Below are 44,231 nucleotides of genomic sequence, written 5' to 3'. Positions count from 1 at the left end.
AGCTTCGTCGGCATCATTACCCCGACCCTGATCGTCGGCAGCGTGCTGGGCCTGGACAGCGAGGTGCCCTACCTGATCAGCATGGCGCTGTTCGTCTCGGGCGTCGGCACCTTCGTTCAGGCCAAGCGCTTCGGTCCCATCGGCTCAGGCCTGTTGTGCCTGCAGGGCACCAGTTTTTCCTTTCTCAGCGTGATCCTCAGCGCCGGTTTTCTGGTGAAGAGCCGTGGTGGCGGCACCGAGGAAATCCTCTCGACCATCTTTGGCGTCTGCTTTTGCGCCGCCTTTGTCGAGGTGGTGCTGAGCCAGTTCATCGGCAAATTGCGCAAGCTGATCACCCCCGTGGTCACCGGCACCATCATTACCTTGATGGGCCTGTCACTGCTCAAGGTGGCGATGACTGACATGGCCGGCGGTTTCGGCGCGCCGGACATGGGTTCGGCGACCAATCTCGGACTGGCAGCGCTGGTGCTGGGAACGATCGTGATCCTCAATCGTTTCAATATTCCCTTGCTGCGCCTGAGCGCGATCATCATTGGCCTGACGCTGGGTTTCCTGGTGGCGTGGTACATGGGCCGCGTCGATTTCGCGCACATGCCGCAAGTGCCGGCGATGAGCATTCCGGTGCCGTTCAAATACGGTTTCTCATTCGATCTGCTGGCCTTCATTCCGATTGCGGTGATCTTTCTGGTTTCGCCTCTGGAGGCCGCCGGCGACCTGACCGCCAACTCGATGATCTCCCAACAGCCGGTGAGTGGCCCGACCTACATCCGCCGGATCAAATCGGGCCTTCTGGCCGACGGGCTCAACTCGGTCATGGCTGCAACTTTTAACAGCCTGCCGATGGTAACGTTCGCCCAGAACAACGGGGTGATTCAGTTGACCGGCGTGGCCAGCCGTTTCGTGGCGTTTTTCATTGCCGGGATTCTGGTGCTGCTCGGACTCTTCCCGATTATCGGCGCGGTACTGCAATTGATGCCCAAGCCGGTGCTCGGCGGTGCGACGCTGATCATGTTCGGCACCGTAGCCGTGGCCGGGATCAAGATTCTGTCGGAGGCCGGGCTGCATCGTCGCAACATGCTGATCGTGGCGATTTCCCTGGGGATGGGGCTGGGCGTGGCAGCGGTGCCGGAAGTGCTGCGCGAACTGCCCAAGGCGCTGCACAACATCTTCGAATCGCCGATCACGGTCGGTGCATTCTGCGCGATCATCCTCAACATCTTCCTGCCGGAAGAACAGATGGAAGAAGAGCTCACAGAGTTCGACCCGGAAGCCTCGACCCTCAAGGTGCTGCAGGATCCGGCGCAGCCCCCCGAAACAGAACCTCTCTCCAGCCACGCGGTCGCACAGTTGAATCGCTAGGCTTTATCGAGCGGGAGCATTCTCCCGCTCTGCCTTGTGCAACTGGAGCACCACGATGCCGCCACGCCCGATCCGATCACTGTTGACCTGTCTGCTCGTCCTGGCATTGAGCGCCTGCGCGCTGTTTCCCAACCGCGACCCGTTGAACATCAATGTGGTGGGCATCGAGCCGTTGCCGGGACAGGATCTGGAAATCCGCTTTGCCGTGAAGCTGCGCTTGCAGAATCCCAACGACGTGGACATTTCCTACGATGGGGTCGCGTTGAATCTGGACGTCAACGGCAAGCTGCTGGCGTCGGGTGTCAGCGATCAGAAAGGCACGATCAGCCGTTTTTCCGAAGGCGTGTTGACGGTGCCGGTGACCGTTTCGGCCTTCGCCGCGCTGCGCCAGGCGGTGGGTCTGGCCGAGACGCAGAGCCTGGACAATCTTCCATATGAATTGCACGGCAAGCTGGCGGGCGGGCTGTTTGGCACCATGCGGTTTTACGACAGCGGGACGCTGAGCCTGCCGCAGCCGGCGAGCGGCAGTTGGTAGTCGGCAACTGTCGTCGGCTGTAGACCCATTCCCTGTTCGCTCCGCCATCTCAGGCGATCGCCATCTTCGGTTGCGGGCTTTGGCAACGTCGTTACACACGATGCGCCATGAACTCTTCTTCCTCGACAGGACGTTCTACCCCTGGGAAGTCGGAATCAGGCCCGCTTCCTGGTAGCTGAGGATCAGATCATCGAACAGGCCAATGTCCTGCCGGGCTCGAGCGATCAGCTGGGCGCCGGCCACGGCGGTGTAAATCGCGTGGGCGCGCCGCTCGCAGCTTTCGGCACTGCCCATCCCCGCGTCGACCAGCAGGCTTTTCAGCCATAGAACATTGGTGTCCGCGAACGCCTTGACCTCGTTCCTGACCTGCTCGGGCAAGCCGTCGTACTCCGCGGCCATGAAGCTGGACAGACACAGCCTGTTGCCGTCCTCGAGCGAGTTGCGAAAGATCGACGGGTAGCGCGCCAGACAGGCGCTCGGATCAGCGATCGAGTCGCGGATTGCCTCGAGAGCGCTGGCAGTGTCCTGCCAATAACGACGGGCGACCGCGGCGCCCAGGTCGGCCTTACTCGGGAAGTGGTAGTAAATGCTGGCGTTCTTGATCCCTACCGCTTCACCGATGCTTCGAAAGTTGATGCCGTTGTAGCCGTGGGTCTGCGCCGCTTTCTTCGCCGCCGCCAATATGGCTTCCCGAGCATTTTCGCTCACGTTCATTTCCTCATTGCTGGTTCAGCCGTCATTGGGCGGGAGTGTACGCCGAGGCCTTCCACCTGCCAACTGACAGGTAGGGATTGACAACCGCAAAATAAGCGCTCAACGTTTACCTACCAATTGACAGGCAGGTAACCCATCATGACCTCTTCAACATCGCTGTTCGATTCCTCAACCCTTCCCACAATGAAAATCCATGACTGGTTCGATGGTCCCTACCCGGCCCGTGTACGCATCGCGCTGGCAGAAAAGGGCCTGCTTTCCAAGGTCGAATTCGTGTCGGTCAATATATGGAAAGGCGAGCATAAGCAACCGCAGTTTCTGGCCCTCAACTATTCGGGAACGCTTCCCGTGCTGGAATTGAATGACGGAACCCTCATCGCGGAGTGCACCGCCATTACTCAATACCTGGATTCACTGACTGGTAGCCCTACCCTCACCGGTGAGACCGCGCTCGAAAAAGGCCTGATTCATATGATGACCAAGCGGGCTGAAATCGAGTTTCTCGATGCCGTCAGCGTCTATTTCCACCACGCCACACCCGGCCTTGGGCCGCAGGTAGAGCTTTATCAGAATCCGGAATGGGGTGGCCGCATGCGTGACAAGGCGGTCAGGGGCATGCACTACTTCGATGGTGTGCTCAAGCATCAGCCTTTTGTGGCGGGGGACAGCTTCTCGATGGCCGATATCGCGGTGCTGGGCGGAATGATTTTCGCCTCGCTGGTGAAACTGCCGGTGCCGGATGAATGCGAGGCCTTGCGCGCATGGCACGCCAGAATGCTGGAGCGCCCCAGCGTGCAGCAATGGCGAGCGATGGTCGAGCGTGGCATGCCGCACAAGTGAGGTGGACAGCATCCGCCAGCCTGCGCGGGGATGGCGTCACCCGCGAGCAGCAGCCACCAGGCGATTGACCTCGGCGCGCACCATGTTGGCGTACTCCGGCGGCGACATGGTATCCAGCTCTGCCCGCACCCATTCCGACCACTTGCCCTTGCGTTTGGCGCGCTCGCCCATCAGTCGGGCAGCGTCGCCCTTGGCCTTGCCCAGATTGCTCTGCCACAGTTCGAACAGACGGGATTTTTCGTCTTCGATCTCGGCTCGCTCGGCAAGGGACTTGTTGGCCAGGTTGAAACTCATGACGTTTACCTCTGTTTGCAAAAACGTAACGCTCGATTGCAGCCGAGTATCGGCTCGAAAGCGTCAGCATCTTACACCCGACGCTGCGGATGCCCGATCACATTCGTCGCACTTTTTGCCCTGAGCCGGGACATACCCTGCAACTTTTCCCGACCCACGCGACTCCATTGCTCACTGCCATCATCAACTGAAAGGAAATTTGCCATGGCTCGTAAAACTGGTGTCCAAAACGCCGCCGAACAGATCCAGGATCAAGCATTCAGCGAACTGGCGGCCCTTATTGAAGAGTCCGACAAACTGCTCAAGGACAGCGCTTCGCTGGTCGGCGAAGAGGCAGAAACCGTGCGTGAGCAGCTGAGCCAGAAGCTCAGGCAGGCTGTGGATTCTCTGGGCAACGTGCGGGACAAGACCAAGCCTGCCGTTGAAGCCACCGAAACCTACATTGGCGGTCACCCATGGCAGACCGTAGCGGTCTCGGCCGGCTTCGGTCTGGTGGTGGGTCTGTTGCTGGGTCGTCGTTGATTCGACGCACGCGCGCCCCGACTCAGGGTTGACGCCACTTCCATAGCAGCACGGCTTGCCGGCGGTGGCGTCACCGCGATCGTCGCGACCGGCAGGCCGGACTGCTTAAAGCAACCGTACAGAACGGCACCGCACAGATTCAGCCCTTCTCAGACTTGCCGCTGCGGCACCACGCCCTGCAACAGCCTGCCGAAATAATCCGCTGTAAACGCCAAAGGCTCGGCATCCTTGACTCCCACCGTTTTTCTCAACATCCATTCACGGCGTCCCGCATCCAGTTGCAGACTGTATTTCTCCTGTCCGTGCAGGCTCAGTCCGCTCACCGAAATGCTCACCTGTCCCTTTGCTCCCATCGCATCTGGCACGAACGCGACCGCGTGGGTGCCCAGATTGAAACTCATGCGGCGGGTTCTGAACGGCGAGTTTTCGTCGGGATAGCCCTTGCTCTGGGCCAGATGCGGCTCGTACTCGAAGGAGGTCTGGCCTGCGTCCACCAAGGGTTTGAGCCAGCTTTCAACCTGTTCGTAGAGGGCATCGATGTTGGCATTCCACTGCGCCAGATCATCATGAAAACGTTGGTGTTTCTGCTCTTCGTAGCGCTGATTGGCGATCAGCAACTCGCTGAGGCGTTGAATCTCGTCCATAACGGCGATTCCCGGTTCACGCGCCCGAGTATTCGAGCACGTGAATGAAGGGTGGCACAGCCACGGCGAGGTGTCGCCTTACATCGTGCGTCGGCCTATCAGGATCTGGGCGGGATGACTTCCAGTTGCGACAGGCGATGGCCCTTGACCAGCGCCGCATCGATATCGGTCTTGGCTTTTTCGGCGGCCTCTTGAGAGTCGAACGGACCGATCATGACAACCTCATTGCCGTCGACCTTGACCACATACGAGGGATAGTGGTGCTCGACCAGCCAGTAGGTCATATCGCTCAAGGCTTCTTTCAAATGAACACGAATGGTCCATTGTGGCGAAGCCGGGGTCGGCGCCTCGGCGACTGAATCGGTTGTCGGGACCTTTGCCGGTGTTGCTGGTTTACCGCCGTCGCAGCCTGCCAGCATCAATACCGCCACCATCATTGCCATCTTGCGCACGTCTGTCGCTCCTCGTTTGAAGTGGCGAGAGTCTACCACTGCGCATCACCACGAGTTGTAACGCGACCGGCCCGCCGCCGGCGAACATCACCGACAGCCGGCCTCGGGAGGTCAGACCTGCGACTTTCCGACGCGGGCTGGAGTCAAGTCATCGGTACCAGCCACGCCCGGGGGAACGGATTTTTCCGAGCCGGCGCTCATCGCAGCGATTTCCCGCGCAGCCTTGGCCTTGTCGAATGAGCCATCCCATTTGGCAATGGCGATGGTGCCGATGCCGTTGCCGATCAGGTTAGTCACCGCCCGCGCTTCGTTGAGAAAGCGATCGACCCCCAGCAACAGCACAAGGCCGATCATGGGAATGCCGTGAAACACCGACAAGGTCGCCGCCAACGTGACAAAACCTGCCCCGGCGACACCCGCCGAACCCTTGGAGGTCAACAGCAATACACCGAGCACGGTTAATTGATCCCACAGCGTTAGCGGCGTGTTGGTGGCCTGAGCAACGAAAATCGCAGCCATGGTCAGGTAAATGCAGGTGCCATCGGAATTGAAGGTGTAGCCGGTGGGCAGCACCATCCCGACCACAGACTTCTCGCAGCCGAGTTTCTCCAGTTTGACCATCATTCGCGGCAGTACCGCTTCAGTTGAACAGGTGCCGAGGGTCACCAGAATCTCATCCTTGAAATAACGCAGAAACTGCAACAGCGGCAGCCCCGACCAACGCGCCACGGCGCCCAGTACGACGAAGATGAAAATCAGCGTGGTGATATACAACGCCACCAGCAGCTGGCCCAACGAGAGCAGCGTGCCTATCCCGTACTTGCCAATGGTGAACGCCATCCCCGCCCCCGCGCCCAGCGGTGCAAGGCGCATGACCATGGCGACCACGCGAAACAGGCTTTGCAGCAGCATATCGATGACATTGACCAGCGGCTTCACCGGTTCACCGATCTGCACCAGCGCAACGCCCATCAGCACCGAGACCAGAATCACCTGCAGCATTGCACCCTTGGCGAAGGCGTCGAACAGCGTGGTCGGGATGATGTTCATGAAGAACTCCACCACCCCGCCCTGCGCCGCCGCGGCTTGGGTATAGCCGGAGAGCGCGCTGCCGTTGATGGTGTGGACGTCGATGTTCATGCCCTCACCGGGCTTGAGGATATTGACCACCAGCAAACCGATGATCAGCGCCAGGGTCGAGAGTACTTCGAAGTAGATTAGCGCCTTTGCCCCAATGCGCCCGACCTCCTTGACACTGCCCATTTTGGCGATGCCTACCACCACCGTGCCGAAGATGATTGGCGCCAACAGCATCTTGATCAGCTTGATGAAGCCGTCGGCGAACGGTTGTAGCTTGGCGCCAATATCGGGGAAAAAGAAGCCGATGGCACCACCGATGACGATGCCGATCAGAACTTGCACGTAAAGCTGGCCGTACCAGCGTGTCGAAGCCTGTTCCATTGAATGCCTCACTGTTGTTTTTGTATGAGGGGAAAGGGCAGTTGCTGAAGAAACTTCTGGATGAAACGTGCCCCGTCTGTGGGAGCGAATTCATTCGCGAGAGGCCATTGACACCGACACACTGGCGCCGCCTGGCTTGTTTTTCGCGAACGAACTCGCTGTCACACAGGGCCTTGACCGCCCCAGATTCGAGCGGTGTTAAGCGCCCTCACCCAACTCACGCATCACCGCGTACAACGCCGACTTGGCCTCGAAGCCCACACCCGGAATATCCGGCAGGCCGACGTAGCTGTTTTCGACACGAATGCCATCGGCGAAACCACCGAACGGCTGGAACACATCCGGGTACGATTCATTGCCGCCCAGATGCAGACCGGCGGCGATGTTCAGCGACATCTGGTGCCCACCGTGAGGCACGACGCGGCGAGTGGACCAGCCAAGCTCCTTCATCACGTCGAGCGTGCGCAGGTATTCCACCAGGCCGTAGGACAGCGCGCAGTCGAACTGCAGGAAGTCACGATCCGGGCGCATACCGCCGTGGCGCAGCAGGTTGCGAGCGTCCTGATGGGAGAACAGGTTTTCGCCGGTGGCCATCGGCAGTTCGTAGTGATTGGCCAGCTCAGCCTGCAGCGCGTAGTCCAGCGGATCGCCGACTTCTTCGTACCAGAACAGGTTGTACGGCTTGATCGCTTCGGCGTAGGCGATGCCAGTTTCCAAGTCGAAACGACCGTTGGCATCCACCGCCAGACGCTGACCATCGCCCACCACTTCCAGCACAGCTTCAATGCGACGCAGGTCTTCGGCCAGAGGCACGGCGCCGATCTTCATTTTCACCACGTCGTAGCCACGATCCAGATAGCTCTGCATTTCGGCCTTGAGTTTGGTCTGGTCCTTGCCAGGGTAGTAGTACCCGCCCGCCGCATAGACCCACACCTTGTCGTCGGCCACGCCATCGCGGTAACGGTCGGCCAGCAGACGATAAAGCGGCTTGCCTTCGATCTTCGCCACGGCGTCCCATACCGCCATGTCGATGGTGCCAACGGCTACCGAGCGCTCGCCATGGCCGCCGGGTTTTTCGTTGCTCATCAGCGCTTTCCAGATGGCGAACGGGTCGAGGTTGTCGCGCTCTTTGTCGATCAGCGATTCAGGGTCGGCCTCCAGCACGCGGGCCAGGAAACGGTCGCGCATCAGCGCGCCCTGACCGTAACGGCCGTTGGAGTTGAAGCCGTAGCCGATCACCGGTTTGCCATCGCGAATGACGTCAGTGACCACAGCCACCACCGAACAGGTCATCTTGGAAAAATCGATGTAGGCATTGGCAATCGGCGAGGCAATGGAAACCGTCTTTTCGCGAATGTCGACAATACGCATGGGTAACTCCTATTGTTTTGGGCGAAGGGGGTGCAGCAATCGTGGGGGGCCACTGTAGGACTGGACCTTTCGCTGCGGCCAATGCTAAAAACGCGGCACTCAATGCGCGGACGGCATTACGATGGAACTGGTTTGGCTCGAAGACTTCAATGCGCTGGCGCAGAGCGGCAACTTTTCCCGCGCAGCCGAACTGCGCCATGTGACCCAGCCCGCGTTCAGTAGGCGGATTCGGGCGCTTGAAACCTGGGTGGGCGTCGATCTGTTCGACCGCACCACTCAGGGCGCGACCCTGACCGATGCCGGGCGGCACATACTCGACAATGCACAGGAGATGACGAGGCGTCTGTACCAAATGCGTCAGGAAGCGCGCGAAGTCGCAGGAAAGCAGGCACGTTCGCTGCTTTTCGCCGCCACTCACTCGCTGTCGTTCACGTTCTTTCCAGGCTGGGTCCGGGCTGCGGAGCGCAGCAGTCCCATCGAGGCGATACGCCTGCATTCGGACAACATGCGGGTCTGCGAGCAGATGTTGCTGGGCGGCGAAGTGCAGTTTCTGCTCTGCCATCAACACCCGGACGTACCGCCACAATTCCCTGCCGAGTCCTTTCATTCCAAGGTGGTGGGCAGTGATTTGCTGATCCCGTTGCAAGCCCGGGAGATCGAAGCCAATCTCGACTCCAGCGCCCTGTCACTGCTGGGCTACACCGCTGAATCAGGCTTGGGCCGGATCGTGTCGGCGCGTCTGCGCAAAGAGTCTCGGCCGCCCAGCCTGCACACTGTTTTCAGCTCCCATCTGGCGGCGGTATTGCTGTCGATGGCCCTGGAAGGCAAAGGCTTCGCCTGGCTGCCGAAAACCCTGGCAGAGCCGGAGATTGCCAGTGCCAAGCTGGTGCGCGCGCTAGATGAGCATTGGGACATTCCCGTTGAAATCCGGCTATTCAGGCCGGCCATGGCCTTGAGTGATTTTGCAGAGGATTTCTGGGCGAAGCTGTAGCTCAATCGGATGATTGGTCCCCGGCAATCCGGCGTGTAGCGTTGCCTGGTTTACGCATCCGCCGGGCCTCACTGCTACAGGATCTGTCCGCGCCCTTGCGGTCGGGCTACAATCAAGCGCTTCGCCGTGACACAAGCCGCAATGACTCGCGCTGCCTATTGCGCTGATTATGCAGCCGGAAAAGTGCTTTCATTCAGATGTTTCCCCATACTCCCTGATCGGCACCGAACCCGATGCTGGCATTGTGGTCAATCTCTCAATCGAACTCATCAATGTGCCGCCCATGACACTCGTTCCCCTTAATCCATACCCGCATGGCGCCGGAGTAAATCCCTTCGCGGTCCGTCCACTGCGTGCGCCAGCCCGTGAAGCCGAACTATTTTGAACACGTCCAGCTCTTCAACCACGGCGCCCCCTTCAACCACGGCGTCAATCCCCCGCAGCACGACTCCGCTGAGCGACCCCGCGCAGTGGATCATCTGCGAGCATTGCGATTCGCTATACCAGGCCGAAACCCTGAACAAGGGTGAGACTGCCTATTGCCTGCGCTGCGCAGGGGTGCTTGATCGCGGGCATCGCATGACCATCGAACAGATGCTGGCCCTGAGCATCGCAGCGGGCATCATGTTCATCTTTGCCAATGTGTTTCCGGTGATCAGCATCAGCATGAAGGGCCTGTACAACCAGGTAACGCTGTGGGGTTCGGTGCAGGCGCTGGCTCAGGGACAGATCACCCTCATCGCACTGGTGGCGGGCCTGGCGATCATCCTCGCGCCGGCCCTGCAGATCGCGCTGCTGTTCTGGGTGCTGGTTCATGCCCGACGGCACGAGATCGCCCCTGGCTTCAAGATCTGCATGCGCACCCTCGAACATCTGCGTCCCTGGAGCATGCTGGAAGTCTGTCTGCTGGGCATTCTGGTAGCGATCATCAAGCTGGGCGGAATGCTCGACGTGCACCCCGGCGTGGGGCTGTGGGCCATGTTCATGCTGATGGTGCTGATCGTGCTGATTGCGGGCAAGGACATTCGTCGGCTGTGGGACGAACTGGACGTGGAGCCCGAATGAACGGTATTCCCTTCGCCCACGAACGCAAGGTCACCCTCTGCCATATCTGCAGTTATGTCTGCCCGGAAGACGCCCGCGATTGTCCGCGCTGCGACGCTTCGGTTCATCGGCGCAAACCCAATAGCGTGGCGCGTACCTGGGCATTTCTGATCGCCGGGCTGATTTTCTACATCCCGGCCAATACCCTCCCCGTGATGTTCACGACGCTGCTGGGCAGCGCCAGTGAAAACACCATCATGAGCGGTGTCATCGAGTTTGCCGAAGGCGGTTCCTGGGACATCGCCATTCTCATTTTCATCGCCAGCGTCTTGGTGCCCTGCGTCAAGTTCCTCGTTCTGGGGATGCTGCTGGTGACCTGCCAGCGCCGCAGTCGGTGGGCGATGCGCGAGCGTTCGCGGCTTTATCGTTTCATTGAGTTGATCGGCTACTGGTCGATGCTCGACGTTCTGGTGGTCGCCCTGGTGGCGGCACTGGTCCAGTTTCGCGGGCTCAGCACCATTGAGCCGCGGCTGGGCATCCTGTTCTTTGGTTTGGTGGTGGTGATGACGATGTTCGCCGCCATGAGTTTCGATCCCCGGTTGATCTGGGACGCAGAGGTTGAAGATGTCTGATAACGCCCTACCCCCATCGGCGCCAGAGCCTGCACGACCGCAGGTCAAGGCGCGCAAGGCACGCATTTCGCTGGTCTGGCTGGTCCCGATAGTTGCCGGTGTGATCGGCTTGTCGATGGTCATCCACGATTTTCTCAGTGTCGGTCCCAAGGTCGTGGTCAGTTTCCTGACAGCCGAAGGCCTGGAGGCCAAGAAAACTCAGGTCAAGTACAAGAACGTGGTGATCGGCACCGTGACCGACATCGCCCTGAGCGACGACCGCACACACATTCTGGCGACCATCGAGCTGAACCAGTCAGCCACTCCGTTCACCCGCGCCGATTCGCAATACTGGGTAGTGCGCCCGCGCATCGGCGCACACGGTGTCTCCGGCGTAGACACGTTACTGTCCGGGGCCTTCATCAGCGCCGATGCCGGCAGTTCGGAGAAGACCGAGAAAAACTTCCAGGGCCTTGAAAATCCGCCGCCGGTGACCTTCGGCGAGAAAGGCAAGCGGTTCATCCTGCACACCGACGAGCTGGGCTCGCTGGACATCGGCTCGCCGATCTACTTCCGTCGCATCCAGGTCGGCCAGGTGGTGGCCTATGAGCTGGCCAAGGATGGCAAGGGGGTGGACATCGAAGTCTTCATCAATTCGCCCAATGACCAGTACGTACTCACCGACACACGCTTCTGGAACGCCAGTGGCGTCGACGTCAGCCTAGGCGCAGCCGGTCTGAAAGTTTCGACGCAGTCGCTGACCTCGATCATTGCCGGGGGCATCGCTTTCCGGGAACCCAAGTACAGTCCGGACGCCAAACCTGCCGACTCCAATGCAGAGTTCACGTTGTTCGGGGACCAGGCGACCGCCCTGGCTCCGCCGGACGGTGAGCCGAAGTACATTCGCATGCGCTTCGATCAGTCTCTGCGTGGCCTGGTGGTCAATGCTCCGGTGGATTTCCTGGGCGTGAACATCGGCCGAGTGGTGTCGGTAGACCTGGACTACGATCCGGCCAATGGCACATTTCCAGGTATTGTCGGTGCGGTGATCTATCCACAGCGCCTGGGTGCAGCCAACGACAAGCTCAAGGAACAGGCTGGCGGTGGGAATGAGGAAGAGCAGACCTCACGAATCCTGGGTCGCTTCGTCGAACGTGGGCTGCGGGCGCAGGTGCGGACCGGTAATCTGCTGACCGGCCAGTTATACGTGGCCATGGACTTCGATCCCAAAGCGCCGAAAGTCGCCTACAACCCCAAGGCGCGGCCGCTGGAGATTCCGACCATGGGCGGCAGTTTCGACAAGTTGCAGGAGCAGCTTCAGGCCTTCGTCGACAAGCTCGGAAAAATCCCGATCGACGACTTGGCGAAGAATCTCAACGGCAGCCTGATCGAACTGCAGAAGACTATGAAAACCGTCAACGGGCAGGTGTTGCCGCAAATGACGGGCACCTTGCAGCAGGCGCAGAAAACCCTTGGCAGCGCCAACCAGACGCTGTCGGATGATTCGCCGGCTCGTCAGCAGCTGGGTCAGGCTCTGGACGAAGTACAGCGTACCGCCCGTTCGGTACGCGTCCTGACCGACTTCCTCAGCCGCCATCCCGAGTCACTGATCCGCGGTCGCACCGGTGACGCAGCGCCCGGCTCATACAAAGGTTCATCCTCTTCCCGTGAAATTGCTCCGGAGCCTGTGCAATGACTGTGCGTACTCACCTGCTGGTATTGGCCTGCGCGCTGGGCCTGAGCGCCTGTTCCTCGACGCCGACGCATTACTACACGCTGATCGCGCCGGCGACGCAGGCTTCGGCCAGTGTCGCCCAGGCGCCCTTTCAGTTCGAGATGCAACCGGTGCTGATGGCGGTGCAAGTGGATCAGCCGCCGCTGGTCGTGCGTCAGGGCGACGGCAGCCTGGCCATCCTGGAGAACGAGCGCTGGGGCGCGCCGCTGGGCGATGAATTTCACGATGCATTGACCGGAGAACTGGAGCGCCGCTTCGGTTCTCGTGACCTGGCAGGCCTGCCCAAACAGAGCGACGAACCCGTTCTTTCGATTCGGACGGATGTGCGACGTTTCGAATCAGTGCTCGATCATTACGCGTTGATCGATGTGGTCTGGAACCTCAGCCTGCGCGGCAACGGCAACGGCAACGGCAACGGCAGCAAACGGCAGACCATCACCTGCAGCAGCATCATTCGTCAACCCGCCGGAACGGGAATGGAAAGCCTGGTCCTGGCCCACCAGAAGGCAGTCTCGGATCTGGCCGATACCATTGCCAGAACGGCCAACCAGTGGGCACGGCAAACCAACTCCCGCTGCCCTTCCTGAGTTGTCTGTTCCTGAGGACGCCGCCTCCGGCGTCCCTTGGCTTGGAAAGCTGGCGGACTTATCGATTTAAACACCACAGATCCAACCCGTTCGTAATATCCAGTCATACGGACGTTCAAAATAAATCATTCTAATCGATTGGATCCATTTCCAGTTCTCCGGTATTGTCACCACGTCTCATGGCCGCCCGCATGCGACTTCAACCGCAACTCATCAGGCGATTACCGCCATACGACTCAGGGCGTTTGTGTCTGGGATCATCAAGTGGCATGCCACTTGGGGACCAGCGACACGAATGGAGGAACACATGACCGGGATTGGTCCAAGACTTCGGGAAGAGCGAACCCGTCTCAAACTTTCGCAAAGCGCATTGGGTTCTATCGGCGGCGTTGAAACCAACGCGCAGGGTAACTATGAAAGCGGAGCACGCTCACCCAAAGCTGACTACCTGCTGCGCATTACTGACGCAGGAGTAGATATCAACTACGTTCTGACAGGAACTCGCCAACACGAACCGGGCGCCTCGGTATCCCTTCTGCCCGATTCCGAGCCGATCCAGGACGAGAATCTGGATAAGGTCACGCACCAGCTTCATCGCAATCTCCACGGACTCATTGACGCGTTGTACCAGATGACTCTGTTGATCGAACTACGCGCCAACCATGCCAAGGACGACATTGTGAAAAAAGAGCTGGAAACCATCAGAACCGAAGCCCAGGACCTGGCCCAGGCGTCGGTTCGCCTGATATTCGTCACTTCCAGACTGGCTTGATCCGGGCTGCTTTCTGTCGCATCGACCGGCTAAGCCACGTTTTAAAGCTGGTGCTGGGGGCAAGTCATCTGCAGGGCGAATCCATCGCGAGAGACCCATGCGTCACCACACCCGCGTCAAGTGGAACGTCTTCCGCACGCCCCCACAGCTTTGCCATCTACCTTCAGTGCGGTTTCTCAACGCCGTTTCAGACGGTCAATGATCACCGCCAGCAACAGAATCGTGCCGCGAATCACGTATTGGTAGAAGGTGTCGATGTTCTTGAGGTTCATGGCGTTTTCGATGATTGCCAGAATCAGCACGCCGGCGATCACATGGCGAATCATGCCGATGCCACCGCTCAGCGACACGCCGCCCAGTACGCAGGCGGAGATCACCGTCAGCTCGAAACCCTGGCCAATCATCGGCTGGCCCGAGGTCATGCGCGACGCCAGCACCACGCCCGCCAGTGCGCCGATCAGACCATGCACGGCAAATATGATGATCTTGGTCCGGTCGACATGGACACCCGCCAGCAAAGCTGCTTCCTGGTTACCGCCGATGGCCAGCGAATTGCGACCGTAAGTGGTGTAGTTCAGCAGCCAGCCGAAGAACACGAAGCAGACGATGGTGATCAGGATCGGCACCGGAACGCCGAACAGCTGGCCGTTGCCAAACACGAAGAACGCCTCATCGCCCACACCCACAGCCTTGCCGTTGGAAAAGATATACGCCAGGCCCCGCACGATCTGCATGGTCGCCAGCGTAGTGATCAATGCGTTGATACGCAGCTTGGCGATGACGATGCCGTTGATCAGACCGACCAGCAGCCCCATGGCCAAGGCTGCGGAAACGCCGAGAAACACGCTGTCGGTATCGCGAATGACGATACCCGCAATAACCCCGGAACAGGCCAGGACCGAACCGACCGAAAGGTCGAAATGCCCGGATGCGAGGCAAAACAGCATGGTGCATGCGGCGATGCCGACGGTGGAAATCGCCAGCCCCAGGCCACGCATGTTCAGCGGCGACATGAAGTTGTCGATGAGCAGGGCGCAGAGCACGAAGATGCCCAGTGCGGCCAGGAGCATTGCCCAATCGTCGAAGAATCGACGCATATTCGTGCCCTGGCGGGGAGCCGTCAGGCTGGTTTCGGTAGACATACGCACCTCGTTTTTATTTTTCACTGTCGTGCCCAGATTCAGCCGCGAGTACGCGGCAGTGCCAATTGCAACAACCGTTGTTCATTGGCCTCGTCGCGAGAAAGCTCGCCGGTGATGGCGCCTTCGCTCATGACCAGAATGCGGTCGGAAATACCCATGACCTCCATCAGATCGCTGGACACCACAATGACCGCGATGCCCTCGGCGGCCAGGTTATGGATGATCTGGTAGATCTCGGATTTGGCACCGATATCGATGCCCCGGGTCGGTTCGTCGAGCAGCAACACTTTCATCGGCATCGACAGCCAGCGGCCGAGAATGGCCTTCTGCTGATTGCCGCCGGAGAGAAACAGCATCTGCTGTTCAGGCGAAGGCGTCTTGACGTTCATCGAGCGGATCTGGTGCTTGGCGTTGTCGCGTTCCCAGCGGCCTTGAATCAGGCAACCCAGATGAACATGCCGAGGCCGTGCGCCGATGTTGATGTTCTCGGCGACGCTGGAAAGCGGCACGATGCCTTCTTTTTTACGATCTTCCGGGCACAGCAGAATGCCGGCGGAGATCGCATCGCGCGGCGAGCGCAGATTCAGCGGCTTGCCGTCCAGTTGCAGAGTGCCGGTCTGGCTGCGGGTCAGGCCCGAAAGCAGGCGGAACAGCTCGGTGCGACCGGCGCCGACCAGCCCGAAAAAGCCCAGCACTTCGCCCTTCTCTACCGCAAAACTCACGGGCTCCTGAATACCTGGCCCGAGTAGCCCGGTGACGCGCAGGCTCGGTCCCTGATGCTGGCGCGGACGGTAGTTGTAGATGTCCTGGATGTCGCGACCGACCATGCAGGTCACCAGACGATCATGATCCAGCTCGGCCATGTCGTCGAAGGTGCGCACGAAACGCCCGTCCTTGAACACCGTTACGGCATCACACACCCGGAAGATTTCTTCCATGCGATGCGACACATAAAGGATGACCCGACCCTCATCGCGCAGTTTGACGATGATTGCCATCAAACGATCGATTTCCCGCGCCGACAGGCTGCTGGTCGGCTCGTCGAAGGCGATGACGTGCGCATTGCGCGACATGGCCTTGGCGATTTCCACCAGTTGTCGTTGCCCCAGCGACAGATCGCCAAGGCGGGTGGTCGGGTCGATTTCGTCAGCCAATCCCTTGAGCAGGTCCCGTGCGCGACGGATCATCGCGCGCCGATTTACCAGCCCCCAGCGGTTGGGCATATGCCCGAGCAGCAGGTTTTCCGCCACCGACATTTCCGGGACCAGATGCAGTTCCTGGTGGATCACCGCAATGCCGGCGGTGATGCTGTCAGCGGTGGACTTGAACGCCAGATGCTGATCGCCGATCTGCAGGTCGCCGCTGTTGGGCTGATACGAACCGCCGAGAATCTTCAACAGCGTCGATTTGCCCGCGCCGTTCTCGCCCATCAGCGCATGGACGCTGCCTGGCCGAGCTTCGAAATTGATGTCCGACAGTGCCTTAACGCCGGGAAAAGTCTTGCCGATCCCGTTGAAGCGCAGGCTGCCGCTGGACTGCTTTAGCTGAACCGATGCCTGTTGCATGAACCACCTCCTCCTCGCCCCACCCAAGCGGTGTGGAGCGAGGCCTTGCAGATGTCGGCCTGACGAATCAGGCCTGCGAATGTACGCCGCGGATTACTTGTACAGACCGATCTTGGTCAGCACATCCTTGAAGTTTTCGCGAGTGATCAGGGTCACGTCGTCCATGGCGGTGTACTTCGGCGGTTCCTTGCCGGTCGAGACCCATTCGTACATTTGCAAGGCGGTGTTGTAGCCTTCTTTGTCCGGGCTTGGCAGCATCGAACCGAAGAAGCCGCTTTCTTTTTTCTTCAGTTCGTCGATGGCGTCGGTGCCATTGATACCGATACCGATCACGTTGGCCGGTGCGAAACCCGCGCCCGCGGTTGCGCGCACGCCACCGAGCACGGTGTTGTCGTTCATGCCGCCGACGATCAGGTTCTTCGCGCCACTGGGCAGTTTAGGCAAGGCCGCGTTAGTGGCGTCCATGCTGCCCGGCACATCGAGGGTTTTCTGCGGCGTGAAGAGAATATGGTCTTCCGGCAGCCCGGCTTTCTTCAGCGCGTCGACCGAACCATCGGTGCGCTTCTTGCCGGTATCCAGCTCGTTGTAGGTGTTGATGATCGCGTAGGTTTCCTTCCAGTCCCACTTGCGATTCTGCGCTTCGGTAGCCATGGCCGCGCCCTGCTTCTGACCAACCTCAAAAGCGGCCATGCCCAGATATGGCACGTCTTCCATGAATTTGCCCTTGGAATCGACAAAGCGATCGTCCACTGCCATGACCTTCATGTCGTTTGCCTTGGCTTTGGCGACGATGGACGGGCCGAGTGAGACATCAGGCGGGCAGATGACAAAGCCCTTGGCGCCGTTGGCGGCCAGGCTGTCGATAGCGGAGAGGGTCTTTTCGCCGTCCGGGACAGCGATTTTGATCACTTCGAAACCGTGATCCTTGCCAGCTTTTTCGGCGAACTGCCATTCGGTCTGGAACCAAGGTTCTTCGGCTTGTTTGACGAGGAAACCGATCTTCACCTGATCGGCGGCGATCGCGCCACCACTCATACCGACAATGGCGGTGGCGACGGCGGCACAGCACAGGGAACGAATCCCGTGGCGACTCAACATAGCTAACTCCTTATTTTTATTGACTAGCTACAGCGTCCAGCAGTGAGTGTCGTAACAACCCAGATGAAGAAACACCACAGGCTGACCGACTGAAAACAGTCATATCATATTATCAATGACCTCTATGTAACCGAGTGTCACACCTTCCCAACCTCCTTCGCGCTCTTCCTTCAACCTGGGAATCTTTCAACCGGCAAAACGCTGCGAGGTAAGCCCCTTGATGCCCGTTGCCGCCTGCAACACAGCCCCATCCAAGGCCAAGGCATCGCGGGCGGGTCTGGCGCTGGTGACGAACAATGTGCTCATGTCCGGCCCGCCGAACACACAGCTGGTGGGATGACTCAGCGGCACTTCGATGATCCGGTCGACACTGCCATCGGGGGCAAATCGGATGATGCAGTGTCCGCCCCAACGCGCATTCCACACATAGCCCTGTGCATCCATCGCCGAGCCATCGGGCGCGCCTCGAACATGTGGGGCCGCCCAGACACGGCGTTCGCCCAAAGAGCCATCGGCTTGAATCGGGTAGCGATAGATCACGCCGTCGAGGCTGTCGGCGGTCAGCAATGCGGTATCGTCGTCGGTCCAGAGCATGGTGTTGACGATGCCCTGATCACCGAGCAACGGCGTGACCTGGGCATGGGTATCGATGCGGAATATTCCGCCCGAACGGCGTTCCAGCGGCAGGTCGCCACCCTCTGCGTCCAGATTGTTTTGCATGGTGCCGAGCCACAACCGGCCATGACCGTCGCAGCGGGCTTCGTTGGCGCGATTGCCGGCGATGGTGTCGGCCACGCACAACAGCGACGTTACGGGATGTTCAGCGGGAGAATCGAGCTTCAGGCGGTAGACGCCGCTGGCCAGCGTGACCAGTGCATCGCCCTGAGCCGTGGGAATGAAAGCGGAGACCGGCTCGTTGAATTGCCAGTGGCGAACCTGACCTTGATGCAGGCGCAGCGCACGGAATCCGGCGATGTCCACCCAGTAAAGGCTTTGCTGGGCGTCGTCCCAGAATGGCCCTTCGGCCAATTTGAATCGCTGGTCACAGACCGGCTGCCATTTCATAGCGAATGTCCTGTTCTTATTTTTGTCAGGTGTTACTGAAGCCCGTTGCTGCTTATTGCTTGTCACTACCTGCTCATTGCTGCGCCAGCGAGCGGGAAATCACCTCACAGGCATTCTCGATCAGACTCATACAGGCCCAGACACCGCGGGCTACATCACGTGTCGCAATGGCATCGGCCAGATCCTTGTGCAGCGGCAGGGTCCTACCCAACTCCCCCGGCACCCCGGACGACACTTCAAAGGAAATCGCCAACAACGCACCCAGCGCCGGCAGCATCTGCTCGATGAACTGGTTGTGACTGGCCGCCAGCACCGCCTCATGAAAGCGCTGATCGGCGTGGTTGTAATCACCCTTGTCCGCAACACACGCTGCCAGTTGCTGATAGGCCGCCTGAATCTCTGCAATTTGCGCCGGAGTGGCCCTTTCGCAGGCCCATCGCACCGCCATCGGCTCAATAGCCCGTCGCAAATCCAACAGGTCCATCACGACGCTTTCCGGCAAACCCTTGGCCGCTAACCAACCGACCACCTGCGGATCGAACAGGTTCCAGCTGCGCACTGGCAAAACCCGCGTACCGACCTTCGGGCCGACTTCGAGCATACCCTTGGCCACCAGCGTCTTGATGGCCTCGCGAATCACTGTCCGGCTGACCCCGAACTCCTCTCCCAATGCCGCCTCGACTTTCAGCGATTGCCCGGGCGCCACGCTGCCTTGAGCAATCCAGGCGCCCAGGCGGTCTACCGTCGACGCGTGAAAACTGTTGCTCATCGCTCCGCCCCTTATTGCGCTACTTCGCGCGAATCGAGGCTAATCATCATACGATTGAGTGTCAAACGCCTGTACAACCACTAAAAGCTGAGCTAAACCTGATCAGCAACCGACTTGAGCTTGATACCAGAAAAATAGTATTACAATTAAATTTTAAATCGAGTTTTTTGCGCTGAAAAAATCGAATAACCGCCTAATTGCCATTAATTAGTAATACCAGTTATCAACTTTGGGCTGCCAATAGAGGTCATGTCGACCCCATTGCAGCTTGAGGCCTGAACTTTGTCGCTGCTCTCAAAACAACAAAAGGAACGACGCAATGAGGAAGACGCTTATCCCTGCTATCGGACTGACGCTACTGACCGCCGCCCTTCAGGCAAACGCTGGCGCCGGACTTTCCAGTGAGCATGCCGCTTTCGGCAAGTTGGCCGATGGAACCACTGTCGAGAAGTACACCCTGCGCAACAGCCTCGGCATGCAGGCGACGGTCATCACCTACGGCGGCACGTTGCAATCGCTGCTGGTGCCGGACAAGAACGGCAAGACCGAAGACGTCGTTCTGGGTTTCGATGATCTGGACGGTTACGTCAAAGGCACAGCGTATTTTGGTGCCACCATCGGACGCTTCGGCAACCGCCTCGCCAATGGCAAATTCAGCCTTGATGGCAAGAACTATCAGGTCCCACAGAACGACAAGACCAACTCGTTGCATGGCGGCACCAAGGGCTTCGACAAGCAAATCTGGAAGGCCGAGCAGGTCAAGGACAAGGATTGGGTCGGCGTGAAACTGACCTACGTGTCGGCGGACGGGGAGATGGGCTTTCCGGGCACCTTGAAAACCGAAGTGACCTATAGCCTCAACGAGAAGAACGAACTGCGTATTCAGTACCACGCCACTACCGACAAACCGACAGTACTAAACCTGACCAACCACAGTTATTTCAACCTCGCGGGGGCTGGCAATGGCGACATCCTCGACCACGTCGCTATCGTTCACGCCAGCCATTACACCCCGATCAACGAAAAGCTGATCCCGACTGGAGAACTGCCAGCGGTCGCGGGCACCCCGTTTGACTTCCTCAAGCCTGTGGCCTTTGGCAAACGCATTCGCGAGGACAATCAACAATTGAAGTACGCCGAACCGACCCAAGGCGGCTATGACCATAACTGGGTACTCGACAACAAAGGCAAAGTGTCGAATCTGGCAGCGGATGTGGTGGAGCCGAAGTCCGGGCGCCGCCTGCAACTGTTTACAACGGAGCCCGGCGTGCAGCTTTACACAGGCAACTTCCTGGATGGCACGGTCAAGGGCAAGGCCGGCAAGATTTACCCGCACTGGGGTGCGTTCACGCTGGAAACCCAGCACTATCCCGATTCACCGAACCAGCCGAACTTCCCGTCAACGCGGCTGGATCCGGGCAAGGCATATAGTCAGACCACCGTCTTCAAGTTCTCCAGCAAGTAGCTGAGAAACCTGTAGCAATCCGGCTTGCCGACGGCATCGATCTAATGACGATACCGTCGGCAAAGCCTCCTCCCGAAGCGTCGTCGCAGAAAATGGGGTGTATAGCTTCAAGCTGTCATGGCCCTCACCCATCCATTTGTTGACATCCGCCCACTGCGAATCACCCTTCTGTACCACACGTAACCGTCTGGCAATGAAAGAAATGATCCGAGTGAATTTTCCTGCTGGATCCGACTCAACGAACTGTGAGCGACTGATAGGGAGGTTTGCGAGAGTGGCACAATACAAGCATTTCAGAATCGATTATCTGCTGCACGGTAAATACAAAAGCTTCTACATCAGCGCCGAAGCCATGGATAACGCATCCGCATGGCATTGGGCGTCGGTAGACGCCGGATTTGGGCAGATACCCAAGTATCGTTCGGACAAAGTGCCGAAAGTCAGTAAACCCAAAGCCGAACAGCTTGGGTTGACGGATGTGGAATGGGCCGAATCCTGAGCGTCCGAGCGTAAGCTCAACGGGGCGTGTTTTCGCTTGGGTGATTCGGTGGTCTTGGTAGCTGCCATGCAGCTATCGGCCCATTGCTCATACCACTCCAGATCGCTTTACCTTTAGCGTCGACACTCCCCTTTGTAGGAACTGATCATTAAACGACCATTGCAAGTAAGCCCTTGCATTTAAGGGCTTGCAGCCAGTTATCCACAGAGATATTCACGCTTTCCGTGGACAACTTTTTGAACGAAATGGCGTTGACTTTCAGGGGCTTCCGAGCGTAGCTCTGCCGTTTGTCCACAGCTCTCAAGAATCGGCATGCACTTCATGGCTCGACCCTCTATCAGACAGCGATGCCGTTAATTCCCCCCAAGCCACCTTCCTCCTGAAAAAGATTCACCTGCCAAGCCTAGCGTTAAACCTGCGTGTTAGCATCGCGAGCACACCGACTGACGAGGGAGCAAAGGCATGCTGGAAGAGCACACATTCGCCGCATTTCTGTTCGACATGGACGGTACGCTGACCAACTCGATTGCCGCCGCCGAGCGGGTTTGGACCCAATGGGCGCAGAGCAAGGGGCTGAATGTCGAAGAATTGTTGTCAACCATTCATGGCGTGCGTTGCGTGGACACATTGCGCCGCTTGAATTTGCCGGGCGTCGACCCTGAGCGCGAGGCCGAATTGCTCGCCCAGGCTGAAACCGATGATGTCGAAGGCGTGGTTTCCATCGAAGGCGCCGCCTGTTTCCTCGCGGGGTTACCTGCTGATCGCTGGGCTGTAGTGACGTCCGCGCCGAGATTGCTGGCCGAGCGCAGGATTCAGGCAGCAGGCCTGCCGCTGCCGGACATCATGGTCGCTGCGGAGGATGTCGAGCGCGGCAAACCTGCGCCGGACTGTTTTCTGTTGGCCGCCCAGAAGCTGGGGGTCAAGCCTGAGGAATGCCTGGTGTTCGAGGACGCACCAGCCGGCATCGCCGCAGCAGAGGCGGCAGGTGCGAAAGTCATGGTCATTACCGCAACCCACAAGCATGCGATTGAGACTCCACACTCAAGCTTGACCAGCTATGACGCCTATGGCGTTTCGATCAATCATCAGGGCCGCCTGCAACTGCGCGCTCAGTGACAGCCTGTGACTCGATGCAGGCGCCGGTCGCCCGTTGCATCGAGCCGGGCCTCACGCCTCGCTCAGCACACGGGCCAAGGCCGCTTTGATTTTGCCCATGCCGTTGTGCAGCGCGTGATCGATTTCGACCATGGTGATCACCGAAGACGACTTGCCCGCCGCCGGATTTACCACCAGTGCCAGGCAGGCGTATTCGAGTTCAAGCTCACGCGCGAGAGCGGCCTCCGGCATGCCGGTCATTCCGACGATGTCACAGCCGTCGCGCTCCAGCCGGACGATCTCGGCTGCGGTTTCCAGACGTGGCCCTTGAGTACAGCCGTACACGCCGAAATCGCTGAATGCACAGCCTTCAGCGGCCAGCGCCGCGATCAATCGCGCGCGCAACGGCTGGCTGTAGGGATGGCTGAAATCGACGTGGGTGACCTGCTCCAGATCATCGGCAAAAAAAGTGTGGTCCCGAGCACTGGTGTAGTCCACCAGATCGTGGGGCACGCAGAAATGCCCGCTGCCCATGTCAGCATGAATACCACCGACCGCGTTCACCGCCAGAATCGCCTGCGCGCCCGCCTGCTTCAACGCCCAAACGTTGGCCCGGTAATTGATCCTGTGCGGCGGCAGACGGTGCGGATGACCGTGACGGGCAAGAAACATGACCTCCCGCCCGGCAAACTCACCGATCTGGATCTCGCCGGACGGCGCGCCGTAAGGCGTGTTCATCGGCAGTGACTGACGAATCGTCAGGCCTTCGAGCTGGGTCAATCCAGTACCGCCGATAATCGCGTAAACAGTCATTGCGGATCCTTAATCGATCAGTTGGGCGGTGCGCAGTGCATTCACGGCGGCCTGCCAGCGTGGATGTTGACGGTACTCAGTGGTCGCGAGGCCCTGGCCGCGCATTTTGGCGATACGCTCGTGGGGAGTGACCTTCATCCGCTGGGCAGCGCTTAGCGCCAGCTCCGCGGCGCCACGGTCGTTACACACCAGACCCATGTCGCAACCTGCCGCAAACGCCGCTTCGATACGGCTCGCAGCGTCACCCACCACATGGGCGCCGGCCATGGACAGGTCATCGCTGAAAATCACGCCATCGAAACCCAGCTCGCCGCGCAGGATTTCCTGCAGCCAGCGACGGGAAAAACCGGCCGGCTGCGAGTCGACCTGCGGGTAAATGACATGCGCAGGCATCACTGCGGCAAGGTGCCTGCTCAGGCGCGCGAACGGCACCAGATCGTTGGCACGGATGGTTTCCAGACTGCGCTCGTCGTTGGGAATCGCGACGTGAGAGTCCGCCTCGGCCCAGCCGTGCCCCGGGAAGTGCTTGCCCGTTGCGGCCATGCCTGCGTCATTCATGCCACGGATAAAGGCACCTGCGAGCACCGCTGCGCGTTCAGGATCGCCCTCGAACGAACGGCTGCCCACTACCGCGCTGCGCTGATAATCCAGATCCAGCACCGGTGCAAAGCTCAGATCCAGACCGACCGACAACACTTCGGTTGCCATCAGCCAGCCACACTGCTCAGCGAGAAACTCGGCGTTCGGATGATCGGCGATTGCCCGCATCGCTGGTAGACGCACGAAACCCTGACGCAGGCGTTGCACCCGACCGCCCTCCTGATCGACCGCCAGCAGCAGGTCAGGACGAATCGCGCGAATGGACGCGCTCAGCTCGCGAATTTGTCGTGGGCTTTCGATGTTGCGCGCAAAAATGATCAGCCCACCCACCTCGGGCTGACGTAGAAACTGACGGTCTTCGGATGTCAGCCAGGTACCGGCGATATCCACCATCAGGGAGCCTTGCAGGCCAGAACTCATATGTAGATCCTTCAACAACCGTTGCCTAGTGCGGCATGGTGCGGGATCGAAGGGTGCGATGCAAATGCACCGCACCGGCAGGCGGGGCAGTCAGACTTTAGCGGGGGCAGGCGCGGTGCTTTTACTGCGTGGCTTGAGCTGAGCGCTGATCATCGCCGAATCGGTAACACCCGTTTCGGCGCGCATCCCGGCGGCCAGGAACGGCACCATCAGGCGCATGACTTGTTCGATGGAGGTGTTGACGCCGAAATCGGTTTCCGCAATGGCACGCAGCGCCTTGATACCGGACATGCTGAATGCCGCGGCACCGAGCATGAAGTGCACGCGCCAGAACAATTCGATTGGGGGAATACGCGGCGCGGCTTCGTTAACCAGCAGCATGTAGCGGCGAAACACCTTGCCGTACATGTCTTCCAGATAACGCCGCAAGTGCCCTTGGCTCTGACTGAACGCCAGCCCCAGAAGGCGCATGAAAATAGACAAATCATTGCCGCTTCGGGGCTGCACGACCAAGGCCTGTTCGACGAGAATTTCCAGCAACTCTTCGAGGGTGGGTTTGTGCTCCGGTTTGGCCTGACGACGCTCGAGCTCTTTGTCCAGGCTGGCGCAGAACGGCCCGAGAAAGCGCGAAAATACGGCTTGGATCAGCGCCTTTTTTGAACCGAAATGGTAGTTCACCGCTGCCAGGTTGACCGAAGCCTTGCTGGTGATCAGCCGCAACGAAGTTTCGGCAAAACCCTTTTCCGCGAATAGCTGCTCCGCAGCATCGAGAATTCGTTCAACTGTTTCCGACTGAGCCATGGTTATTCGCCTGACAAACACTTGTTTGAAACATACGTTTCAGCCTACCGGCTGTCAACCCTGGCTGTTCGTTTTCTGGCTGATCAGTCACGCCATTTAATCATAAAAAAACCGGCTGTCAGCCACCGGCCCAGCGAGAGAGAAATGTGCTCTTCGCGACATTCGACCCCCGCCTGTGAAAAAGGATGATTGCCAAGACGCAATCACTGTATATAATCCCAGTCACTGTATAAAAAGACAGAGCGATGCACATGATCAAACTGACGTCACGCCAAGCCGAAATCCTGGACTTCATCAAACGCTGCCTGGAAGACAACGGCTATCCACCGACCCGTGCGGAAATCGCCCAGGAACTGGGGTTCAAATCCCCCAATGCTGCTGAAGAACACCTCAAGGCCCTCGCGCGCAAGGGGGCAATCGAAATGACCCCTGGTGCTTCTCGCGGTATCCGGATTCCGGGCTTCGAGGCGAAGACCGAAGAAAGCGGCCTACCGATCATCGGTCGGGTTGCGGCCGGCGCTCCGATCCTGGCCCAGCAACATATTGAAGAATCCCTGGCCATCAACCCGGCCTTCTTCCATCCCAGCGCCGACTACCTACTGCGCGTTCACGGCATGAGTATGAAAGACGTCGGCATACTCGACGGCGACCTGCTGGCCGTTCACACCACCCGCGAGGCCCGCAATGGCCAGATCGTCGTAGCCCGAATCGGCGACGAAGTCACGGTCAAGCGCTTCAAGCGCGAAGGCAGCAAGGTCTGGCTGATGGCCGAGAACCCTGAATTCGCTCCCATCGAAGTCAATCTGAAAGATCAGGACCTGGTTATTGAAGGGCTAAGCGTCGGCGTCATTCGCCGCTAAGGAGAACGTTTATGCAGTTCCCACACACACCGCAACAACATGCACAACTGCCGCTGTTCGAAGCATTCATGGCGCCTGTGCTGCCAATGCTCGACGTTCCGCTTCAGGTACCGGTTCTCGACGATATCGTCGAAACGCCCTGGAGCAACGAACCAGAAGTCTTTAGTGAATTGTCATTGCGCGGTGCCGCCGGGAACTGCCTGAACCTGCTCGCGCCCATTCTGCGCGATTTGAGCCAGGACCGAAACGACCGGTGGCTGACCCTTATCGCTCCACCTTCCAGCGTCACACAAGCCTGGCTGCGGGACGCGGGGCTGAACCGGGAGCGCATTATCCTGATGCATCCCAGAGGCACGCAAACCGCGCTGGAGCTGACTCGCGAAGCGCTGCGTCTGGGTCGAAGCCATACAGTAGTCAGTTGGGTCAATCCGATTTCCGCCAGCGCGCGTCAGCAACTGATTACCGCGGCCCGTATCGGCGATGCGCAGAGCCTGAACATCCGCCTCGGCTGATGGCGCGTAGGGGCTTCTCCAATCAATGAGAAGCGATCAGACAGCTGTCGCCGGTGCTGAATGCCGACCCCGGACGGGATCGGCGCAGGATCAATGCAGAACCCGCGGTCCCTCTTCTTCCTTGGTCAGCTCGCCTTCAGCCAGACGGCCGGCCATTTGCACGCCCACACTGAGCATCGCCTTGGCGACTTCGACGTGTTGGCCATGCAGAAATGCCTTGGCATCCTCGGAGAAGTTCAAGGTCACGAGCGACCCCTCATCCTCGGCGCGGCGCAGCTCAATGCGGCCGTCAGGCAATTCGACAATTTCCAGAAAAGAGGTTGGCATCAGGACAGTTCTCCACGAAAGGCGGGCATTGTAACAGCCGGATGACTCAGGCCCTAGCCCACCGATCATTCTGTGTCAGCACTCGCTCAAACCCTCGCGGAAGCGTATCGCCAGCCCTTTGAGCTGCTGACGCCAGCTTTCCATTTCTTCGCGAGTCAATTCCGGCTCGATTTCTTCTTCAGCACCCACCGCGATAATCAACGGCTGCGTGACATCGCCTTTTGATTTTTTCGGCGCCCGAGGCGGCTGAAACAGTGCGTTATAGGAAGCCAGCAACTGCGCCAGCCAGGTTTCACGTTGCTGTGCCAGCTCCACCAGTTCGCCCATTTCAGGGATGGCGATTGCCTCCAGCACTTGCGGTGTTAGCAGATCCTCCGCACGCGGCGTACTGGCCTTTGGCAGTCGGTAGAAGCCGGCGATTTCATGGCACAAGCCCAACAGCGCTCCGTACAGATGAAAGATCGCAGATTCGCGTTCCGCCTGCTCAAGCCCTTGAGCGTTCATCGCCCGACTTTCCTTCGCCTTGGCCATCGCCTCAAGGGCAAGACCTGCAAAGAAAAGCTTCTGATTAGTGCGGGTATAGAGTTCGTGAGCCATGACAGTGGCCTCCACATCAATGAAATTTGAACGAGCAAGCCAAGGCAAAAAAATCCCTCGATGCACAGGAAAGCCACCGAGGGATTCTTTTAACGCAAAGCGTGGATGCTCGCCAGTCGTCTTTGACCCGACATTAAGCCATCAACGCTTGTCTTCGACCTTCCACGTGCCGCCATCGTAGAACGCGCGCCAGCCGGTCGGCTTGCCTTCCACTTCGGTCTGCACATATTGCTCCTTGGACTTGCGGCTGTAACGGATCACCGCCGGACGGCCATCAGGGTCTTTTTGCGGCGCTTCGCAAAGGAAGTGATATTTCGGATCGATCTCGGACTTGTGCGGCACGATTTCCAATACCAGCGGAGCACGCGTCTCGCGGTTTTTCGGGAATTGGCTGGCAGCCAGAAACAGACCCGAGGCGCCGTCACGCAGGATGTAGGTATCGTCGACCTTCTCGCACTTGAGTTCCGGCATCTTCACCGGGTCCATCTTCGGCGGCGCTGCTTCGCCGTTCTTTAGCAGCTTGCGGGTATTCTTACAGTTGGTGCAGCCGAAGAACTTGCCGAAACGGCCGGTCTTGAGCTGCATCTCGCCGCCACACTTGTCGCACTCCACGCTCGGGCCTTCGTAGCCCTTGATACGATACGTGCCTTCTTCGATCTCGTAGCCCGCGCAATCCGGGTTGTTACCACAGATATGCAGTTTGTGCTTTTCGTCGAGCAGGTACGCATCCATCGCCGTGCTGCAGATGGGGCAACGGTGCTTGCCACGCAGCACGCGGGATTCAGACTCACCCTCATCGTCGTCGGCAATTTCGTCGCCCGGCGTCAGGTTGACGGTAGCTTTGCAGCGCTCTTTGGGCGGCAGACTGTAGCCCGAGCAACCGAGGAACACGCCCGTGGACGCCGTACGGATCTGCATCGGACGACCGCAGACCTTGCACGGGATGTCCGTCATCACCGGCTCGTTGGCGCGCATGCCGCTGCCAGTGGCCTCGGCCACTTCCAGCTTCTTCTTGAAGTCGCCATAGAACTCGTCGAGCACGTTTTTCCAGTCGCGTTCACCCTGGGCCACGTCATCGAGGTTTTCTTCCATCCCGGCGGTGAAGCCATAGTCCATCAGGTTGGCGAAGCTCTCGGACAGACGCTCAGTCACGATGTCGCCCATTTTTTCCGAGTAAAAGCGGCGGTTGTGCAGCGCCACATAGCCACGGTCCTGAATCGTCGAGATGATGGCCGCGTAGGTCGATGGACGACCAATGCCACGCTTCTCCATTTCCTTGACCAGACTCGCTTCCGAGTAACGCGCAGGCGGCTTGGTGAAGTGCTGGCTCGGATCGAGCTTGATCAGCTTCATGCTGTCGCCCTGAACCATGTCAGGCAGCACATCGTCGTCGCCGGGCTTGCTCATCTGCGGCAGCACTCGGGTGTAACCATCGAACTTGAGGATTCGGCCCTTGGCTCGCAATTCGAAATCGCCCGCCGCCACGCTGACGGTAGTCGAGAGGTATTGCGCAGGCGGCATCTGGCAGGCCACGAACTGGCGCCAGATCAGCTCGTACAAGCGCTCGGCGTCACGCTCCATGCCCGACAACTTGCTCGGGTGGGTGTTGACGTCGGACGGACGAATCGCTTCGTGCGCCTCTTGCGCGCCTTCCTTACTGCTATAGACGTTCGGCGAATCAGGCAGGTATTTCTTGCCGAATTCGTTCTCGATGTAAGTGCGAGCCATGGCCACCGCGTCAGCCGACAGGTTGGTCGAGTCGGTACGCATGTAGGTGATGTAACCGGCTTCGTACAAACGCTGGGCCATCATCATGGTTTTCTTCACGCCATAGCCCAGGCGGTTGCTCGCGGCCTGTTGCAAGGTAGACGTGATGAACGGCGCGGACGGCTTGCTGCTGGTCGGTTTGTCTTCGCGCTTGGCGATGCTGTAGGACGAAACCTTGAGCTTCTCCAGTGCCGCCATGGCCTGGGCTTCGTTTAGCGGCTTGAAAGCCTCACCCTTCTCGCGCGCCACTTCGAAGCGCACGTTGGCGCCCTTGGCGGTGCCCAGATCAGCGTGGACTTCCCAGTATTCTTCGGGGATGAACGCACGGATCTCGCGCTCACGCTCCACGACCAACTTCACGGCGACGGACTGCACCCGACCCGCCGACAGACCGCGGGCGATCTTCTGCCACAGCAGCGGGGAAACCATGTAACCCACGACGCGGTCGAGGAAGCGACGCGCCTGCTGGGCATTGACGCGATCGATGTCCAGCTCTCCCGGTTTGGAGAAGGCTTCCTGAATCGCCTTCTTGGTGATCTCGTTGAACACCACGCGCTTGTAACGCTCGTCGTCACCGCCGATGGCTTCGCGCAGGTGCCAGGCAATGGCTTCCCCTTCGCGGTCCAAGTCCGTCGCGAGATAGATGGTGTCGGCATCCTTGGCCAGGCGGCGCAGTTCGTCGATCACCTTCTCCTTGCCGGGAAGGATTTCGTACTTGGCTTTCCAGCCATGCTCGGGATCGACGCCCATCCGCGCCACGAGCTGGCGCTTGGCCTTTTCCTTGGGCGACAGCGCAGGCGCTTCAGACGCGGTCTTGCCGCGCTTGGCAGCAGGCTCTTTGGCGGCACTCGCCGAACCGCTGGTGGGCAGGTCTCGGATATGGCCGATACTCGACTTCACCACGTACTGGCTGCCCAGATACTTGTTGATGGTCTTGGCCTTAGCCGGGGATTCCACAATGACCAGCGATTTGCCCATGGATCGGAAAATTCCTAATGCAAGAAAAAAAGACGTTGGAGCCGTCGAGGCCCCGCTATATATAGTGGCTAAGAGATGAGGTCAAGCAGAGGCTACTGCAAGGTCTCGCCTCACGACCTTGAAAAAAGATCAGGTTCGGCCTGGACCAAAGCAAAGCGCGGCACTTGCTCCCCGTCAACCTCGACTGACTCCAGAAACATGCTCAAAGGACGCACCCACAACCCGTATTCACCATACAACGCCTGATAGAACACGACTTCCTCTTCAGTCTCCGAATGCTTCGCGACACCGAATACACGGTACTCAGGACCTTTGTAATGACGGTAGAGACCTGGCTTCAATTGCATGCTGCTGACCTCACGGATGGACGCGAAAAAAAATTTCAAAAAACATTCCCGAGAAAAGCAAAAGCCGGGGCACCTGGCCCCGGCTCGCACACTCACACCGATTTATACGCGTTCGAACACGGTGGTGATGCCTTGCCCCAGGCCGATACACATTGTGGCGACACCCAAAGTGCCGCCTTTCTGTTTCATGACATTGAGCAAGGTGCCGGAAATACGCGCTCCTGAGCAACCAAACGGGTGACCCAAAGCGATAGCGCCGCCGTGCAGGTTAACCTTCTGGTCCATCTTGTCGAGCACTTTCAAATCTTTCAGCACGGGCAGGGCCTGTGCGGCGAAAGCTTCGTTGAGCTCGAAGTAGTCGATGTCAGCGATGCTCAGACCCGCGCGCTTGAGCGCTTTCTGGGTCGCCGGAACCGGGCCGTACCCCATGATCGCAGGATCGACACCGGCCACTGCCATGGAGCGAATGACCGCCATTGGCTGAATGCCCAGATCCATCGCACGCTGGCCGGACATGACGATCATGCAGGAAGCACCGTCAGTGATCTGCGAAGACGTACCCGCGGTCACGGTACCACCTTTTGGATTGAACGCCGGCTTCAGGGCCGCGAGGCTTTCCAGGGTGGTTTCGGGCCGGATGGTCTCATCGAAGTCGTACATCTTCAGAAAGCCATTCTCGTCATACCCTTGCATCGGGATGATTTCGTCCTTGAAATTGCCCTCCACGGTCGCCTGATGCGCCAGACGGTGCGAACGCACACCGAACGCGTCCTGTGCCTCACGGGTGATGCCATGCATCTTGCCGAGCATCTCGGCGGTCAGCCCCATCATCCCCGAAGCCTTGGCCGCGTACAGCGACATGTGCGGGTTCGGATCGACACCGTGCATCATGCCGACGTGGCCCATGTGCTCGACACCACCGATGACGAAGACGTCACCGTTGTTGCTCATGATCGCCTGAGCTGCGGTGTGCAGCGCACTCATTGATGATCCACACAGGCGGCTGACGGTTTGCGCCGCCGAGGTGTGCGGGATCTGGGTCATCAGCGACGCCATGCGCGCGATGTTCCAGCCCTGCTCCAGGGTCTGGTTGACGCAGCCCCAGATCACGTCCTCGACTTCCGCCGGGTCGACCTTGCTGTTGCGCTCCAGCAATTTGCTGATCAGGTGCGCCGACATGTCTTCAGCGCGGGTGTTACGGTGCATGCCACCCTTGGAGCGGCCCATCGGAGTACGACCGAAGTCGACAATCACGACGTCTCTCGGATTCAAGCTCATATTCTCACCTGTTCGTTGGGCACTTAGCCGAAGAAACGCTGGCCGGTACTGGCCATTTCGCGCAGCTTCGCAGTGGGGTGGTACAAAGCGCCCAGATCAGCGTATTTGTCAGCCAGGGCAACGAATTCAGCGACACCGATCGAATCGATGTAACGCAGCGCACCGCCACGGAACGGAGGGAAACCAATGCCGTAGATCAGGCCCATGTCGGCCTCGGCTGCGGTATCGACGATGCCGTCTTCCAGGCAGCGCACGGTTTCCAGGCACAGCGGGATCATCATCCAGTTGATGATGTCCTCATCAGTGACTTCGCGCTGTTCGTAGATGACCGGCTTGAGCACTTCCAGCACAGAAGCGTCGACGACCTTCTTCGGCTTGCCCTTCTTGTCGGTCTCGTAGACGTAAAAGCCTTTGCCGTTCTTCTGGCCCAGGCGATCGGCGTCATACAACGCGTCGACAGCGGAGCGACGATCGTCTTTCATGCGGTCGGGAAAGCCTTCGGCCATTACATCGCGACCGTGGTGGCCGGTGTCGATGCCGACCACGTCCATCAGGTAGGCCGGGCCCATTGGCCAGCCGAACTTTTCCATGACCTTGTCGATGCGCACGAAGTCGACACCGGCGCTGACCAGTTTGGCGAATCCGCCGAAGTACGGGAACAGAATACGGTTGACCAGGAAGCCCGGACAGTCGTTGACCACGATTGGATTCTTGCCCATTTTCTTGGCGTAGGCGACGGTGGTCGCGACCGCGACTTCACTCGACTTCTCACCACGGATGACTTCCACCAGCGGCATCATGTGCACCGGATTGAAGAAGTGCATGCCGACGAAATTCTCAGGACGCTTGAGCGCCTTGGCCAACAGGCTGATGGAGATGGTCGAGGTGTTGGACGCCAGAATGGTGCCTTCGCCCACCTGCCCTTCCACTTCCGAGAGCACGGCCTGCTTGACCTTCGGATTCTCGACGACGGCTTCTACCACCAGATCCACGTGACCAAAATCGCCGTAGGACAGGGTCGGGCGAATCGCGTTCAGCGCTTCAGCCATCTTCGCCGGGGTCAGACGGCCTTTCTCGACGCGCTTGCCCAGAAGTTTGGAAGCCTCGTTCAAGCCCAGCTCGATGGCTTCTTCGCGAATGTCCTTCATCAGAATCGGCGTGCCTTTGACAGCCGACTGATAGGCGATGCCACCACCCATGATGCCTGCGCCGAGTACGGCAGCCTGCTTCACGTCCCTGGCGACTTCGTCGTAGATCTTGGCTTTCTTTTTCAGCTCCTGATCGTTCAGGAACAGACCAATCAGACTCTCGGCCGCCGACGTCTTGGCCATTTTCACGAAACCAGCCGCTTCAACTTCCAGCGCCTTGTCGCGAACGAAGTTCGCAGCTTTCTGGATGGTCTTGATCGCTTCGACCGGAGCCGGGTAGTTCGGACCGGCCTGACCGGCAACGAAACCCTTGGCGGTCTCAAAGGCCATCATCTGTTCGATGGCGTTCAGCTTCAGTTTATCCAGCTTCGGCTGACGCTTGGCCTTGAAGTCGAACTCGCCGGAAATGGCGCGTTTGATCAGGTCAAGCGCGGCTTCCTGCAGCTTGTCCGGAGCGACGACCGCATCCACGGCGCCCACTTTCAGGGCATCCTCGGCGCGGTTGTCCTTGCCCGAAGCGATCCACTCGACAGCGTTGTCCACCCCGATCAAACGCGGCAGGCGTACCGTGCCGCCGAAGCCAGGGTAAATACCCAGCTTGACTTCCGGCAGGCCGATCTTGGCGGTGGCAGACATCACGCGGAAGTCGGCCGCCAGGCACATTTCCAGACCACCACCCAGCGCGATGCCGTTGATCGCAGCCAGCGTCGGTACGTTGAGGTCTTCGAAGTCACTGAAGATTTTGTTCGCCTCAAGGTTACCGGCGACCAGTTCGGCGTCCGGTAGCTTGAAGTTATCGACGAATTCGGTGATGTCGGCTCCGACGATGAAAACGTCCTTGCCGCTGGTGACGATGACGCCCTTGATCGAACCGTCGGCCTTGATGGCATCGACAGCCTGGCGCAGATCATTGAGGGTGAGGCGGTTGAATTTGTTGACGGACTCACCCTTGAGGTCGAATTTCAATTCGACGATGCCACTTTCAAGAGCCTTAACCGTGATGGCTTTACCTTCGTAAATCATCAACTGATCTCCACGATATGGAAGCTGAACAATACGCGTCAGACGCTGAAATCCGGCGGCAAACAGAGACGCTTCCGTCAATGCGAACACCAAACGCCAGGCACCCCGTCGACGCGATTCGGGCGTCTGTCAGAGCATTCCTACGGCAAACGCTCAATTCATACGCCCGTTTGATTTGGGTGCGCCTACCTTCGGCCATATTCCAGCAATTGTCAATTCGCCAGGCAGCGGGCAAAACCGGCAAATCACAGGTAAAAGATACGTTTGATGAATGAGTATTCAGCCGAATGATTGCACTCAGCAGATCGCGGGGGCGATAAACGGGGGAAGCGACGACCGGTCGGCAAATGCCAAAAAATAACTGGATCCACGGCAGACAAATGCACCAATAAGGTCTACATTCAGCGCACTGCGCATCAAGACGGGTCGTTTTTTCAGAGAGGCAGTGAAACGAATCGGTACATCTTTTGCGGCATTGCACCGCAAAGCACCACGAATTACGGCCTGCCTGGCCAACCCCAGCCCGATGTTGCTATCGGGCTTTTTAATGCCTGCGATTCGGTCCTGAGGACAGCTCCCCCGATCACGCCAACGCCTTGAGCACTGCCGCAATACGCTGCAACACTTGCGCCTCGACCCTCTCCCCCCAATACAGCGCAACCAACTGCTTGCCCGCTTCGATCTTGTAGACGTCCGCTGGCAGCGTCCGGAAATGCGCGAGCAAGTGCGCATCCTCACATGCCTCGCGCCATTGATTGACCCAGTTTCCCGGCGTCATCTGCCAGTAGACCCAGGTATCGGGTTCACGAGTGGCGCGGGGCCGGTGATATTGTGCACACGGGCTGGGTGGCTGCACCGCCAGCCAATGCGGCCACTCCTGCGGAATTAACTGCATCGCTAGACCCATGCGTCGAGCCTCCATGCGCATGGCCATGCGGCCGCTCTGAGCACGGGACGGCCGCAGCCATACCAGAGGGCTCAAAACAACGGCAATGATTGACAGCACTATCCAGACCGTCATATCTGTATGCCCCCGCCGCGACGAGCGACGAGCAAAACACAAAGGCGTGCCATGAGGCGCGTGAAAAGAGCCATAATTAAAACCATCGCAGACCTCAGAAGGAACATCCCATGTCCTATGAACATATCCTGGTAGCCGTGGACCTCACTGAAGAGTGCGATCCGGTTATCAAGCGCGCAATGAACCTGGCCCTGGCCAGCGGGGCCAAGCTGTCATTGGTGCACATCGTCGAACCCATGGCCATGGCCTTTGGCGGCGATGTGCCGATGGACCTCTCGCAACTGCAGCAACAACAGTTCGATCAGGCCAAGGAAAAACTTGAAGCACTAAAACTCAAATACCCTGATGTCAAAACCGGCGACAGCCACCTGACCTATGGCCAGCCTCGCCAGGAAATTCACCAGTTGGCCAAGGAGCATCATGTCGACCTGATCGTGGTCGGCAGCCACGGCCGTCACGGCCTGTCGCTGCTGCTGGGCTCTACCGCCAATGATGTACTGCACGGCGCGCCTTGCGACGTGTTGGCAGTGCGACTGGTCAAACGCGCCGAGTGATGCGCCGGTAAAAACAAAAGCCCGAACCCTTGAAGGGGCTCGGGCTTTTTGTTGCAGCGCGTTACCAGATCACTCGTCCAGTTCGGCCCAGCGCTCTACCAATGCATCCAGTTCTTTATTCAACTGTTCCAGCGACGCCAGCACCCTCGCGGTTTCAGCAGCCGGACGTTGGTAAAAGGCCGGATCGGCAACTTCAGCCTCAACGGCCGCTATCTGCTGCTCCTTGGCATCGATTTCACCCGGCAATGCTTCCAGCTCGCGCTGAAGCTTGTAGCTGAGTTTCTTCCTGGCCGCTGGCGCCGCTTCCTGCGCCGGTGCGGGAGCTGCCGCAGGCTCGACGATCGCCGAGTTCAAGTCAGCTTTGCCAGACTTGCTTTCAGTCACACCCAAGAGGCGCGGCGAACCGCCCTGACGCAGCCAGTCCTGATAGCCACCGACGAACTCACGCACCTTGCCCTCGCCTTCGAACACCAGGGTGCTGGTGACGACGTTGTCGAGGAATGCCCGGTCGTGGCTGACCATCAGCACGGTGCCCTTGAAGGTCAACAGCACTTCTTCGAGCAGTTCGAGGGTTTCCACGTCCAGATCGTTGGTCGGTTCGTCGAGCACCAGCAGGTTGGCCGGCTTGCTGAATAGCTTGGCCAACAGCAAACGCGCACGCTCGCCACCCGACAGCGCCTTGACCGGTGTGCGTGCACGCTGCGGGCTGAACAGGAAATCGCCCAGATAGCTCAACACGTGGCGGCTTTGGCCGTCGATATCAATGAAGTCACGCCCTTCGGCGACGTTATCGATCACGGTCTTTTCGAGATCGAGCTGGTGACGCAACTGGTCAAAGTAGGCGACGTCCAGCCGCGTGCCCACTTCAACCGAACCACTGGTGGGCTTGAGGTTGTCGAGCATCAACTTGAGCAGTGTGGTCTTGCCGGTACCGTTGGCGCCCAGCAGGCCGATGCGGTCTTCGCGCTGCAGGACCATCGAGAAATCCTTGATCAGCATCGGACCGCCCGGGTGAGCAAAGCTGACGTTTTCCAGCACCATGACCTGCTTGCCGGATTTATCGGCGGTGTCCAGCTGGATGTTCGCCTTGCCGGTGCGTTCACGACGTTCGCCGCGCTCCACGCGCAAGGCCTTGAGGGCGCGCACGCGGCCTTCATTACGGGTCCGGCGAGCCTTGATGCCTTGACGAATCCAGACTTCTTCCTGCGCCAGACGCTTATCGAACAGGGCATTGGCGGTTTCTTCGGCCGCGAGCATCGCTTCCTTGTGTACCAGAAAGCTGGCGTAGTCGCCGTTCCAGTCGATCAAGCCGCCACGATCCAGTTCAAGGATGCGCGTGGCAAGGTTTTGCAGGAAGGACCGGTCGTGGGTGATGAACAACACCGCGCCCTGAAATTCCTTCAGTGCTTCTTCGAGCCAGGCGATGGCACCGATGTCCAGGTGGTTGGTCGGTTCGTCGAGCAGCAGCAGATCAGGCTCGGAAACCAGCGCCTGAGCCAGCAGCACGCGGCGACGCCAGCCGCCGGACAGCTCGGCGAGGGTCTTGTCGGCCGGCAGTTGCAGGCGGCTGAGGGTGCTGTCGACCAGTTGCTGCAGGCGCCAGCCGTCACGGGCTTCGAGGTCCGACTGCACGTGCATCAGTTTGTCGAGGTCTTCGGCGGTGACGATGTTCTGGCTTAAGTGGTGATATTCGGCGAGCAAGGCGCCTACGCCATCCAGCCCTTCAGCCACCACGTCGAATACGGTGCGGCCGTCGGCCACGGGCAATTCCTGTGGCAACTCGCCAATCTTCAGGCCTGGCGCACGCCAGACGCTGCCGTCATCGGGCAGTTGCACGCCTTTGACCAGCTTCAGCATGCTGGATTTGCCGGTGCCGTTACGGCCGATGATGCAGACCCGCTCTCCACGGGCGATCTGCCAGGACACCTTGTCCAACAACGGCATGGCGCCGAACGCAAGGGACACATCGCTGAATTTGAGCAGGGTCATGAGCTTCTCCAAAAACCGGGGGCGCATTCTACCTGAGATACGTGGGGATGGCTTCAAATCGTTATCCCAAGCCAACCCACTCCGCTTCAACTGCAACCATTTGTTTCCATCCACACCCCCCGACGAGTGAGCGCTTCAACCCGCGCTGGCAACAGGCTAAGCTAGCGACACTTTTCACGGTTCATCTGCACGGAAGTCTCATGCGCAGTCGTTTGTTCAGCCTTTTGTCCTGCCTGCTTCTGTCGGCCACCGTCGCCCAGTCCGTCCAAGCGGTCGATCTAACCACCCAACGTCAATACTACGATCAAGCCAAACGGGCACTGGCCAAGGGCGATGCCGGCCCGTATCGCATGTATGGCTCGGCACTGGCCGATTATCCGCTGGAGCCCTATCTGGCCTACGACGAGCTCACCGCCCGCCTGAACACCGCGAGTAACGACGAAGTCGAGCGCTTCCTCACCGAACATGGCGATCTGCCCCAAACCAACTTCATGAAGTTGCGCTGGCTGCGCCTGCTTGCATCACGTGGCGACTGGCAACCATTCGTCAAATATTACGACCCAAAACTCAATTTCAGCGAGCTGGACTGCCTGTATGGCTCCTACCAGCTCAGCCACAACCTGCGCTCGGAAGGCTACGCCAACGCCGAAAAGCTCTGGATGACCGGCAAGACCCTGCCGACTGCCTGCGATACCTTCTTCACCCAGTGGGCCGTTGAAGGCCAATTGACCGAACAGAAGCGCTGGCAGCGCGCCAAGCTGGCGGCGCAGGCGCGCAACTATGCGCTGGCCAACCAACTGGTCAACAGCATGACCACCCTCGCCCCTCAGGGCCGTTTGCTGATCGCCGTCGCCCAGAAGCCAGAGATGGTCAACAATCAGGGGCAATTCATGCCTGCCGATGAAGCCATGTCCGATGTGGTCGGTCTGGGCCTGCGCCGTTTGGCCAAGCAAGATCCGCAGCGGGCAATGGAGCTGCTGGACAGCTACTCCCCGATGCTGCACTTCTCCCATGAAGAGCAGGTGCAGATCGCCAAGGAAATCGGCCTGACTCTGGCGCGCAGCTATGACGACCGCGCCCTTGAAGTCATGACCAAATACGACCCGGATTTGCGCGACGACACCGTGACTGAGTGGCGACTGCGGCTTCTGCTGCGTCTTGGCCGCTGGAATGATGCCTACGAACTGACTCGTCGTTTGCCTCAGGATCTGGCCACCACCAACCGCTGGCGCTACTGGCAGGCCCGCTCCCTGGAGCTGTCGCAGCCCAACAGCCCGTTGCTGCCGGCGATGTACAAGGCGGTTTCCAAGGAGCGTGACTTCTACGGTTTCCTGGCAGCCGATCGCACGCAAACGCCTTACATGCTCAACAACAGGCCGCTGCCACTCAGTCAGGCCACCATCAACAAAGTGCGCAACACCCCCGGTGTACGCCGTGCGATGGAGTTCTACGAGCGGGGCGAAGTGGTTAACGGGCGCCGCGAGTGGTATCACGTGACCCGCCGCTTTACCCGCGACGAAATGGTCGCCCAGGCCAAACTGGCCTATGACATGCGCTGGTATTTCCCGGCCATTCGCACCATCAGTCAGGCTCAGTATTGGGATGACCTGGACATCCGCTTCCCGATGGCCCACCGCGATACATTGGTGCGCGAAGCGCAGCTCCGCGGTCTGCATTCCAGCTGGGTGTTCGCCATTACCCGCCAGGAAAGTGCATTCATGGATGACGCCCGCTCGGGTGTCGGTGCCAGCGGTCTGATGCAGCTGATGCCAGCGACAGCCAAGGAGACGGCTCGTAAATTCAGCATCCCGCTGGCCTCGCCCGCCCAGGTGCTGGACCCGGACAAGAATATTCAACTTGGCGCAGCCTATCTGAGCCAGGTCCATGCGCAATTCAATGGCAACCGAGTGCTGGCGTCGGCGGCCTATAACGCAGGTCCAGGTCGCGTACGGCAGTGGCTCAAGGGCGCGAACCATCTGGCATTCGACGTCTGGGTCGAAAGTATCCCGTTCGACGAAACCCGCCAGTATGTGCAGAACGTGCTTTCATATGCGGTGATCTACGGCCAGAAACTCAACGTGCCGCAGCCGCTGGTGGATTGGCATGAGCGGTTCTTCGACGATTTGTAATGCCCAATATCTGTAGAAGCCAGCTTGCTGGCGAATGCGGAGCGTCATTCAGCGACGATGTGCTGATATGACAGATTCGCCAGCAAGCCGGCTCCTACAGTGAAGAGGTCGTACGTCAGCTAGAACCCGACAGGACCTCACTCCAACACTTCAACCTCCATGCCCACCTCCACGATACCCGGCCCGTCGTTGACCATGTTCTGGCCGAACCAGACCTCTCCTTCTTTCTCGCGATAGGTCTTGAGCGTGCTCAACGGTTCACGGTCGTCGCTGCGTTCGCCGGTTGCAGGATCGATGGTGGTGAGGATGCAGCGCGAGCAGCCTTTGAGCAGGCGGAACTCCAGGTCGCCGATACGAATGCGCTTCCAGCCATCTTCAGCGAAAGCTTCAGCACCCTCCACAACCAGGTTCGGACGAAAGCGCAGCATTTCCTGAGGGCGGCCGATTCTGGCCGACAGATCATCCAGCGACGCCTGACCGATCAATAACAACGGGAAGCCATCGGCGAATCCGACTTTGTCATCCACAGTGCCATAGCCCGACGGCAACCAGCGGGCGCGTTCCTTGGGAATGTGTACCAGGCGGGTGGGTTTGCCAATGAAGTCGCTGACCCAACGCGCCGCTTCGTCGCCCGCGTCGGGCACGCGCAACGTGTCGCGCCAGACAGTGACACCCCGCAGATTGTCTTCGACATCCTGGGGAAGCGCGACATCCAGCGCTGAACTGCCTGGCGCCGACAGCGTCACGCCGCCCCTGTCGTTCCACAGCACCGAAAGCTGCGACATATGAGGCAAGGCGCGCTGAGTGAAAAAGCGCCCGTTACTCTCGTCCACCAGCATCCAGCGTCGATCACCGGTCAGGCCCAATTCATCGAAGCCAGCCTGTTGCAGCGGCTCTGCCTTGCAGGATTTCAGAGGGTATCGGTATAACGCGCTGAGGTGCAGCATGGACGTATCCTTATGGCTGAGCACAAAAACCACACTTTATAGGAGCCGTTGCGCCAGCGAACGATACAGATACAAAAAAGCCCCTCCATACAGCGAGGGGCTAAAAAACCTGGGTGGGCTTCAGTTGTCGAGCATCAGGCGTTCGCGTACGACATCCACCAGCTTGTCGGGCTGGAATTTGGACAGGAAGTTGTCGCAACCGACCTTCTTCACCATCGATTCGTTGAAACTGCCCGACAGCGACGTATGCAGGACGACGTACAGGCCGCGCAGGCGCGGATCATTGCGAATTTCGGTGGTCAACCGGTAGCCGTCCATTTCCGGCATTTCCGCATCAGTGAATACCATTAACAGCTTGTCGGTCATCACTTCGCCGCTGTCGGCCCAACCCTTGAGTACGTTCAGTGCCTTGAGACCGTCGCTGGCCACGTGCATCTTCACGCCGAGCTGTCCGAGGGTGTCACGCAACTGTGAGAGCGCGACGTTGGAGTCATCCACCAGCAGCACTTCACGCCCACGAGCCCGGGCCAGCACCGGATCTTCGAGTTTGTCGCGGGATACCTTGGCGTTGTACGGAACGATCTCGGCGAGCACTTTCTCGACGTCGATGATCTCGACCAGTTGATCGTCCACCTTGCTGATGGCGGTCAGGTAATGTTGCCGTCCCGCACTGCCTGGAGGTGGCAGGATGGCTTCCCAGTTCATGTTGACGATGCGGTCGACGCCGCCCACCAGAAACGCCTGAACGGAACGGTTGTATTCGGTGACGATGATGGTGCTCGACGGGCCTGGTACCAACGGGCGCATGCCGATCGCCTGGGACAGGTCAATGACCGGCAGCGTCTGCCCACGCAGGTTGACCACGCCACAGACGAACGGATGACGCTGGGGCATCAGGGTCAATTTGGGCAACTGCAGCACTTCCTGCACCTTGAACACGTTGATCGCGAACAATTGTCGACCGGCCAGACGGAACATGAGAAGTTCCAGGCGGTTCTCACCCACCAGTTGTGTACGTTGGTCTACCGTGTCGAGAATGCCAGCCATCTGTTGCTCCTGGAGCAGGGTTCTAGTGAGTCCGCTTATCGTTTATCGGCAGCGACGGCGCAGACCTTAATGCTGAAAAAAATGCCCGAGGGGCATAATTGATATCACATTAGCATCATGCTTTACTCACGGGTATCCGGTCCGTTCAAGTGGCGAATCAGAAGCGCGCTCGATAATGGCTTTCTGCCTGATCTGGATGAAAATGCCGAGATGCGCCTAGGGGCATTCCTTAGCCACAATCAGGGGACACCTGATGTCCCCGGTTTCTAATAGCCATTATTGTGACGTCATTCTCACTGAATGAATGGAGTCAAGTATGTGGTCGCGCTCGCGGAACCTGTCGACGCCCCCGTCAAACCCGTGATCACGGACCCGATAGTCGCGCACGCCGGGTGGGGTATTGCAGGCGACCATGTCTCGTCTGCGGCAAACAAATCGCAATATTCGGAAACGCCCTACAGACTTTCCCTTGCCTTCGACATTAACTTTGGGCCACTCGCCCCGCGCGATCCTGGATCGCTATCCATGAAGAGTGGAGATTTCACATGCTGAACGGCAATGAATGGCAGCAACTGCACGGCGATTTTCTCGGTGATACCCACCACTTGCTGAACCGCGCCGACGAATGCCTGAGCCACCTGGAATTAATCAGCGACGACAAAGACGCGATCGAATGCCTGCTGGGCACGCTGCAAGAGATCGCCGACAAGGCCGATGTCGCCGCTGTGCCGTCCATTGCCGGATTCGCCAGACAACTTCGCTATCTGCTGTATTTCAGCGCAGCCGGGCGTTTGCTTCCAAAAGCGCTGGCGTCCTTGCGCCAATGCCTGGCCCTGCTGTCTTGGCAGGTTGAGCTGGTCGACCCGCTCACCGGCCTGCTGCCTTTGGATGACAGCGAGCAACAGGAGCTACTGGAGCAGTTCGGTTGCTGCTGCGGAATCGGCCAACCGGAAAGCAGCTGCTCCGTTTCAGTGGAATGGACAGTGCCCACAGCGGTCACCCATTCTGAATCCGGCGTCGGCGAACGTGCCGATCGCTCCACGTTTTGAATCCGTTTCGGCGATGGGCCCTGGTGAACCCATCGACCGCGGGCGACATGCTTGAAAACCACAAGTCCGCTTTCATTGACGGGATCATCGCCAACCCGACCTTTGCGCGAGTTTCAGTTACATGGCAACTTGGTAATCTGCGGGCTGGAAGTTGCAGCAATCAACAACTCGCAATATCGAGAAACGCCTGTTGACTTTGATTAGCACTATCGTTCCATAAGAAAACCTGACTTACACGGCAATATTTGCCAAGGGTTATTTACAGTTAGCGCTTAATCAAACCGCTATTTAAGGTAAGATCGGCGGCCGCGAATGCAGGTGACTTGTCTGTAATCGAATAACCTTGATGAAAGTCGAACATGGACTTTCGTACACACGTAAACAGTGAACAGGCGCGGCGTCGCCGTGTTGACTCGCTTAAAGTGACCTGACAATGAACACTCAGGTATCCGCAACGATTATCCGACGGCTTCATCCGCTATGCATGGCAGCAGCAAGACCTTCAAGTTACGGCCTATGAGCCCCAACAAAGCGATGGGGTGGGTTGCGATTGTCTGTCTGGGGACAACCGCGTGTAACACTGCCGCCTGGCTCTTCAATGGCAGCGTGCTATGGCCATTGCTCAACGTCGTGGTGTTCCTGATCTGCTGGTACGGCATGAGCCGTCCCAACCAGACGATCCAGTTTCAACCTCATGAATTGGCAGACCACATGTTGCAGGTCCAGGAAACCGAGCGCCATCGCCTGAGCCGCGAGTTGCATGACGATATTGGCCAGATGCTGACAGCCGCCAAGTTAAAGAGTGTATGGGTGCAACGTCGCGCTTCCGAAGACCTGCACCCACACTGCGTCATGCTTAACAGCATCCTCGATGAAACCCTGGCCAAAGTGCGAGATGTATCGGCCATTCTCAATCCCCGGCAGTTGGCCAGTCTTGGTCTGGAAGCCAGTCTGCGCGCGCATCTGGTACAGACGCTGGCCGACACGCCGATCCTCTGGAGCCTCGAATGCCGGCAGCGACTGGCCGGTATTCCGGAGGAGATGGCGGTCGCCGCGTTTCGGATTACCCAGGAAGCGGTCACCAATATGCTGCGCCATGCCCAGGCTAAGAACCTGCTGGTGCGTATCCAGCGACTGCCCGAAGGGCTCGCGCTGAGCATTTCCGATGATGGGCTCGGCTTTTCACCGGCGCTCGATCCCGGCGCGCAAGGCCAACGAGGCATGGCGGGCATGGCCGAGCGGGCCGCTTTGCTCGGCGGACACGTCACCGTCGACAGTGAACCAGGCCACGGCACTCATATTAAGGCTCTGTTCCCCTGGGCTCCCCGTGCCCGCGAACGTGCTGACATAAGTAAGCATTCATGATCTGCAATCTTCTTCTGGTCGACGACCAC

The 44,231-nt window shown here is 59.0% G+C and carries 43 protein-coding genes and 1 pseudogene (1 of these 44 only partly in view); 20 read left to right on the top strand and 24 right to left on the bottom strand.

The window, feature by feature from the left end:
• Together ACRER8_RS20030 and ACRER8_RS20025 are read left to right on the top strand one after the other, a co-directional pair.
• Positions 1-1,359 (top strand): nucleobase:cation symporter-2 family protein (locus tag ACRER8_RS20030; protein ID WP_431747934.1); only part of this gene is annotated, 1,359 nt, incomplete at its 5' end.
• A 55-nt stretch (positions 1,360-1,414) separates the two neighbouring features.
• A complete protein-coding gene (locus ACRER8_RS20025; RefSeq protein ID WP_431747933.1) occupies positions 1,415-1,894 on the top strand; it encodes an LEA type 2 family protein in 480 nt (159 codons plus the stop codon).
• A gap of 135 nt (positions 1,895-2,029) precedes the next feature.
• Here the strand turns inward: ACRER8_RS20025 and ACRER8_RS20020 are convergent, their stop codons facing one another.
• On the bottom strand, positions 2,030-2,602 hold the full coding sequence (locus ACRER8_RS20020; protein ID WP_431747932.1) for a TetR/AcrR family transcriptional regulator: 573 nt from the start codon (positions 2,600-2,602) through the stop codon (positions 2,030-2,032).
• Positions 2,603-2,791: 189 nt separating this feature from the next.
• Here ACRER8_RS20020 and ACRER8_RS20015 point away from each other — a divergent pair, with 189 nt between their 5' ends.
• Positions 2,792-3,448 carry a glutathione S-transferase gene (locus ACRER8_RS20015; protein ID WP_431747943.1) on the top strand — a complete coding sequence of 219 codons (657 nt, stop codon included), beginning with the start codon at positions 2,792-2,794 and terminating at the stop codon, positions 3,446-3,448.
• Positions 3,449-3,484: 36 nt separating this feature from the next.
• Here the strand turns inward: ACRER8_RS20015 and ACRER8_RS20010 are convergent, their stop codons facing one another.
• Entirely contained in the window at positions 3,485-3,742 is a 258-nt protein-coding gene (locus ACRER8_RS20010; RefSeq protein ID WP_431747931.1) for a hypothetical protein, read from the bottom strand.
• A 204-nt stretch (positions 3,743-3,946) separates the two neighbouring features.
• Here ACRER8_RS20010 and ACRER8_RS20005 point away from each other — a divergent pair, with 204 nt between their 5' ends.
• Positions 3,947-4,264, top strand: coding sequence for a DUF883 family protein (locus ACRER8_RS20005; RefSeq protein WP_431747930.1), 318 nt, complete (start codon positions 3,947-3,949; stop codon positions 4,262-4,264).
• Positions 4,265-4,413: 149 nt separating this feature from the next.
• Here ACRER8_RS20005 and ACRER8_RS20000 read toward each other — a convergent pair whose 3' ends face one another.
• The 4 genes from ACRER8_RS20000 to ACRER8_RS19985 form a co-directional block, all read right to left on the bottom strand.
• Complete coding sequence (locus tag ACRER8_RS20000; RefSeq protein ID WP_431747929.1) at positions 4,414-4,908, bottom strand: hypothetical protein; 495 nt, start codon at positions 4,906-4,908, stop codon at positions 4,414-4,416.
• A gap of 98 nt (positions 4,909-5,006) precedes the next feature.
• Complete coding sequence (locus ACRER8_RS19995; protein ID WP_431747928.1) at positions 5,007-5,360, bottom strand: SPOR domain-containing protein; 354 nt, start codon at positions 5,358-5,360, stop codon at positions 5,007-5,009.
• A 111-nt stretch (positions 5,361-5,471) separates the two neighbouring features.
• Complete coding sequence (gene dctA / locus ACRER8_RS19990; protein ID WP_431747927.1) at positions 5,472-6,821, bottom strand: C4-dicarboxylate transporter DctA; 1,350 nt, start codon at positions 6,819-6,821, stop codon at positions 5,472-5,474.
• 198 nt (positions 6,822-7,019) lie between these two features.
• On the bottom strand, positions 7,020-8,192 hold the full coding sequence (locus ACRER8_RS19985) for a mandelate racemase/muconate lactonizing enzyme family protein (protein WP_431747926.1): 1,173 nt from the start codon (positions 8,190-8,192) through the stop codon (positions 7,020-7,022).
• Between the two features lie 121 nt (positions 8,193-8,313).
• Here ACRER8_RS19985 and ACRER8_RS19980 point away from each other — a divergent pair, with 121 nt between their 5' ends.
• The 6 genes from ACRER8_RS19980 to ACRER8_RS19955 all read left to right on the top strand — a co-directional run bounded on the left by ACRER8_RS19980 (position 8,314) and on the right by ACRER8_RS19955 (position 13,932).
• On the top strand, positions 8,314-9,183 hold the full coding sequence (locus ACRER8_RS19980) for a LysR family transcriptional regulator (RefSeq protein WP_431747925.1): 870 nt from the start codon (positions 8,314-8,316) through the stop codon (positions 9,181-9,183).
• Positions 9,184-9,636: 453 nt separating this feature from the next.
• Positions 9,637-10,248 carry a paraquat-inducible protein A gene (locus ACRER8_RS19975; protein WP_431747942.1) on the top strand — a complete coding sequence of 204 codons (612 nt, stop codon included), beginning with the start codon at positions 9,637-9,639 and terminating at the stop codon, positions 10,246-10,248.
• Positions 10,245-10,859, top strand: coding sequence for a paraquat-inducible protein A (locus ACRER8_RS19970; RefSeq protein WP_431747924.1), 615 nt, complete (start codon positions 10,245-10,247; stop codon positions 10,857-10,859). The genes ACRER8_RS19975 and ACRER8_RS19970 overlap by 4 nt, the downstream gene beginning before the upstream one ends.
• Complete coding sequence (locus ACRER8_RS19965) at positions 10,852-12,534, top strand: intermembrane transport protein PqiB (protein ID WP_431747923.1); 1,683 nt, start codon at positions 10,852-10,854, stop codon at positions 12,532-12,534. Before ACRER8_RS19970 ends, ACRER8_RS19965 begins: the two co-directional genes overlap by 8 nt.
• Positions 12,531-13,160, top strand: coding sequence for a PqiC family protein (locus tag ACRER8_RS19960; RefSeq protein WP_431747922.1), 630 nt, complete (start codon positions 12,531-12,533; stop codon positions 13,158-13,160). Before ACRER8_RS19965 ends, ACRER8_RS19960 begins: the two co-directional genes overlap by 4 nt.
• Before the next feature lie 307 nt (positions 13,161-13,467).
• Positions 13,468-13,932 carry a helix-turn-helix domain-containing protein gene (locus tag ACRER8_RS19955; RefSeq protein WP_431747921.1) on the top strand — a complete coding sequence of 155 codons (465 nt, stop codon included), beginning with the start codon at positions 13,468-13,470 and terminating at the stop codon, positions 13,930-13,932.
• A gap of 176 nt (positions 13,933-14,108) precedes the next feature.
• Here the strand turns inward: ACRER8_RS19955 and araH are convergent, their stop codons facing one another.
• The 5 genes from araH to ACRER8_RS19930 all read right to left on the bottom strand — a co-directional run bounded on the left by araH (position 14,109) and on the right by ACRER8_RS19930 (position 19,571).
• Entirely contained in the window at positions 14,109-15,074 is a 966-nt protein-coding gene (gene araH / locus ACRER8_RS19950) for an L-arabinose ABC transporter permease AraH (RefSeq protein ID WP_431747920.1), read from the bottom strand.
• A gap of 38 nt (positions 15,075-15,112) precedes the next feature.
• A complete protein-coding gene (gene araG, locus ACRER8_RS19945; protein WP_431747919.1) occupies positions 15,113-16,639 on the bottom strand; it encodes an L-arabinose ABC transporter ATP-binding protein AraG in 1,527 nt (508 codons plus the stop codon).
• Between the two features lie 93 nt (positions 16,640-16,732).
• Entirely contained in the window at positions 16,733-17,737 is a 1,005-nt protein-coding gene (locus ACRER8_RS19940; RefSeq protein ID WP_431747918.1) for a substrate-binding domain-containing protein, read from the bottom strand.
• A gap of 186 nt (positions 17,738-17,923) precedes the next feature.
• The gene (locus tag ACRER8_RS19935; protein ID WP_431747917.1) at positions 17,924-18,802 is read right to left on the bottom strand and encodes an SMP-30/gluconolactonase/LRE family protein; all 879 of its coding nucleotides are present in this window, start codon (positions 18,800-18,802) and stop codon (positions 17,924-17,926) included.
• A 73-nt stretch (positions 18,803-18,875) separates the two neighbouring features.
• On the bottom strand, positions 18,876-19,571 hold the full coding sequence (locus ACRER8_RS19930) for a FadR/GntR family transcriptional regulator (protein WP_431747916.1): 696 nt from the start codon (positions 19,569-19,571) through the stop codon (positions 18,876-18,878).
• A 319-nt stretch (positions 19,572-19,890) separates the two neighbouring features.
• Here ACRER8_RS19930 and ACRER8_RS19925 point away from each other — a divergent pair, with 319 nt between their 5' ends.
• From ACRER8_RS19925 to ACRER8_RS19915, 3 genes are all read left to right on the top strand, one after another.
• On the top strand, positions 19,891-21,036 hold the full coding sequence (locus tag ACRER8_RS19925; protein ID WP_431747915.1) for an aldose epimerase family protein: 1,146 nt from the start codon (positions 19,891-19,893) through the stop codon (positions 21,034-21,036).
• A 274-nt stretch (positions 21,037-21,310) separates the two neighbouring features.
• Positions 21,311-21,535, top strand: a complete 225-nt coding sequence (locus tag ACRER8_RS19920) for a DUF6555 family protein (protein WP_062382299.1) — start codon at positions 21,311-21,313, stop codon at positions 21,533-21,535.
• A gap of 462 nt (positions 21,536-21,997) precedes the next feature.
• Positions 21,998-22,651, top strand: a complete 654-nt coding sequence (locus tag ACRER8_RS19915) for an HAD-IA family hydrolase (RefSeq protein WP_431747914.1) — start codon at positions 21,998-22,000, stop codon at positions 22,649-22,651.
• A 51-nt stretch (positions 22,652-22,702) separates the two neighbouring features.
• On the opposite strand, the gene ACRER8_RS19910 is transcribed toward ACRER8_RS19915, so the two are convergent.
• From ACRER8_RS19910 to ACRER8_RS19900, 3 genes are all read right to left on the bottom strand, one after another.
• On the bottom strand, positions 22,703-23,443 hold the full coding sequence (locus tag ACRER8_RS19910; protein ID WP_431747913.1) for an S-methyl-5'-thioinosine phosphorylase: 741 nt from the start codon (positions 23,441-23,443) through the stop codon (positions 22,703-22,705).
• 9 nt (positions 23,444-23,452) lie between these two features.
• Complete coding sequence (nagZ, locus tag ACRER8_RS19905; protein ID WP_431747941.1) at positions 23,453-24,451, bottom strand: beta-N-acetylhexosaminidase; 999 nt, start codon at positions 24,449-24,451, stop codon at positions 23,453-23,455.
• Between the two features lie 102 nt (positions 24,452-24,553).
• Positions 24,554-25,264 (bottom strand): TetR family transcriptional regulator, encoded by a 711-nt coding sequence (locus ACRER8_RS19900; protein ID WP_431747912.1) that lies wholly within the window; start codon positions 25,262-25,264, stop codon positions 24,554-24,556.
• A gap of 251 nt (positions 25,265-25,515) precedes the next feature.
• Between ACRER8_RS19900 and lexA the strand changes: the two genes are divergently transcribed.
• Both lexA and sulA read left to right on the top strand, forming a co-directional pair.
• Entirely contained in the window at positions 25,516-26,124 is a 609-nt protein-coding gene (gene lexA / locus ACRER8_RS19895; RefSeq protein ID WP_431747911.1) for a transcriptional repressor LexA, read from the top strand.
• An 11-nt stretch (positions 26,125-26,135) separates the two neighbouring features.
• Positions 26,136-26,636 (top strand): SOS-induced cell division inhibitor SulA, encoded by a 501-nt coding sequence (gene sulA / locus ACRER8_RS19890; RefSeq protein WP_431747910.1) that lies wholly within the window; start codon positions 26,136-26,138, stop codon positions 26,634-26,636.
• Positions 26,637-26,726: 90 nt separating this feature from the next.
• On the opposite strand, the gene ACRER8_RS19885 is transcribed toward sulA, so the two are convergent.
• The 7 genes from ACRER8_RS19885 to ACRER8_RS19855 all read right to left on the bottom strand — a co-directional run bounded on the left by ACRER8_RS19885 (position 26,727) and on the right by ACRER8_RS19855 (position 35,122).
• On the bottom strand, positions 26,727-26,963 hold the full coding sequence (locus tag ACRER8_RS19885) for a hypothetical protein (RefSeq protein WP_166597312.1): 237 nt from the start codon (positions 26,961-26,963) through the stop codon (positions 26,727-26,729).
• A gap of 75 nt (positions 26,964-27,038) precedes the next feature.
• Positions 27,039-27,560: a DUF6586 family protein gene (locus ACRER8_RS19880; RefSeq protein WP_431747909.1), complete on the bottom strand. Its 522-nt coding sequence runs from the start codon at positions 27,558-27,560 to the stop codon at positions 27,039-27,041.
• A gap of 141 nt (positions 27,561-27,701) precedes the next feature.
• On the bottom strand, positions 27,702-30,305 hold the full coding sequence (gene topA / locus ACRER8_RS19875; protein WP_431747908.1) for a type I DNA topoisomerase: 2,604 nt from the start codon (positions 30,303-30,305) through the stop codon (positions 27,702-27,704).
• Between the two features lie 110 nt (positions 30,306-30,415).
• On the bottom strand, positions 30,416-30,652 hold the full coding sequence (locus ACRER8_RS19870) for a DUF1653 domain-containing protein (RefSeq protein WP_120127478.1): 237 nt from the start codon (positions 30,650-30,652) through the stop codon (positions 30,416-30,418).
• Positions 30,653-30,754: 102 nt separating this feature from the next.
• Entirely contained in the window at positions 30,755-31,930 is a 1,176-nt protein-coding gene (gene fadA / locus ACRER8_RS19865) for an acetyl-CoA C-acyltransferase FadA (RefSeq protein WP_166597308.1), read from the bottom strand.
• Positions 31,931-31,953: 23 nt separating this feature from the next.
• Positions 31,954-34,101 (bottom strand): fatty acid oxidation complex subunit alpha FadB, encoded by a 2,148-nt coding sequence (gene fadB / locus ACRER8_RS19860; RefSeq protein ID WP_431747907.1) that lies wholly within the window; start codon positions 34,099-34,101, stop codon positions 31,954-31,956.
• Positions 34,102-34,684: 583 nt separating this feature from the next.
• Positions 34,685-35,122, bottom strand: coding sequence for a hypothetical protein (locus tag ACRER8_RS19855; RefSeq protein ID WP_431747906.1), 438 nt, complete (start codon positions 35,120-35,122; stop codon positions 34,685-34,687).
• A 110-nt stretch (positions 35,123-35,232) separates the two neighbouring features.
• Between ACRER8_RS19855 and ACRER8_RS19850 the strand changes: the two genes are divergently transcribed.
• Positions 35,233-35,676, top strand: coding sequence for a universal stress protein (locus tag ACRER8_RS19850; protein WP_431747905.1), 444 nt, complete (start codon positions 35,233-35,235; stop codon positions 35,674-35,676).
• A 69-nt stretch (positions 35,677-35,745) separates the two neighbouring features.
• Here the strand turns inward: ACRER8_RS19850 and ACRER8_RS19845 are convergent, their stop codons facing one another.
• Positions 35,746-37,665, bottom strand: coding sequence for an ATP-binding cassette domain-containing protein (locus tag ACRER8_RS19845; RefSeq protein WP_431747904.1), 1,920 nt, complete (start codon positions 37,663-37,665; stop codon positions 35,746-35,748).
• 200 nt (positions 37,666-37,865) lie between these two features.
• Here ACRER8_RS19845 and ACRER8_RS19840 point away from each other — a divergent pair, with 200 nt between their 5' ends.
• On the top strand, positions 37,866-39,794 hold the full coding sequence (locus ACRER8_RS19840) for a transglycosylase SLT domain-containing protein (RefSeq protein WP_431747903.1): 1,929 nt from the start codon (positions 37,866-37,868) through the stop codon (positions 39,792-39,794).
• A 137-nt stretch (positions 39,795-39,931) separates the two neighbouring features.
• Here ACRER8_RS19840 and ACRER8_RS19835 read toward each other — a convergent pair whose 3' ends face one another.
• Both ACRER8_RS19835 and ACRER8_RS19830 read right to left on the bottom strand, forming a co-directional pair.
• Positions 39,932-40,741: an MOSC domain-containing protein gene (locus ACRER8_RS19835; RefSeq protein WP_431747902.1), complete on the bottom strand. Its 810-nt coding sequence runs from the start codon at positions 40,739-40,741 to the stop codon at positions 39,932-39,934.
• 120 nt (positions 40,742-40,861) lie between these two features.
• The gene (locus tag ACRER8_RS19830; RefSeq protein ID WP_431747901.1) at positions 40,862-41,788 is read right to left on the bottom strand and encodes a chemotaxis protein CheV; all 927 of its coding nucleotides are present in this window, start codon (positions 41,786-41,788) and stop codon (positions 40,862-40,864) included.
• Between the two features lie 545 nt (positions 41,789-42,333).
• On the opposite strand from ACRER8_RS19830, the pseudogene ACRER8_RS19825 reads away from it, so the two are divergent.
• The 3 genes and pseudogenes from ACRER8_RS19825 to ACRER8_RS19815 all read left to right on the top strand — a co-directional run.
• Positions 42,334-42,708, top strand: a pseudogene (locus ACRER8_RS19825) (hypothetical protein); the annotation flags it as partial.
• Between the two features lie 645 nt (positions 42,709-43,353).
• On the top strand, positions 43,354-44,202 hold the full coding sequence (locus ACRER8_RS19820; RefSeq protein WP_431747900.1) for a sensor histidine kinase: 849 nt from the start codon (positions 43,354-43,356) through the stop codon (positions 44,200-44,202).
• Positions 44,199-44,231, top strand: partial view of a response regulator gene (locus tag ACRER8_RS19815; protein ID WP_431747899.1) — the start only. Its footprint extends 627 nt past the window's final position; 33 of the gene's 660 nt are visible here — the first part of the coding sequence; it begins with the start codon at positions 44,199-44,201; its stop codon lies beyond the right edge, outside the window. The genes ACRER8_RS19820 and ACRER8_RS19815 overlap by 4 nt, the downstream gene beginning before the upstream one ends.

Origin of the sequence: Pseudomonas sp. (assembly GCF_050739935.1) — a bacterium.
In the GTDB taxonomy this organism is placed as follows: Bacteria; Pseudomonadota; Gammaproteobacteria; order Pseudomonadales; family Pseudomonadaceae; genus Aquipseudomonas.
This window is presented reverse-complemented; position numbering and strand designations above follow the sequence as displayed.

Coding starts and splice junctions, on each gene's coding strand:
- ACRER8_RS20025 (WP_431747933.1), top strand. CDS start 1,415: ATGCCGCCACGCCCGATCCGATCACTGTTGACCTGTCTGCTCGTCCTG.
- ACRER8_RS20015 (WP_431747943.1), top strand. CDS start 2,792: ATGAAAATCCATGACTGGTTCGATGGTCCCTACCCGGCCCGTGTACGC.
- ACRER8_RS20010 (WP_431747931.1), bottom strand. CDS start 3,742: ATGAGTTTCAACCTGGCCAACAAGTCCCTTGCCGAGCGAGCCGAGATC.
- ACRER8_RS20005 (WP_431747930.1), top strand. CDS start 3,947: ATGGCTCGTAAAACTGGTGTCCAAAACGCCGCCGAACAGATCCAGGAT.
- ACRER8_RS20000 (WP_431747929.1), bottom strand. CDS start 4,908: ATGGACGAGATTCAACGCCTCAGCGAGTTGCTGATCGCCAATCAGCGC.
- dctA (WP_431747927.1), bottom strand. CDS start 6,821: ATGGAACAGGCTTCGACACGCTGGTACGGCCAGCTTTACGTGCAAGTT.
- ACRER8_RS19985 (WP_431747926.1), bottom strand. CDS start 8,192: ATGCGTATTGTCGACATTCGCGAAAAGACGGTTTCCATTGCCTCGCCG.
- ACRER8_RS19980 (WP_431747925.1), top strand. CDS start 8,314: ATGGAACTGGTTTGGCTCGAAGACTTCAATGCGCTGGCGCAGAGCGGC.
- ACRER8_RS19970 (WP_431747924.1), top strand. CDS start 10,245: ATGAACGGTATTCCCTTCGCCCACGAACGCAAGGTCACCCTCTGCCAT.
- ACRER8_RS19965 (WP_431747923.1), top strand. CDS start 10,852: ATGTCTGATAACGCCCTACCCCCATCGGCGCCAGAGCCTGCACGACCG.
- ACRER8_RS19960 (WP_431747922.1), top strand. CDS start 12,531: ATGACTGTGCGTACTCACCTGCTGGTATTGGCCTGCGCGCTGGGCCTG.
- ACRER8_RS19955 (WP_431747921.1), top strand. CDS start 13,468: ATGACCGGGATTGGTCCAAGACTTCGGGAAGAGCGAACCCGTCTCAAA.
- araH (WP_431747920.1), bottom strand. CDS start 15,074: ATGTCTACCGAAACCAGCCTGACGGCTCCCCGCCAGGGCACGAATATG.
- araG (WP_431747919.1), bottom strand. CDS start 16,639: ATGCAACAGGCATCGGTTCAGCTAAAGCAGTCCAGCGGCAGCCTGCGC.
- ACRER8_RS19940 (WP_431747918.1), bottom strand. CDS start 17,737: ATGTTGAGTCGCCACGGGATTCGTTCCCTGTGCTGTGCCGCCGTCGCC.
- ACRER8_RS19935 (WP_431747917.1), bottom strand. CDS start 18,802: ATGAAATGGCAGCCGGTCTGTGACCAGCGATTCAAATTGGCCGAAGGG.
- ACRER8_RS19930 (WP_431747916.1), bottom strand. CDS start 19,571: ATGAGCAACAGTTTTCACGCGTCGACGGTAGACCGCCTGGGCGCCTGG.
- ACRER8_RS19925 (WP_431747915.1), top strand. CDS start 19,891: ATGAGGAAGACGCTTATCCCTGCTATCGGACTGACGCTACTGACCGCC.
- ACRER8_RS19915 (WP_431747914.1), top strand. CDS start 21,998: ATGCTGGAAGAGCACACATTCGCCGCATTTCTGTTCGACATGGACGGT.
- ACRER8_RS19910 (WP_431747913.1), bottom strand. CDS start 23,443: ATGACTGTTTACGCGATTATCGGCGGTACTGGATTGACCCAGCTCGAA.
- ACRER8_RS19900 (WP_431747912.1), bottom strand. CDS start 25,264: ATGGCTCAGTCGGAAACAGTTGAACGAATTCTCGATGCTGCGGAGCAG.
- lexA (WP_431747911.1), top strand. CDS start 25,516: ATGATCAAACTGACGTCACGCCAAGCCGAAATCCTGGACTTCATCAAA.
- sulA (WP_431747910.1), top strand. CDS start 26,136: ATGCAGTTCCCACACACACCGCAACAACATGCACAACTGCCGCTGTTC.
- ACRER8_RS19885 (WP_166597312.1), bottom strand. CDS start 26,963: ATGCCAACCTCTTTTCTGGAAATTGTCGAATTGCCTGACGGCCGCATT.
- ACRER8_RS19880 (WP_431747909.1), bottom strand. CDS start 27,560: ATGGCTCACGAACTCTATACCCGCACTAATCAGAAGCTTTTCTTTGCA.
- topA (WP_431747908.1), bottom strand. CDS start 30,305: ATGGGCAAATCGCTGGTCATTGTGGAATCCCCGGCTAAGGCCAAGACC.
- ACRER8_RS19870 (WP_120127478.1), bottom strand. CDS start 30,652: ATGCAATTGAAGCCAGGTCTCTACCGTCATTACAAAGGTCCTGAGTAC.
- fadA (WP_166597308.1), bottom strand. CDS start 31,930: ATGAGCTTGAATCCGAGAGACGTCGTGATTGTCGACTTCGGTCGTACT.
- fadB (WP_431747907.1), bottom strand. CDS start 34,101: ATGATTTACGAAGGTAAAGCCATCACGGTTAAGGCTCTTGAAAGTGGC.
- ACRER8_RS19855 (WP_431747906.1), bottom strand. CDS start 35,122: ATGACGGTCTGGATAGTGCTGTCAATCATTGCCGTTGTTTTGAGCCCT.
- ACRER8_RS19850 (WP_431747905.1), top strand. CDS start 35,233: ATGTCCTATGAACATATCCTGGTAGCCGTGGACCTCACTGAAGAGTGC.
- ACRER8_RS19845 (WP_431747904.1), bottom strand. CDS start 37,665: ATGACCCTGCTCAAATTCAGCGATGTGTCCCTTGCGTTCGGCGCCATG.
- ACRER8_RS19840 (WP_431747903.1), top strand. CDS start 37,866: ATGCGCAGTCGTTTGTTCAGCCTTTTGTCCTGCCTGCTTCTGTCGGCC.
- ACRER8_RS19835 (WP_431747902.1), bottom strand. CDS start 40,741: ATGCTGCACCTCAGCGCGTTATACCGATACCCTCTGAAATCCTGCAAG.
- ACRER8_RS19830 (WP_431747901.1), bottom strand. CDS start 41,788: ATGGCTGGCATTCTCGACACGGTAGACCAACGTACACAACTGGTGGGT.
- ACRER8_RS19820 (WP_431747900.1), top strand. CDS start 43,354: ATGAGCCCCAACAAAGCGATGGGGTGGGTTGCGATTGTCTGTCTGGGG.